This window comes from Candidatus Micrarchaeota archaeon (assembly GCA_028866575.1).
In the GTDB taxonomy this organism is placed as follows: Archaea; Micrarchaeota; Micrarchaeia; order Micrarchaeales; family Micrarchaeaceae; genus UBA12276.
In genome coordinates, this window is the sequence record JAGWHU010000001.1 from 56,446 (window position 1) to 112,009 (window position 55,564).

At 47.7% G+C, this 55,564-nt stretch carries 69 protein-coding genes and 4 tRNA genes (2 of these 73 running past the window's edge); 39 read left to right on the plus strand and 34 right to left on the minus strand.

Annotated elements, in window-relative coordinates; genetic code table 11:
• Both KGI06_00330 and KGI06_00335 read left to right on the plus strand, forming a co-directional pair.
• Positions 1-269, plus strand: the end of a protein-coding gene (locus KGI06_00330; GenBank protein MDE1870673.1) for a DUF92 domain-containing protein. It extends 433 nt beyond the left edge of the window; the window shows 269 of its 702 coding nt (coding positions 434-702); its start codon lies off the left edge, out of view; it ends in the stop codon at positions 267-269.
• Positions 270-274: 5 nt separating this feature from the next.
• Complete coding sequence (locus tag KGI06_00335) at positions 275-1,126, plus strand: lipoate--protein ligase family protein (protein ID MDE1870674.1); 852 nt, start codon at positions 275-277, stop codon at positions 1,124-1,126.
• 7 nt (positions 1,127-1,133) lie between these two features.
• On the opposite strand, the gene KGI06_00340 is transcribed toward KGI06_00335, so the two are convergent.
• From KGI06_00340 to KGI06_00380, 9 genes are all read right to left on the minus strand, one after another.
• Positions 1,134-1,448: a hypothetical protein gene (locus KGI06_00340; protein MDE1870675.1), complete on the minus strand. Its 315-nt coding sequence runs from the start codon at positions 1,446-1,448 to the stop codon at positions 1,134-1,136.
• A 48-nt stretch (positions 1,449-1,496) separates the two neighbouring features.
• Positions 1,497-2,726 (minus strand): glycosyltransferase, encoded by a 1,230-nt coding sequence (locus KGI06_00345; GenBank protein MDE1870676.1) that lies wholly within the window; start codon positions 2,724-2,726, stop codon positions 1,497-1,499.
• A gap of 71 nt (positions 2,727-2,797) precedes the next feature.
• Positions 2,798-3,172 carry a hypothetical protein gene (locus KGI06_00350; protein ID MDE1870677.1) on the minus strand — a complete coding sequence of 125 codons (375 nt, stop codon included), beginning with the start codon at positions 3,170-3,172 and terminating at the stop codon, positions 2,798-2,800.
• Between the two features lie 180 nt (positions 3,173-3,352).
• A tRNA-Gly gene (locus KGI06_00355) sits at positions 3,353-3,425 on the minus strand.
• A gap of 65 nt (positions 3,426-3,490) precedes the next feature.
• A complete protein-coding gene (locus tag KGI06_00360) occupies positions 3,491-4,279 on the minus strand; it encodes a PAC2 family protein (GenBank protein MDE1870678.1) in 789 nt (262 codons plus the stop codon).
• Position 4,280: 1 nt separating this feature from the next.
• A complete protein-coding gene (locus KGI06_00365; protein ID MDE1870679.1) occupies positions 4,281-5,081 on the minus strand; it encodes a S1 RNA-binding domain-containing protein in 801 nt (266 codons plus the stop codon).
• A 13-nt stretch (positions 5,082-5,094) separates the two neighbouring features.
• On the minus strand, positions 5,095-5,310 hold the full coding sequence (locus KGI06_00370; protein ID MDE1870680.1) for a hypothetical protein: 216 nt from the start codon (positions 5,308-5,310) through the stop codon (positions 5,095-5,097).
• 78 nt (positions 5,311-5,388) lie between these two features.
• Positions 5,389-5,877 (minus strand): hypothetical protein, encoded by a 489-nt coding sequence (locus KGI06_00375; GenBank protein MDE1870681.1) that lies wholly within the window; start codon positions 5,875-5,877, stop codon positions 5,389-5,391.
• Between the two features lie 131 nt (positions 5,878-6,008).
• Positions 6,009-6,083 (minus strand) — tRNA-Met (locus KGI06_00380).
• 90 nt (positions 6,084-6,173) lie between these two features.
• Here KGI06_00380 and KGI06_00385 point away from each other — a divergent pair.
• The 5 genes from KGI06_00385 (at position 6,174) to KGI06_00405 (ending at position 9,531) form a co-directional block, all read left to right on the plus strand.
• Positions 6,174-6,911: a nucleotidyltransferase family protein gene (locus KGI06_00385; protein ID MDE1870682.1), complete on the plus strand. Its 738-nt coding sequence runs from the start codon at positions 6,174-6,176 to the stop codon at positions 6,909-6,911.
• 92 nt (positions 6,912-7,003) lie between these two features.
• Positions 7,004-7,537, plus strand: coding sequence for a 50S ribosomal protein L15e (locus KGI06_00390; GenBank protein ID MDE1870683.1), 534 nt, complete (start codon positions 7,004-7,006; stop codon positions 7,535-7,537).
• Between the two features lie 222 nt (positions 7,538-7,759).
• Complete coding sequence (locus KGI06_00395) at positions 7,760-8,467, plus strand: hypothetical protein (protein ID MDE1870684.1); 708 nt, start codon at positions 7,760-7,762, stop codon at positions 8,465-8,467.
• Positions 8,468-8,471: 4 nt separating this feature from the next.
• A complete protein-coding gene (locus KGI06_00400) occupies positions 8,472-8,762 on the plus strand; it encodes a CTAG/PCC1 family protein (GenBank protein MDE1870685.1) in 291 nt (96 codons plus the stop codon).
• On the plus strand, positions 8,740-9,531 hold the full coding sequence (locus KGI06_00405; GenBank protein ID MDE1870686.1) for an HAD-IIB family hydrolase: 792 nt from the start codon (positions 8,740-8,742) through the stop codon (positions 9,529-9,531). The genes KGI06_00400 and KGI06_00405 overlap by 23 nt, the downstream gene beginning before the upstream one ends.
• A gap of 2 nt (positions 9,532-9,533) precedes the next feature.
• On the opposite strand, the gene KGI06_00410 is transcribed toward KGI06_00405, so the two are convergent.
• Positions 9,534-10,001, minus strand: coding sequence for an 8-oxo-dGTP diphosphatase (locus KGI06_00410; protein MDE1870687.1), 468 nt, complete (start codon positions 9,999-10,001; stop codon positions 9,534-9,536).
• Between the two features lie 61 nt (positions 10,002-10,062).
• On the opposite strand from KGI06_00410, the gene KGI06_00415 reads away from it, so the two are divergent.
• The 11 genes from KGI06_00415 to KGI06_00465 all read left to right on the plus strand — a co-directional run bounded on the left by KGI06_00415 (position 10,063) and on the right by KGI06_00465 (position 19,149).
• The gene (locus tag KGI06_00415; GenBank protein MDE1870688.1) at positions 10,063-10,620 is read left to right on the plus strand and encodes an AAA family ATPase; all 558 of its coding nucleotides are present in this window, start codon (positions 10,063-10,065) and stop codon (positions 10,618-10,620) included.
• A gap of 188 nt (positions 10,621-10,808) precedes the next feature.
• Positions 10,809-11,756, plus strand: coding sequence for a 50S ribosomal protein L3 (gene rplC, locus KGI06_00420; GenBank protein ID MDE1870689.1), 948 nt, complete (start codon positions 10,809-10,811; stop codon positions 11,754-11,756).
• A 5-nt stretch (positions 11,757-11,761) separates the two neighbouring features.
• The gene (gene rplD, locus KGI06_00425; GenBank protein MDE1870690.1) at positions 11,762-12,535 is read left to right on the plus strand and encodes a 50S ribosomal protein L4; all 774 of its coding nucleotides are present in this window, start codon (positions 11,762-11,764) and stop codon (positions 12,533-12,535) included.
• Positions 12,536-12,546: 11 nt separating this feature from the next.
• A complete protein-coding gene (locus KGI06_00430; GenBank protein MDE1870691.1) occupies positions 12,547-12,798 on the plus strand; it encodes a 50S ribosomal protein L23 in 252 nt (83 codons plus the stop codon).
• Between the two features lie 4 nt (positions 12,799-12,802).
• Entirely contained in the window at positions 12,803-13,513 is a 711-nt protein-coding gene (locus tag KGI06_00435) for a 50S ribosomal protein L2 (GenBank protein MDE1870692.1), read from the plus strand.
• Between the two features lie 4 nt (positions 13,514-13,517).
• Complete coding sequence (locus KGI06_00440) at positions 13,518-13,910, plus strand: ribosomal protein S19 family protein (protein ID MDE1870693.1); 393 nt, start codon at positions 13,518-13,520, stop codon at positions 13,908-13,910.
• Positions 13,911-14,627 carry a 50S ribosomal protein L22 gene (gene rplV / locus KGI06_00445; GenBank protein MDE1870694.1) on the plus strand — a complete coding sequence of 239 codons (717 nt, stop codon included), beginning with the start codon at positions 13,911-13,913 and terminating at the stop codon, positions 14,625-14,627.
• A 2-nt stretch (positions 14,628-14,629) separates the two neighbouring features.
• Positions 14,630-15,253 carry a 30S ribosomal protein S3 gene (locus tag KGI06_00450; protein ID MDE1870695.1) on the plus strand — a complete coding sequence of 208 codons (624 nt, stop codon included), beginning with the start codon at positions 14,630-14,632 and terminating at the stop codon, positions 15,251-15,253.
• A 62-nt stretch (positions 15,254-15,315) separates the two neighbouring features.
• Positions 15,316-18,549 carry a hypothetical protein gene (locus KGI06_00455; protein MDE1870696.1) on the plus strand — a complete coding sequence of 1,078 codons (3,234 nt, stop codon included), beginning with the start codon at positions 15,316-15,318 and terminating at the stop codon, positions 18,547-18,549.
• A 54-nt stretch (positions 18,550-18,603) separates the two neighbouring features.
• Positions 18,604-18,713, plus strand: a tRNA-Ile gene (locus KGI06_00460).
• A gap of 37 nt (positions 18,714-18,750) precedes the next feature.
• Positions 18,751-19,149: an HIT family protein gene (locus tag KGI06_00465; protein MDE1870697.1), complete on the plus strand. Its 399-nt coding sequence runs from the start codon at positions 18,751-18,753 to the stop codon at positions 19,147-19,149.
• Here the strand turns inward: KGI06_00465 and KGI06_00470 are convergent.
• From KGI06_00470 to KGI06_00485, 4 genes are all read right to left on the minus strand, one after another.
• Positions 19,146-19,451, minus strand: a complete 306-nt coding sequence (locus tag KGI06_00470) for a ribonuclease P (GenBank protein MDE1870698.1) — start codon at positions 19,449-19,451, stop codon at positions 19,146-19,148. The genes KGI06_00465 and KGI06_00470 overlap by 4 nt on opposite strands.
• A 1-nt stretch (position 19,452) precedes the next feature.
• Positions 19,453-19,977, minus strand: a complete 525-nt coding sequence (locus tag KGI06_00475; protein MDE1870699.1) for a DJ-1/PfpI family protein — start codon at positions 19,975-19,977, stop codon at positions 19,453-19,455.
• Between the two features lie 12 nt (positions 19,978-19,989).
• The gene (gene pcn, locus KGI06_00480) at positions 19,990-20,733 is read right to left on the minus strand and encodes a proliferating cell nuclear antigen (pcna) (GenBank protein MDE1870700.1); all 744 of its coding nucleotides are present in this window, start codon (positions 20,731-20,733) and stop codon (positions 19,990-19,992) included.
• Between the two features lie 107 nt (positions 20,734-20,840).
• Positions 20,841-21,431: a carboxypeptidase regulatory-like domain-containing protein gene (locus KGI06_00485; protein MDE1870701.1), complete on the minus strand. Its 591-nt coding sequence runs from the start codon at positions 21,429-21,431 to the stop codon at positions 20,841-20,843.
• Between the two features lie 235 nt (positions 21,432-21,666).
• Here KGI06_00485 and KGI06_00490 point away from each other — a divergent pair, with 235 nt between their 5' ends.
• Positions 21,667-22,323, plus strand: coding sequence for a hypothetical protein (locus KGI06_00490; GenBank protein ID MDE1870702.1), 657 nt, complete (start codon positions 21,667-21,669; stop codon positions 22,321-22,323).
• Between the two features lie 36 nt (positions 22,324-22,359).
• Here KGI06_00490 and KGI06_00495 read toward each other — a convergent pair.
• Both KGI06_00495 and KGI06_00500 read right to left on the minus strand, forming a co-directional pair.
• Positions 22,360-22,432: transfer RNA gene (locus KGI06_00495), tRNA-Pro, on the minus strand.
• 16 nt (positions 22,433-22,448) lie between these two features.
• The gene (locus KGI06_00500; protein MDE1870703.1) at positions 22,449-22,970 is read right to left on the minus strand and encodes a hypothetical protein; all 522 of its coding nucleotides are present in this window, start codon (positions 22,968-22,970) and stop codon (positions 22,449-22,451) included.
• Positions 22,971-23,042: 72 nt separating this feature from the next.
• Here KGI06_00500 and KGI06_00505 point away from each other — a divergent pair, with 72 nt between their 5' ends.
• On the plus strand, positions 23,043-23,336 hold the full coding sequence (locus KGI06_00505) for a hypothetical protein (protein MDE1870704.1): 294 nt from the start codon (positions 23,043-23,045) through the stop codon (positions 23,334-23,336).
• A 5-nt stretch (positions 23,337-23,341) separates the two neighbouring features.
• Here KGI06_00505 and KGI06_00510 read toward each other — a convergent pair whose 3' ends face one another.
• Positions 23,342-23,755 carry a hypothetical protein gene (locus tag KGI06_00510; GenBank protein ID MDE1870705.1) on the minus strand — a complete coding sequence of 138 codons (414 nt, stop codon included), beginning with the start codon at positions 23,753-23,755 and terminating at the stop codon, positions 23,342-23,344.
• 96 nt (positions 23,756-23,851) lie between these two features.
• On the opposite strand from KGI06_00510, the gene KGI06_00515 reads away from it, so the two are divergent.
• Positions 23,852-24,289, plus strand: coding sequence for a hypothetical protein (locus tag KGI06_00515; protein MDE1870706.1), 438 nt, complete (start codon positions 23,852-23,854; stop codon positions 24,287-24,289).
• Between the two features lie 64 nt (positions 24,290-24,353).
• The gene (locus KGI06_00520; GenBank protein ID MDE1870707.1) at positions 24,354-24,977 is read left to right on the plus strand and encodes a hypothetical protein; all 624 of its coding nucleotides are present in this window, start codon (positions 24,354-24,356) and stop codon (positions 24,975-24,977) included.
• Positions 24,978-24,987: 10 nt separating this feature from the next.
• On the opposite strand, the gene map is transcribed toward KGI06_00520, so the two are convergent.
• Positions 24,988-25,911 carry a type II methionyl aminopeptidase gene (gene map / locus KGI06_00525; protein ID MDE1870708.1) on the minus strand — a complete coding sequence of 308 codons (924 nt, stop codon included), beginning with the start codon at positions 25,909-25,911 and terminating at the stop codon, positions 24,988-24,990.
• A gap of 117 nt (positions 25,912-26,028) precedes the next feature.
• On the opposite strand from map, the gene KGI06_00530 reads away from it, so the two are divergent.
• The gene (locus KGI06_00530) at positions 26,029-27,009 is read left to right on the plus strand and encodes an acyltransferase (protein MDE1870709.1); all 981 of its coding nucleotides are present in this window, start codon (positions 26,029-26,031) and stop codon (positions 27,007-27,009) included.
• A 13-nt stretch (positions 27,010-27,022) separates the two neighbouring features.
• Here KGI06_00530 and KGI06_00535 read toward each other — a convergent pair whose 3' ends face one another.
• A complete protein-coding gene (locus KGI06_00535) occupies positions 27,023-29,455 on the minus strand; it encodes a ribonuclease H-like domain-containing protein (protein ID MDE1870710.1) in 2,433 nt (810 codons plus the stop codon).
• Between the two features lie 60 nt (positions 29,456-29,515).
• Entirely contained in the window at positions 29,516-29,932 is a 417-nt protein-coding gene (locus tag KGI06_00540; protein MDE1870711.1) for a hypothetical protein, read from the minus strand.
• An 82-nt stretch (positions 29,933-30,014) separates the two neighbouring features.
• Between KGI06_00540 and KGI06_00545 the strand changes: the two genes are divergently transcribed.
• The 4 genes from KGI06_00545 to KGI06_00560 all read left to right on the plus strand — a co-directional run bounded on the left by KGI06_00545 (position 30,015) and on the right by KGI06_00560 (position 34,380).
• Positions 30,015-30,362 (plus strand): hypothetical protein, encoded by a 348-nt coding sequence (locus KGI06_00545; protein ID MDE1870712.1) that lies wholly within the window; start codon positions 30,015-30,017, stop codon positions 30,360-30,362.
• A 134-nt stretch (positions 30,363-30,496) separates the two neighbouring features.
• Positions 30,497-31,222: a hypothetical protein gene (locus KGI06_00550; protein MDE1870713.1), complete on the plus strand. Its 726-nt coding sequence runs from the start codon at positions 30,497-30,499 to the stop codon at positions 31,220-31,222.
• A gap of 19 nt (positions 31,223-31,241) precedes the next feature.
• Positions 31,242-32,714, plus strand: a complete 1,473-nt coding sequence (locus KGI06_00555; protein ID MDE1870714.1) for a phenylalanine--tRNA ligase subunit alpha — start codon at positions 31,242-31,244, stop codon at positions 32,712-32,714.
• Between the two features lie 4 nt (positions 32,715-32,718).
• The gene (locus tag KGI06_00560) at positions 32,719-34,380 is read left to right on the plus strand and encodes a phenylalanine--tRNA ligase subunit beta (GenBank protein MDE1870715.1); all 1,662 of its coding nucleotides are present in this window, start codon (positions 32,719-32,721) and stop codon (positions 34,378-34,380) included.
• Here KGI06_00560 and KGI06_00565 read toward each other — a convergent pair.
• From KGI06_00565 to KGI06_00580, 4 genes are all read right to left on the minus strand, one after another.
• A complete protein-coding gene (locus KGI06_00565; protein MDE1870716.1) occupies positions 34,372-35,037 on the minus strand; it encodes an HAD hydrolase-like protein in 666 nt (221 codons plus the stop codon). The two genes, KGI06_00560 and KGI06_00565, sit on opposite strands and share 9 nt — an antisense overlap.
• A 35-nt stretch (positions 35,038-35,072) precedes the next feature.
• Positions 35,073-35,756 carry a hypothetical protein gene (locus KGI06_00570; protein ID MDE1870717.1) on the minus strand — a complete coding sequence of 228 codons (684 nt, stop codon included), beginning with the start codon at positions 35,754-35,756 and terminating at the stop codon, positions 35,073-35,075.
• Positions 35,757-35,771: 15 nt separating this feature from the next.
• Positions 35,772-37,799: a radical SAM protein gene (locus tag KGI06_00575; GenBank protein ID MDE1870718.1), complete on the minus strand. Its 2,028-nt coding sequence runs from the start codon at positions 37,797-37,799 to the stop codon at positions 35,772-35,774.
• Between the two features lie 178 nt (positions 37,800-37,977).
• The gene (locus KGI06_00580) at positions 37,978-38,316 is read right to left on the minus strand and encodes a hypothetical protein (GenBank protein ID MDE1870719.1); all 339 of its coding nucleotides are present in this window, start codon (positions 38,314-38,316) and stop codon (positions 37,978-37,980) included.
• 107 nt (positions 38,317-38,423) lie between these two features.
• Here KGI06_00580 and KGI06_00585 point away from each other — a divergent pair, with 107 nt between their 5' ends.
• Complete coding sequence (locus KGI06_00585; GenBank protein ID MDE1870720.1) at positions 38,424-38,663, plus strand: hypothetical protein; 240 nt, start codon at positions 38,424-38,426, stop codon at positions 38,661-38,663.
• Positions 38,664-38,722: 59 nt separating this feature from the next.
• Complete coding sequence (locus KGI06_00590; GenBank protein MDE1870721.1) at positions 38,723-39,406, plus strand: hypothetical protein; 684 nt, start codon at positions 38,723-38,725, stop codon at positions 39,404-39,406.
• 9 nt (positions 39,407-39,415) lie between these two features.
• Here KGI06_00590 and KGI06_00595 read toward each other — a convergent pair whose 3' ends face one another.
• On the minus strand, positions 39,416-40,669 hold the full coding sequence (locus KGI06_00595) for an MBL fold metallo-hydrolase (GenBank protein ID MDE1870722.1): 1,254 nt from the start codon (positions 40,667-40,669) through the stop codon (positions 39,416-39,418).
• 122 nt (positions 40,670-40,791) lie between these two features.
• On the opposite strand from KGI06_00595, the gene KGI06_00600 reads away from it, so the two are divergent.
• The 4 genes from KGI06_00600 to KGI06_00615 are packed head-to-tail and all read left to right on the plus strand — an operon-like array spanning position 40,792 to position 44,953.
• A complete protein-coding gene (locus tag KGI06_00600) occupies positions 40,792-41,583 on the plus strand; it encodes a hypothetical protein (protein ID MDE1870723.1) in 792 nt (263 codons plus the stop codon).
• Positions 41,584-41,614: 31 nt separating this feature from the next.
• A complete protein-coding gene (locus tag KGI06_00605; protein ID MDE1870724.1) occupies positions 41,615-42,229 on the plus strand; it encodes an acetate--CoA ligase family protein in 615 nt (204 codons plus the stop codon).
• 15 nt (positions 42,230-42,244) lie between these two features.
• Positions 42,245-43,648: a CoA-binding protein gene (locus tag KGI06_00610; GenBank protein MDE1870725.1), complete on the plus strand. Its 1,404-nt coding sequence runs from the start codon at positions 42,245-42,247 to the stop codon at positions 43,646-43,648.
• Entirely contained in the window at positions 43,649-44,953 is a 1,305-nt protein-coding gene (locus KGI06_00615; protein ID MDE1870726.1) for an aminotransferase class III-fold pyridoxal phosphate-dependent enzyme, read from the plus strand.
• 18 nt (positions 44,954-44,971) lie between these two features.
• Here the strand turns inward: KGI06_00615 and KGI06_00620 are convergent, their stop codons facing one another.
• The 4 genes from KGI06_00620 to KGI06_00635 form a co-directional block, all read right to left on the minus strand.
• The gene (locus KGI06_00620; GenBank protein ID MDE1870727.1) at positions 44,972-45,232 is read right to left on the minus strand and encodes a hypothetical protein; all 261 of its coding nucleotides are present in this window, start codon (positions 45,230-45,232) and stop codon (positions 44,972-44,974) included.
• A 102-nt stretch (positions 45,233-45,334) separates the two neighbouring features.
• On the minus strand, positions 45,335-45,910 hold the full coding sequence (locus KGI06_00625; GenBank protein ID MDE1870728.1) for a hypothetical protein: 576 nt from the start codon (positions 45,908-45,910) through the stop codon (positions 45,335-45,337).
• The gene (locus KGI06_00630; protein ID MDE1870729.1) at positions 45,910-46,791 is read right to left on the minus strand and encodes a hypothetical protein; all 882 of its coding nucleotides are present in this window, start codon (positions 46,789-46,791) and stop codon (positions 45,910-45,912) included. The genes KGI06_00625 and KGI06_00630 overlap by 1 nt, the downstream gene beginning before the upstream one ends.
• Positions 46,792-46,804: 13 nt before the next feature.
• Complete coding sequence (locus KGI06_00635; protein ID MDE1870730.1) at positions 46,805-48,286, minus strand: glycine--tRNA ligase; 1,482 nt, start codon at positions 48,284-48,286, stop codon at positions 46,805-46,807.
• 145 nt (positions 48,287-48,431) lie between these two features.
• Between KGI06_00635 and KGI06_00640 the strand changes: the two genes are divergently transcribed.
• The 3 genes from KGI06_00640 to KGI06_00650 all read left to right on the plus strand — a co-directional run bounded on the left by KGI06_00640 (position 48,432) and on the right by KGI06_00650 (position 50,955).
• Positions 48,432-49,280, plus strand: a complete 849-nt coding sequence (locus tag KGI06_00640) for an NOP58 family protein (protein MDE1870731.1) — start codon at positions 48,432-48,434, stop codon at positions 49,278-49,280.
• 95 nt (positions 49,281-49,375) lie between these two features.
• Positions 49,376-50,071: a hypothetical protein gene (locus tag KGI06_00645; protein MDE1870732.1), complete on the plus strand. Its 696-nt coding sequence runs from the start codon at positions 49,376-49,378 to the stop codon at positions 50,069-50,071.
• Between the two features lie 353 nt (positions 50,072-50,424).
• On the plus strand, positions 50,425-50,955 hold the full coding sequence (locus KGI06_00650; GenBank protein MDE1870733.1) for a hemerythrin domain-containing protein: 531 nt from the start codon (positions 50,425-50,427) through the stop codon (positions 50,953-50,955).
• Positions 50,956-50,963: 8 nt separating this feature from the next.
• Here KGI06_00650 and KGI06_00655 read toward each other — a convergent pair whose 3' ends face one another.
• The 5 genes from KGI06_00655 to KGI06_00675 all read right to left on the minus strand — a co-directional run bounded on the left by KGI06_00655 (position 50,964) and on the right by KGI06_00675 (position 53,866).
• Positions 50,964-51,380, minus strand: coding sequence for a hypothetical protein (locus KGI06_00655; GenBank protein ID MDE1870734.1), 417 nt, complete (start codon positions 51,378-51,380; stop codon positions 50,964-50,966).
• Between the two features lie 29 nt (positions 51,381-51,409).
• Positions 51,410-51,934, minus strand: coding sequence for a DUF488 domain-containing protein (locus KGI06_00660; GenBank protein ID MDE1870735.1), 525 nt, complete (start codon positions 51,932-51,934; stop codon positions 51,410-51,412).
• Positions 51,927-52,463, minus strand: a complete 537-nt coding sequence (locus tag KGI06_00665) for a hypothetical protein (GenBank protein ID MDE1870736.1) — start codon at positions 52,461-52,463, stop codon at positions 51,927-51,929. Before KGI06_00665 ends, KGI06_00660 begins: the two co-directional genes overlap by 8 nt.
• A gap of 65 nt (positions 52,464-52,528) precedes the next feature.
• Positions 52,529-53,245, minus strand: coding sequence for an FAD-dependent oxidoreductase (locus tag KGI06_00670; protein MDE1870737.1), 717 nt, complete (start codon positions 53,243-53,245; stop codon positions 52,529-52,531).
• A 225-nt stretch (positions 53,246-53,470) separates the two neighbouring features.
• Positions 53,471-53,866: a PadR family transcriptional regulator gene (locus tag KGI06_00675; protein MDE1870738.1), complete on the minus strand. Its 396-nt coding sequence runs from the start codon at positions 53,864-53,866 to the stop codon at positions 53,471-53,473.
• A 461-nt stretch (positions 53,867-54,327) separates the two neighbouring features.
• Between KGI06_00675 and KGI06_00680 the strand changes: the two genes are divergently transcribed.
• The 3 genes in view from KGI06_00680 to KGI06_00690 are tightly spaced (at most 58 nt apart) and all read left to right on the plus strand, a layout consistent with a single transcriptional unit that may run on beyond the window.
• Positions 54,328-54,939, plus strand: a complete 612-nt coding sequence (locus KGI06_00680; protein MDE1870739.1) for a hypothetical protein — start codon at positions 54,328-54,330, stop codon at positions 54,937-54,939.
• 23 nt (positions 54,940-54,962) lie between these two features.
• Positions 54,963-55,241, plus strand: a complete 279-nt coding sequence (locus KGI06_00685; GenBank protein ID MDE1870740.1) for a hypothetical protein — start codon at positions 54,963-54,965, stop codon at positions 55,239-55,241.
• 58 nt (positions 55,242-55,299) lie between these two features.
• Positions 55,300-55,564, plus strand: the 5' portion of a protein-coding gene (locus KGI06_00690; GenBank protein ID MDE1870741.1) for a cytidine deaminase. The gene runs 251 nt beyond the window's last position; only the first 265 of its 516 coding nucleotides appear in the window; the start codon lies at positions 55,300-55,302; its stop codon lies off the right edge, out of view.

Below are 55,564 nucleotides of genomic sequence, written 5' to 3' on the forward strand. Positions count from 1 at the left end.
TTGGCTCGCTCGCAGGGCTTTTTGCGGCCTTCCTGGTGTCTCTGCTTGTTTTCTTCGCAGTAAGGCAGCTTTATGTGCTGAACGGCTACCACTCTTTCGGGCTGTGGAAGGCCATTGCATTGATAACGGTATCGGGGTTCATTGGAGGGCTCGTTGATTCCGTGCTGGGCCATTACGAGGAGAAGGGCATAGGCAACAAGTTTACCTCCAACTTCGCCTGCGGGATCGTTGCAGGCTTTGTGGCAATGGCATTATTTGCGGTGCTGTGATTGGAATGCAGAAAAGCAAGGATTTGAATGGCGCAAGGGGCGTGTTTGGCAACCGCGAGGTGGTGTACTTTGGCTACGACACCCTCAGCGCGGCAAGGAACATGGCCATAGACCACGCACTGCTACTTCGTGCAGGAAGGCAGGAGAGGTTCTTCCTGCGCTTCTATGAGTTCGAGCGCCCGGCAGTCATACTTGCGGCCCATGACCACCATAGCGTAATAAACAGCAGCAATAACGGCTTTGAGGTGTCAAGGCGCATGACTGGAGGCAGGCCGGTATATGTTGACAGGAGCAATTTCGAGTACAGCATTGCAGGGCCCCTGAAGGAGGGGGAGGCGCTGTGGACCAGCCCGACTACAAGCATACACGGTAATCTGGGGCCGCTGCTTGCAGATGCAATAGAGAGCACGCTAAACAACAGGCATGAGATAACCCTTGGCAGAAGCTCCAGCCTGAGGATCTCGGGAAAGCCAATAGCAGGGCATGGGCAGTACATAAGAAGGGGGCATTCATTCCTTTACCATGGGGTTGTGGCCGTTGACAGATGGGACACCAGAAATATAAGAAATGCGTTGAATGTGACAGAAGAAGACTTGAAGACCCTGGAAACGCTTCCCAACATAAAGGACTTGCTGGGTAACGGGAAGAACAGGGAGATGCTCAAGGAGGAACTCGCCAATAACATCCTTGCAAGGATACCGGAAAAAAACCTCAGCAGGATTTCCAGCCAGGAAAGAGATGACATAATGGAATATGCGCATAGGCTTGAGCTCATGAAGTACAGCAACAGCGATTGGGTATACAGGAACGACGGCCTGCTGAGGAAGGACATGAAATTCTGCATAATAAGCCAGTAATGCCTTTTCAGCTTGGAGTGGCCGGCGAGCCGCTTTGTTGGGCTGGTTTTCTGAGCATGTGCCTCACCATTTTCGTCGTCTGGAGTGCCAGCTCGGCCTCTTCTAATCTACCCTTTTTCATGGCTTTTGAAACAATATTCGAGCCTATTCCGTTGAGGGCCTTTTCATCTGCCAAATCCGTAATTCCTGATTGGCTCAACTGCCTCAATTTCATGAATGCCCCGTTGGCGTTCCCCCTGCTTATCTCCTCGCCTATCCAGCTCCTGAAGAGCCAGTCGCTCCTACTAGTGCCGGGCCTATAAGACTTCTGTTTCTTCGTCATGCATACCCCCTGATTATATTGCAATGCAATTCTTTTTAAATTTGTAGGTCATCTTGTTAGCCAGTCGTCCTGCTTCCATACTGTTGCAAGGGCATAGATGGATGCCAGGAACATTATCAATGAGGTTATCCCCCCGAGCGCCATGGTCTTAAGCCTTGATTTTGTTATGAACTTAAGCAGCGTCAACAGAAACACAATCGTGCCTATGGTGCTGACGATCATTGCTATCCCCATATAAGTGGCGACGCCGCTGCCCATCAGTTTCGTGTTGAGGAACATTAGGTTGCCGATGCTCCCTATGCCGCTCCCTATGATGTTGGATGCACCGTATTCCATCATTATCTGTATCCTTATTATCCCTGTTACCAAGATCGTTACTGGGAGCAGGTATATGTAGAACATCTCGAAAGAGTAGAGCGCCCCGTTTTTAAAGAATGCACCATCGGCTATGTCCTTGAGGAAGTATATGTATCCCCCGCGTGCCCACCTCACCATCTGCTTGAATAGAGAGCCGAATGTCCTTGGGGCATCAGTTACAACGTTAACCCCGTAATCTATCACAGCCTTGTATCCAAGCTTTCGCATGTGGTTGGTGATGTGCATATCCTCGGCTATTATGCATTTCCTTCCGAGTACCTTGCTTTCAAGGAATTCTTCCGAAGCCATGAAGCCTTTTACCGCGGATGTCCTCAGCAGGCAGCACCTGCCGCCGACCACGAATATGTATCCGGAAGATGCCATTGCCTTGAAGATGACATCCTTGGCCCGCTGGAAAAACTCTGCAGAATAGGAAACCCAGCCATCCGGCTTTATCGATATCCTCGTGCCAACCCCGCCTATCCCGTCGTCCATCTTTGAAAGCATGCTTTTTAGGGCATTAGGGGGTATTATGGTGTCGCTGTCCACGAGCAGCACGTATTTAGTATCTACGTGCTTCATGGCTGCGGCATGGGCTGCCCTCTGCCCGGAATGTTTTTTCAGGAAGATGAAGCTGCCGCCGTTGCCGGTTGTTATCTTACGATAGGGCTCGTTGGAGGAATCTCCAACTACGATGAATTTCGAGCCTTGAAGTTTTATTGCTTCGATGCACTGCTTAAAAGTTTCAGGATCCTCCTCGTATACCGGCACTATAACAGTGGCATCGGAAACATCCGCATCTGTAGATGGGGCCCTTATTTCTTCGCTGTAGCTCAATGCCATATATGAGTTGATGGAGTAGTAAAGGAACGATGCGAGTGCTATCACGAGCGTGACCACGGCAAAATAATACCCGAGCATTAGATCCTCGTCTTGTGCTTAAAGTATTGCGGCTTAGTTAATTAAATCTTTCTGGACCGAGCATCAGGTATTCAGCGCACATTGTTTTTTGCAAGCACTTCCATATTTTTAACGCTGGTTTGCAACGATAACGTCTCGAAGCCGTAGTCCGGCTTGTGGTGCGCCTGCATTACCCTCAGCTGCTCCTTGTCCGATATGTACAGTATAGCTTCGGAAAGCGCGGCAATGTCCCCTTTTAGCAATCCGTACGGGTATTTGCTCTGCGTGGCACCCAGTACCATGCATTGCGTATTTTCCACTTTGCTTATCCCATACCTGACGGACATGTTGCGCGTTTTGAATACGCCCGAGCCTTCATCAGGCTTGTTGCTCTTTTTATGGATTACGTACTTGTCCCCAAATACATATACAGTTTCCTTTGTCTTGCTTTTGTATACCTTCTCCATGCACCCACCATTCTCACCCAATTCAGTAATATTTTCCGTGTATTGTATTTAGGCTTTTCTGTTTTGATTCGGTTTCGCGACTTCATTATGGCCAGTCATGCCATTTACTGCAGCGTTTTATTATGTCATTAGCGGAAGTGAGGCGCGTGGGAGCTGATTCTTTAGGAAAAAATCCGTTTATGCGGGCACCGGGATTTGAACCCGGGTTGCAGCCTTGGGAAGGCCGCGTCCTACCAGGCTAGACTATACCCGCAATTTAAATAGTATTATAGGAAGCAGGTTTTGCGGCACTGTGCATAGTTCCCGCATAGAACATGGTCACCTTATGTATGATGGCCTACCTTCACTCTCGCTGCCCCTTTCCATAGGATACTGCTGTACGTTTCCGACCTGCTTCTCGAGCTCGGTTATGGCCTTGGCAGTCCTTTCTATTATCTTGTCGAGCTCGGAAGTGTTGACCTTCAGATTGAGTTTCTTTGACAGCTGTATGATTACGGCCTTGGCCGCACTTGCGTCCACATTGAGAAGGCTGGTTTCCCCCATGAGGCATATAGCATCAGTCTTTGTCATCTTCGCGAATGCGATTATCATTCCTGCGGATCCCCATATCATGCCCTTTGACTTCCCAAAGACCACGTCGGTATCCTTGAATTGTCCTATCACTTTTTTATCCGTTGCGTTGCCGAATACCCTTGGATTTATCCCCATCCCGCTGCCTATGTTGTATCCCCCTATGGTGTATATGAACCTGCCGCCGAGCCGCTCCTTGAAAAACTCGACTATCTTGGAGTTTACCTCATACTGCCCTTCAGGAGTAACGGCCTGCGCATCCCCCGTAAGTATTACTATGTCGCTTTCTGACTGCTTCTTCGCCTTTATTAGGTAGAACCTGTTGTTCACCAGCCTTATTCCGCCGTTTTTAAGCATGACTACCTGGTGCGGAAAATGTGGCGAGTACAGCGTTGCGAATTTTTTTGCGCCGAACTCCCTTCTCAGGTGCTCGGCTACGAGCTTGCCCACGTTGCCTATGCCCGGAAGCCCGACTACAAGCACTGGCCTGTTCGGCTTGATTCCTTTTTTCATCTTTATTATGGTCTTGTCCAGCATGTCAGGCACTTATGGTAGATAGTATATCCTCGTTAGCCTTCTTTAGCTTTTCTTTTTCCATTTCGAATACCCCGTTCAGCAGCTTGCTTTTTATGAGCTCTTCTACCTTCTTTATCTTTTCTTCTGCTGTAGAATAGTTGTCACCCTCGGCCATGAGCCTGTATTTCGGGGCGCCTATGTATTTCACGCTCACATCCATACCTTTCACCAGCCCCATTATGCCCTTGAGCTCTGTCGCCCCCGAAAGCGTGTTGAACGTGTATATCGTAGCTATATATGACACAAGGTACTTTTTTTGCTTTTTGTTTGATTCGAGCACTTTCAGTACCGATTCCTTGAGCTTTTTTGGCAGTTTTGACTGGTTGAACTCCTTTGTGTTGTCTGTCGCGTTCTGGACCAGATTGGTATAAGTCCCGAATTCTGAAATGGCTGTTTTTATCAGTTCGTCCTTGTTTTGGACCTCCTTTGCCACCTTTATTGCTTGCATGAAAAGCGTCGACAATCTGCGCTCAAGATTATACGACCTTATCTTTTCCTTTGAATGTCCGGGTGAGACCCTTTTCAGGGATATGTCTATGGTGCCTTTTTCCCTGTCGTAAAATGTAACGGTGCATACTAGCTTCTGGCCTTCGTGTATGTGCTCCCTTATATTCTTGATCCATCCGGATGATATCTCCCTTATTGGCAGGAATACCTCTAGGTCGTTGTACTCCGGAAGCCTGCAATAAGCCCCGAACTTGCTTATCTTAGTTACGTTGGCTATTACAAGCTCCCCAACCTTAGGGATATTTTGATGATCCAGAGAATCACGGCTGCTATTGCAGCTTTATTTCTATTTTCTTCTTCGTCCTCGAACCGAATGTCCTGTCTACCTTGTATTTGCACACCTTGCACTCGAGAAGCACCTTCTGCCGCTTCCCTAGCTTTTTGGGATGTATCTTTGGCTCTACACTTCCAACATAACCCCTTATGGCCCTGTTGTGCCTCCTTGTGGCCTTGCTTAAGGTGCGCTGCGGCCCTTTAGATGGCATTCTTATGGTATGAAGAGTATGCTTGTTGCATTTGGGGCAGTATGTGTTTATTGTTTTGGTTATCTTCGTATAATCCACCTAGATTTTCTCACATATTGTATTTTCTATTAAATATTTTATATCCTGCTCGTTTTCGGTGTTTACGATCTGGTCCTTTGCGAGGGGGCCTATCTTGTTTCCTGATGGTAATATTATTTCCGGTATGTCCTTGATTGATTTGAGTTCGGATACGATGTGCTTCTCTTGTATCGTAAAATCAAGCCTTTCCGATTTTACTGTTTGCAGCAGCCTGTTATAGAATTCTGTTTCGTTACTACTTATAGGTTGCGGTAATTGTTTGTTATAGGCAACATAAATAAGTATTTTTTGTTTGCGCTTCTCGAAGAAGTCATTCAGAAGTTTAATTGAAATTTCCTTCGTGTAGGTGCTGCCGGAATCATAGTTTATGTCATTTATGAATTTTATGGAATCTTCGTAGAATGTTTTCGGCACCAATAACAACTGGTTGGTCTGTTTTTCTTTCTGGAATGCCTGCCAAAGATAATCATATGTTACGTTGTCACTCATCATAGCACCTACACACCACAATTCCACTATTCGTGGTGTTTTATATATTATATGATATTTATTAAAAGAACATTAAAATTTTATTATACCCAAAACCGGAAAGAAATATTACCGGAAGTGTAAGGTCATAATAGCGAGGAATGGATTTGAACCATTGATCTCCGGGTTATGAGCCCGGCGGGCACTCCAGACTACCCTACCTCGCTAACATATAATATAAGAAACAACCCTTATTTAGGTTTTCCTATACAACAATTAACAAATAACACAAAACATCAAAAAACCAAAGTGAGTTTATGATAAAAACAGCCATAATCATAGCAGGCGGGGAAAGCACCAGGCTAAAGCCGCTAACCGACGAAAAGCCGAAGACAATGATACCTGTCAACGGCAAACCCATACTCTATTGGATAATAAAATGGCTGAAGCACCACAAGATAAGACATATCGTCCTCGGCGTCGGGTACAAAAAGGAAAAAATATACGAATTCATGGAAGAAAACCGCAACTTCAAAATGGAAGTTGATTTCAGCGAAGACAAAATAAGCGGTGGTGGAACAGCACATGCCTTCAGATGCGCAATCGGGGATTATATACATGAGGGCAATTTCATAGGCATGAACTCAGACGAGCTCACCAACATGAACCTTTCAAGGCTCATCAAGAAGCATGAGAGGTACAAGCCACTGGTTACAATGGCGCTTTCTCCATTCTACTGCAGATTCAGTGTAGTTAAGCTGCAGAAGGGGCTGAAGATAACTGATTTTGAATATGGTGAAAAATTATGGTCCGTGCCTGTTAGTATGGGCGTTTACGCCTTGAATAGGGGGATACTCGAATCGCTTCCCGAAAAAGGGTCGATAGAGGACAGCCTTTTCACACATCTTGCAACGAATAAGGGCAAAATAATAGGGGACATGTTAAACCGCAACGAAACCTGGGTCAGCGTCAACACACAGAAAGACATAAAAGAAGCTGATGCGTTCATAAAGTCGCTTTACCTGGAAAAGGCAACAAAAACACGCAAAAAATAAGATACCATTATAAATTTGTAAGTACTAATGATGAAAATACTATTTGTTCAGGGTTGACGCAAATGAGCATGTATAAGCAGTTAAAGCAAACAATGGAATCCGAATATAAGAACAGGTCAGACGAATACAAGACGCGCATAATAAAATGGAATGCAGAGTCTTCGATAACGCGCGTGGATAAGCCGACCAACATCGCTAGAGCAAGGGAGCTAGGTTACAAGGCAAAGGAGGGTGTCATAATAGTGAGGGTGAAGCTTAAGGGCGGATCTAAAAAGAGAAAGCACGCGGCAGGTGGAAGAAAGCCATCAAAAAGCGGAAGGTATTTCACCAAATCCAAGTCGCTCCAGGCAATAGCAGAGGAGCGCGCGGCAAGGAAGTTCACTAATTTTGAGCCACTCAATTCATATTTCGTAGGGGCCGCAGGCTCAAGGAGGTTCTACGAGGTTATACTGCTCAACAAAGGCGACAGAACAATAATTTCCGACCCGCAATACAGGAACGTTGCAAGGCAAAACGGGAGGGCATACAGGGGCCTGACATCCTCAGGGAAGAGGCACAGGGGGATAATAAGGAAGCGTTTCGGATCGCACAAGTTGAGGCCTAGCCAGAACAGGTTCAAGATTTGATGCTCAAAATCCCAAATATAACTTGCAAAACTGGTAAAAAGAATAACATATATATACCTTGAATGCGTAATATTATCTATTCGTTTTGAAGCACTAAAATGCCCAGGTGTCGTCAACATGAAATCCAACAAACCCAAAAACCCTAAAAATAAAACTAAAAAAAATATTTCAAAATCTACTAGCAAAAAGTCAAGGCCTTCCAGAGAATCAAAGCGCAAGAGCTTGATAAAAACCCATGCTAGCAAGAAAGAAAAGCAACCAAACAAAAAGTCCAGTCTGGCCAAGCAGCAGCCAAAATCAAAAGACGCCAAGTTTTCAGGCAAGTCACCATTGCAAAAGAAAGTCAACAATAATGATGTTTCTGGCAGGAAGAGGGCAAACGTAAGCATACCCAAGCCTGACGAGGTAAAGGTGGCTCTTGACACGCTACTGTCCAATGAGCATGCGATAGAGTACTTGAGGAAAAACGTAAGCAAGATGGCGGTTGACGTAATAGGAATGCTTGTTACCCCTAAGACTGACGAGTATCTTGCCGAAGAGCTGGGGACCAAGATTAATGCCATAAGGCGCATTCTCAACATAATGCAGGGCTATGGAATAACCAACTACTACATATCGAAGAACACTAAGGGTTGGCTCTCCTTCGCGTGGTACATAAACACAAGCAAGCTTCCCCCATTTCTGGAGTATGTCGAGGGCATGGAAAGGGAAAAGTCCATAGTCAACGACACGTGCAACGACTACTTTGTATGTGAGGAATGCTACAAAAGCGACAGGTTCGTATTCACATTTGATTCCGCCTTCGAGAACAGCTTCAAGTGCAACAACTGCGGAAACAACCTGAACAGGATGGACAGGATCGAGGCAGAACTCCTTGTAAACAACAGCAGGAAAAACCAGATGCAACCCACAAACGTTCGCCCAGCCTGATAAAATGCCAAGAGAAGCAGTCAATCCTCTCAAACTTGATCTTGTCATACGTAAAACCGACGAAGTCAACTACTCAAAAATACTTGGGGATAACAAAAGGCACAGGAGAAGCGCGATAAGCATACGCGAGAATGGGAAAATGCTCATCATAGAAATAAAAGCCAGCGACCTCACCGCGTTAAGGGCCTCGGCCAACTCCATACTCAGGAACCTCCAGGTAATAAACGCGACAAGGCTGGGATATCCAAGAAAAGGGAAAGTGGTAAGTGCAAATGGCAACAGGAAACACCCGTAAAATCAAATTGATCGTTGCGGATCTCGATGGCACGATATCAATAAGCAAGCAGCACATAGACAAGGAAATGTCAAATCTGCTCGGCGAACTGCTCAAATACAAGGACTTTGCACTGATATCTGGCGGATCATACAACCAGTTCCGCAACCAGTTTCTTGACGGGCTGAAAATAGGGGAAGATGCAAGCAGGCTTTCCAGGCTCTACCTTTTCCCAACGTGCGCAACATCCATGTACGTAACAAGAAATGGCTCGTGGAAAAAATTATACGGGGAAAAATTACCTACTAATGTAAAGAAAGAAATATACTCTGCATTGGACAAAGCGCTTGCCGAATGCAATTTCAAAAAACCAGGAACGATTTACGGCGAGCTTGTGGAAGACAGGGAAACGCAGGTCACATTCTCTGCTTTGGGTCAGCTCGCTCCTATAGAGCTTAAGCAAGAATGGGATCCGCAAAGGCTGAAGCGCAAGCGGATACTGAAGCATCTCGCCAAGCACCTGCCGAAAGGATACGTGGCGAAAATCGGCGGCACCACATCCATAGACGTAACTAAGAAGGGCATTGACAAGGCATACGGGATACGTAAGATAATGGAGAAGCTAGGCTATGGGAGAAGCGAAATACTGTTCATAGGCGACATGCTTCAAAAAGGGGGAAACGACTACCCTGTTAAGGCAACAAGGGTAAGATGCATGGAAGTAAAGAATCCTGAAGAAACAAAAACAATAATCAGGGCAATCATATCAGAGTCTGCCGGCCAGAAATAACCTCAATTGCCGTCAATTAGATCTACTGAATGTTTCACTACTACTTTGTTTTCTTTATCGTAATAAAAATCAGCGTCGAACCTGTCGCCCTTCAGCATGTATTCAATCCAGTATATGTCATCATCCCACATGTCATTTAACGGAAGGCTCCCAACATCGAACCACTTCAATTCCCCCTCATCTGTCTGCTTCAATTCGCCACTGAAGCTTTTCGTGGAAAACAGGTGAACGGAAAAGCTCAGCTCTTCTTTGCCATCCATGTGAAAATTCAGTTTCCCGTGCTTGAACAAGCCGTCAACAACCAAACCTGTTTCTTCGAATACCTCACGCGTTGCGCAATGCTCGACTGTTTCCCCATCGTCTATCTTGCCGCCGAGGCCATTCCACTTGTCCTTGCTTACTCCTCTCGTTGCTTTTTTCAGGAGAAGCATCTTTCCATTAAAAATATGACAGAGTGTAAAATCCCCCACAGAATTACCAAAGGTAAAGATATTATATTAAAAAAAAACTAATAATTGTTACGGTGAACTGGTGCACAATTACAAAAGCATAGTGATCTCTGGACTGCCGGCATCCGGCAAATCCACTTTAGTGAGGGCGCTAGCAAAGGATTACAACATGCCTACGTATTCGGCAGGGGACACGCTCAAGGCAATGTACGCACGAATGCACCCTGAAAAGGAAATAACATTCGAGGAATTTTGGAGGAAAATGAGCCTCGAGGAAAACAGGAAATTCGACGAGGGGCTCAAGGCAATGTTCGAGGATAACTCTCTCGTGGGCGATTCAAGATACACGTCGTACCTGGACAGGACAAAATGCATGCTTGTTTTTGTAAGCGCAGACATGAAAACAAGGTCGTTACGCGCCCTTCTCAGAAGCGAGTATGAGGGCATGACTGTTGAAAGCGTGTCAAAAGTGCTAAGGATGAGGGAGGAGGACGAGCTCAAGACGGGCATAGGGCTGTTCGGTATAGACTATAGGGATCCGGGGCAGTACCACATAACGATGAATTCTGGCATGCTCTCCATAAGGCAGGAAGTTGACACAATAAAAGCCGCATTCGAGTCAAAAACCATCCATCTGTGACGCATTTTCAAAAAGGCGTTATTTACTTCTGCAAATCGCCCCAAAAGCTAAGGTATATAAAAATATATACAAGAATATATTAAGCTGAATATAAAGCCTCGGAAGAAAACCATTACGGAAAGATCGGTAAAAGGGATCTTTTTTTAGGCACTTAATAAAACGCAAGGTCTATTATGCACAGAGGTTCTTTGCAGTATTGGCAGCACAGACGCGCAAGGGGGCGCATGCCCAGAGTGCGCTCTGCACAAGACGGCATAAAAGAGCCAGTCCTGGCAAACTTCGTTGCATACAAGGTCGGGATGGCGCATCTGGCGATGGTTGACGATTCAGAATCCCCGTCAAAGAACATGGAGATAAGCGTGCCATGCACGATACTGGAGGTGCCGCGTGTAGAAATGTACGGTGCAAGATTCTACACAAAAGACGAAAACGGATACAAGAAGATAGCCCTTGAGCTCCACGACAAGGAGGTCTCGAAGAAGCTCAAGGAAAAGAAGCTCAAGAACGACGAAACGAAGCTGGGCCAGATCAAGGATGGCATAGGCACATATTCGGCAATAACGGCCCTTCTTGTGGCTTACCCGAAGGACGTGAAGGTAGGGCAGCACCATACTATGAGGTTCGAATCTGCCATAGGCGGCACAAAGGAGGAAAAGCTCAGCTTCATAAGCGCTAAGCTTGGAAGGGAGGTAAAGCCATCTGACATATTCAAGAGCGGGGAGTTCATAGACATATCCTCGGTGACTAAGGGTAAGGGCTGGCAGGGAACCATCAAGAGGTTCGGGACTGCAAGGCTCTATCACAAAGCAACGAACAAGGTGAGGCACGTAGGGACGCTCGGCCCGTTCACCCCTGGAAAGGTTCTTTTCACCGTGCCGCAAGCTGGGCAGCTGGGATTCAACTACAGGACAGAGACAAACAAGCGCATACTCAAGCTAGGCAGCGCATCGGACGCAAAGGAAGTAAACCCAAAATCCGGGTTCATAAACTACGGCAACGTCAAGAATGACTACATAATAGTTAAGGGCTCTGTGGGCGGCCCTGCAAAAAGGCTTGTAAGACTAAGGAAGTCATCCACGAGAAACAGCAAGGGCATAAAGGAGCCCAAGATAAACCAGATATCAACTAACGCTTGATTTTCATGAAAGAAGCTGAAATACTATCATTGGACGGCAAGGTGAAGGGCAAGATGCCACTGCCGGGAATATTCGAAATCATGGTAAAGCCTGAGCTGATAAGAAGGGCTGTCATAGCCGAGAACACGAAGGCACTCCAGCCCCAGGGGCACTTCCCACTTGCTGGAATGCAGACATCAGCAAGGTACTATGGAAAGATGAACTCATACAGGAGCGGAAGGCACATGGGAAACGCCATAAGGCCAAGGCAGAAGCTCGGTGCTGGCGTACAGGGGCAGGTAAGGAGGATACCGTCTGCAACAAAAGGCAAAAGGGCGCACCCCCACCTGATAGAAAAGACGATGGAAGAGGCCATAAACAAGAAAGAGTACCAAAGAGCCCTTGCCAGCGCAATATCAGCAACCTGCCGCGCCGCAAATTCAACGCCCCTAATAGTTACCGATGACATAGAATCAATAAGCAAGACCAAGGAAATGCTGAAGGTTCTGGGCAGCCTTAAGCTATCTGAAGAAATAAACAAAGGCAAAAATTCCAAACTTAGGAAGGGGCTGAGGCGCTCCTCGCGTATGAAGCGATATCCTAAGTCGATATTGCTGGTTGTCGGCAAGGAAACCCCGGCAATCAAGTCCGCAAGGAACATAGCAGGGGTCGATGCATGTACAACTTCCACCATAACGGCGAACCTTCTGGCCCCTGGGGGAAATCCAGGGAGGGTAACAGTATGGAGCGAGAATGCCGTAAACGGCATAGAAGAGTCTATAAAGAAGCAAAGACCATAATGGTGTAATCAATGAGCATATTAAGGTATCCTCTGGCAACAGAAAAGTCCGTAGGCATAGTCGACAGGGGAAACACCATAACATACGTGGTGGACCAAAGGGCTTCAAAAAAGGAGATAAAGGCCGAATTCGAAAAGAGCTTCAACGTGAAGGTTAAGAGCATAAACATAATCAACATGCCGAAAAATGCCAAGAAGGCATTCATTAAACTGGCCAAGGGGTACAATGCGACCGACGTGGCGCTTAAACTGAAACTGGTGTAAACATATGCCTAAAAAGCTCAGACAGCAGAGGAGGGGCAAGGGAAGCAACGTGTACGGCAAGCTTCCTGGGACGTTTGACATCAGCGTAAGCTATCCTGGTTCTGGAAAGGACATTACCGGCGAGGTCATAGGGATGGTGAACCACACGGGCCATTCCGCGCCATTGATGGAGATACTCTACGAGGACATGGAAACAGGGTACCTGCTTGCGCCTGAAGGCATAAAGATAGGCGACAAGGTAAGAATAGGGAAGTCCCCCGATTATTCATTGGGCAGCGTGGTTGCTATAGGCGACATACCTGAGGGTACCCCGATATACAACGTGGAATCAAATCCCGGCGACGGGGGAAAGCTGGTGAGGAGCGCCGGCGGCACGGCATACGTATCAGTGCATCTGCAAGGCAAAACCACAATAACGCTGCCGTCTAAGTCAATGCTAACCCTGAAAAACGAATGCAGGGCCCAGCTGGGCGTTCTTGCATCTGGTGGCATGACAGACCAGCCGATAGTAAAGGCCGGGAAGAACCACTACATAATGCATGCGATAAACAGGACATGGCCGGTTATAAGGGGCGTAAAGATGAATCCTGTGGATCATCCGTTCGGGGGTAAGCAGCACCACAAGGGCAAGAGCAGCATGACTTCCAGGAATGCACCGCCAGGAAGGAAAGTGGGGCATATCGCAGCCAGAAGGGTGGGAAGGAGGAAGAGATGATATCATGGTAGAGAGGATCGCATTTAGGGGAATGACGCCAACGCAGGTATCCGACATGAGCTTTGAGCAGTACCTGAAGCTGGTCAATTCAAGGGAAAGGAGGGCCATAAAGAGAAACCACCTTGAATTCAAGGAGCTCAACGAAAAAATCGAGAAGTACAAGAAGAACGGGATAAGCAAGCCGATAAGGACCCACGTCAGGGAAGCGGTGATACTTCCTTCATGGATAGGGATGAAGCTCGAAGTACATTCTGGCAAGGAATTCAAGCAGTTGGTGATAACTGCAAACATGCTGGGCCACAGGCTCGGCGAATATGCATATTCAACGAAGCGCGTGCTTCACTCGGCTCCCGGAATAAGGGCAACAAGAGGTAGCAAGTTCCTTGCGGTGAAATAATTGAGGTATTCATACAATCTCGACAGGAAGGGGATAGTCTTTGCCAGCGGGCACGATATCAACGCGAGCTTCAAGGACCTGTGCGCGGTATGCGACGCAATAAGGTACAGGCCAGTCCCATCTGCGCTAAGGATCCTTGACGGCGTGATAGACGGCGGGATGGCCATAGAATTCAGAAGGCACAACAAGTACATGGGCTCAAGGCACGAGCTCCACGGGAAGAAGGGCAGGTATCCTAAAAAATGCGCGTCGATAGTCAAGAAGGTGCTTGTTAACAGCGCGGCAAATGCCAGGGGCAAGGGCGAGGACCCAGATTACATGTATGTGGTTCACGCATCTGCAAACAAGACATACGAGGTCATGCGAATACCGTCAAAAGGCACAAGGGCGGTAAGATCCGGCGGATACGGATATACGAAGATGCGAAGGAGCAATCTCGACTTTGCCAAGTTGGAAATAGGGATAGCTGAGAAGGGCAAGCTGGAGCTTGGGGCAAGGATGAAGAGGGCGCTCGCCTCGACGAGCAAAATGGAGAAGATAGTTGAGAAGCCGGCCGTAAACGCAAAGCAGCAGAAGAAAGAAACCACAAAGGCTACGGAAAAGCCTGCAACGCAAAAGAAGCCCCCGGAAGTCCCGAAGCCGGCAAAGGAAGCGAAGGCCAATAACAATACTGTAAAAGAAAGCGATCAAAAAGGCGATGGAACTAAAAAGGTGTAAACTTGGCAATAGAGACTAAATTCATAGACGATTCGCTCATAAAGCTGAACATATCAAAGTACCTTGGCAGGGAGCTGTCAAGGGCGGGATTCTCAAGGGTAGAAATACAAAAGACCCCAATACTCACCAGGATAACCGTATACGTGCTGAATCCCGGAAGGGTCATAGGGAGGGGAGGCCGCACGATAGACATCATAACAGAGGCAATAAAGACCAGGTTCAAGGTTGAGAACCCGCAGATAAACGTGATGAAGGTCGAGAACAAGATGCTTGAGCCGCTACTTGTGGCAAAGAACATAGCTGAGAAGCTGGAAAGGGGGATGAATGCCAGAAGGATAATACAGTCCACGCTCAGGGAGATAGTTGGCAACGGGGCCCTAGGCGCTGAGATAATAGCGAGCGGCAAGCTTGCAGCCAAGGGCGCCAGGGCGAAGTCCATAAGGAAGAGCCTGGGATACATACCGAAGGCCGGGGACGTGACCGAGCTCGTGAAGGAGGCCAATGCTACCGCATACCCGAAATACGGGGCTATAGGTGTAAGGGTAAGGATAGTTCCTCCCGGGACTGTATTCCCTGACAGGGAGATAAAGCCTATAGAGATTCCAAGATCTATACTGAACAGCTAAGCACGGGCCAAGGCTAATAATGCTTCGGCACATATCATCTATGGAAACAGGGTCGAATAAACATGGTACTAGGATTGTTTGCTGCCATTATCATATCGTTCTTTTCTATGTTCATACCTGGCCTTCTTCTTGCGCTTGCGCTTTTGAGAAAGACTGAGCTTCACATATTTGAGATAGTGGTAATCGGGTTCATATTCGGCCTCATAGCTCCGGCAACAATGACATGGGCCGAGTCGTACCTCATGAGCTACGTGCATGCCTTCTCGTTCTCGCTATCGCTTTTCGAGGCTAATGTACTTGCGCTTACGGTCGTAGGCGCAATCCTGTGCTACTGGCAGGGCGTCTTCAAGGACCTTTCATCAACGCTTCACGGCCTTTCGGGAATGCTCGGCGGCTCGCGGCCTTCAGCAGCCGACGGCAGCTCAAACCCCGAGGCAGAGACGAAGAGGCGCAGCAAATCAATGTGGTGGGTGTGGGCCATACTTGTAGCGCTCATGCTCATAACTTTCTATACCAGGCTGCAGAGCATAGTGATAGCCCCGAAGTTCTTCGAGTTCGATCCGTACTTCGACATGATAGACACACATTACATACTTACGTACGGGCACCAGCTGCTACTTGACCCATCCGCATGGCCTGTAGTTGCTGCAGGGACAAACCACCGGCTTCAGCCGCTGGTTCCGTACCTTGAGGCCTTCTGGTATACTCTAGTAAACGGGCTGCAGTACCACAAATCTGCGTTCAGCACCTCATTAATGAGCTACGTAGGCAGCATATACCCTCCAATAACTGCTGCTCTTCTTGTATTCTCCATATTCGTGCTCCTTTACCATGAATACGACGAGAGGATAGGCCTTATAGGCGCCGCCCTGACCGCAACGATGCCAGTACTTTTCACCACATTCATAGCAGGGGAGCAGCTCGTCGAGCCGTGGGGTATATTCGCTCTGTTCTTCTTCTTTGCAACCTATATGCTTGCCGTTAGAAACCCGAAGGACAAGAGGCTGGCAATACTCGCAGGTATAGCGTTCGCGTCAAACTTTTTGGGCGCACACTACTATACAGTAACAACCGGAGTCCTTGCCATATACATAATATTCGCAGGCCTGATAGACATACTGAGGGGAGAGTCACTGGCAGATTTCTACAAAATGAACGCGATAGTCATAGCAATAATAATACTGTTTTATGCGCTGTATGCGCCGTACCAGGCAACGCTGCAGAGCAACCTCTCGGGCGTACTGGGCATCCCGATAATAGTCGCCGCGCCGCTGTTCGCGTTGATACTCATAGCACTGCTTGACTTCATACCCAAATTCATGGCAAGCAAAAAGCTCATAATAAAGGAGGCCAACTTCATCAGCAGGCTCGGATTCATGGTAATAGTAGGCATACTCGCGAGCATAGCCATACTGTTTACCAGGATAGGCAATCCAATAAAGAACTACATAGAGATAAGCACCAGGTTCACAACCCCGTCGAAGCCGCTCTTCATGACAGTGCAGGAATTCATACCTACTGGTCCAACATACGCATTCGGCTCGCAAGGATTCGGGGCCCTAGGCGCTGGCATGCTCGGCGTTCCTATAATAATATGGGTCGTGTGCGTGATATCGATAATGCTAATATGCATGTCTATCGCCTTCAGGAAAAGCAAAACTGGAATACTATACATAGCAATAGCGCTGCCGCTGATGGCTGCGGGGTTCTCGGAGGTCAAGTACCTCCCGCATTTCGGAACCGCATACATAATGCTCTTCGGTATAATGCTCGGCGAATTGCTGTACATTGTCTCTTCAAATTACCACAAAATGGCAAAGCACAGGGACATACTCATAGGCATATCTGCTGTGATAGGCGTAACCTCCCTGCTGATAGGGTTCTCCCTATACAGCTTCGGCATAGCGGCAACGGTGAGCCTCGGTGTCCTCATACTCGCGCTTCTGATGCTTCTGGTTTACTTCTCCAGGGCAGAGCAGGAGCAGTACAGCATCAAGTCCATATACGAAGAGCACCCGCTTGCTCTCGGGCTTGTGCTTGTTGTAGGGCTGTTCTTCCTTTTCGGCCTTGCGTTTTCGATTGCAGCCATCGCATTCATACTGATATATTTATACGGGATCAAGCAGGAAAAGGGCAGGAACAACGCGGTGCTTGTAGTCGCATGCGTGCTGCTGGCCCTGTTCTCGCTTACATCCCACATGTTCCTGTACGGTGAAGGAAGCTCCATAATAGGCTCGATAAGCGCGCAGGTAACATACGCCACGAGCCCAGCAAGCGCATGCAACATACTGTCCAATGCGGGGAACAGCCTCGGATACAACTCCTACTGCAACACCATACCCCAATACTGGCTGAACGCAATGACATGGCTCCACATAAACGTAGGGCCAAACGCGCCTCGAGTCCTTGCATGGTGGGACTACGGCGACTGGATAAACTGGTTCGGCAACAGCAATGCGGTTCTCAGGGGGGACAACTCGGTCGCAACCGAGGACTATGCCGTCGCGGCGCAGTACGTCCTTGGCCCGAAATACAACTATACTCCCCAGAGGCTGGCGCAGTACATGAATGGAAACCAGACAAGGTACGTGCTGTTCGATCAGGACCTCATACAGAAATGGGGTGCGCTCAACTTCCTCGGCTGCGTCAACATAAACTCGACATCCGAGGCTTTCGCGCTCGCTCAGGGCAGGAGCAGCTCCCCTCCAGTGCCATACGTGCTGGGTACGTCCCAGTGCGAACAGGCACATGATCCCGAATTCGTGCTGCTTCCCCTGTCTGCACTGATACAAACAAACCAGTCGCAGAGCATCAACAACTACTGCATGATATCAAACAGCACAACCACATACATAAGCGGTTACCTTGTAATAGGCAACAGCCTAGAGAACAATACCGTTTGCGTCAGCAGCGCGCCCAATGCGGGAGGGGTTCTCGGCGTTTATACCACTACGGGCAAGAAGATGAACGCAGTCGTTCAGGCATCACAGTACCTGGGGGTGCAAAACATACAGGGAAGCCTTTACGTGGAATTCCTTATGATATACGTGCCTAACGGCCCGAATGGCACCATAACAGACGCGCCTTCAGAGTTCTACAACTCGAATTACTACAAGGGCTTCATACTCGGAGACCTTCCTGGATTCAGGCAGGTATATCCGCTAAACGCAACAGGCATAAACTTCATCAATGGCACTTATCCTGTAAGGATATTCGAGCTCGTCAACTACACGGGGGGATTGCCTCCGGTTCCTGCCAAACCATCATGGATAACGAACAACGACGTAATGCCGTGACCGCAGGATCAGTCAGATAGCGTTAAATATTTTGATTTTGTTAAATCATTCAACGGGCTTGTAGCTCAGCATGGTTAGAGCGACGGTCTTATAATTTTAAACTCCAACATGGGGTTTAATCAGAGGAAAGCCGTAGGTCGAGAGTTCAAATCTCTCCAGGCCCATTTATGGTCCAGGAATAGGATGCATGGTGATGCGCTGATGGATGACGAATGCATTTTCTGCAAGCTTGCGAAGGATAACCCGAAAACCATCTTTGATGATGGGAAATGCTACGTCATACCCGACAGGTTCCCGTCAGAATTCGGCCACTTGCTGGTCGTATCAAAGGACCACCACGAGAACGTGCTTGCGGCCCCGGACGAAACAGTGGGGCACATGTTCATAGTCGCAAAGAGCTACGGCCTTAAAATGAGGGAAAGGCTCGGCGCAAGCGGATTGACCATAACCACAAACACCGGAAGGGATGCAGGGCAGATCATATTTCACCTCCACATACACGTAGTGCCAAAATACCCCAAGAAGATAGAGGGGTTCGTGAAGCACAGGGAGCTGAGCGACGACGATGCCAAGAGGCTCAAGGACAAACTTAGCAATTAGTAAATTATCTTCTTCTCTGCGCCGCAGATCGTGCACCTGTAGATTATGCGCCTTTTGCTGCTGGCAATCCTCACCGACAAGCTGGCTCCAGGAACCAGGAGCGAGCCGCATTTCCTGCATATGTGCCTTTTTACCTCAATGCTTGGCTTAACCCTGTAGTGCCTGCTTATCTGCCCTATGAGCCTTACATACCTTTCGGAGAGCTCCGGGTCATCCTTGTATGCCTCTTTTGCAAGCGCGTACAGCAGCTCCATCCTCTCGAGCGCTATACTTTTGACGATTCCCGAATTCTTCACCGCCATATCAAGTTACTCCCATACTCTCGAGTATCTTGAGCATTGATTCCTCTATGTCGCTAGATTTCCTTATCGTTATAAGGTTGCCCGATATCTCGTATTCGTTGTCAGAAGGTATGCCATGAAAGAGGTTCACGAGGCGCAGCGTCTCCCTGTCGTCCGTGGAAAATGATACGCGCTTGTTCTTTATTATGTTGGCCCTTGCCGGTATCTTCGCGGCGTTGTTCACGCTCATTATGTACTTCCTGCTATTGTTGAATCCGATCATCAGGTCGAGCAGCGGCCTGTAATCATATAATTTATAGGATTCTATTCCCGTACCGTCTATGAGCACTATGCCGTCGTACTCCGACGGCGATATCTTGGAGGCGTGTATGTCCGGCGTGTAAACCGCGCCGTGTATGCCTGTGCACCTGTTTGATGTATAGCTTGATATGCTGTACTGTATGCCCCACTTGTCGAAAAACAGCTTTATCAATGAGACTGACTCATCCCTAAAATCCTTCGGCGTTATGATTATTAGGAATCTCATTCGAGAATCACATCAGTTTTCCATGTAAGGCGCAAGATAGTAGGACACATTCGCATCCCCTATGCTGTAGTCTATCTTTATCGGCTCCTCAGTCTTTATCGACAACATCATCGATGAGTTTGACGGGCATGCGCTTATCATCCTTTCCAGATAATCCAAATTGAACGTGGCCGAGGAAGACTTTGAGGTGTCTATCTTCTTTATGACCTCTGCATTGTTCATGTGCTCCTCCTCAAGCTCTCCCGCATCGCCCTTTGCAACGACCACAAAAGAATCCTTGTCAGTCTTGAACCCCACGTGCGTAGAAAGCAGGTTCGCATCCTTGAGTATCTCCTTCAGGGGATCCGACTTGACTTCCACTACGGAATCGAACTCTATTTTCGGCTCCTTGTCGGCGTCCTTCTTGACGTCAATCATTGGCAGCCTGTATCGCCTCCTGCTGTTCTTGCCTATGAACTCCACAAGAAACTTGCCGTTGCCCTCCTTCATGACGAGCTGCTCCCCGCTCCTTGAGCTGGCGAGGATCTTGCCGAAGTTTTCCAGGTTGAGGCCTACTGTAGAGGGCTTTTCTATTTCGTATTTTGCAAAGGCCTTGTTCGGGATGAAGAAGGATATCATGCTTATTCCGGACGGGTCCATTGCCTTCAGGGATATGCCCTCCTTGGATATCGTAAATGATCCCTCGTCTATCAGGCTTACTATCGAATCAACACAATTCTTCCAGTATCGTGCGTCATCTATCTTTATCTCAAACATACAATCACACAAATAGTCATATTTATTGTGCAGTAAAAGAATAAAAAGCCATGCGCTGGCATGGCAAAGGCTTATCTTCCATTCGGTGCGCGAGCCAGCCCTTATGTCTACTGCTGCTTCTTGTCATCCTTTTTCTCGTCCTTGGGCTGCGCCTTGGCACTCTCCGGCTCCTTCTGCTTTCCAAAATTCTTTCCGTTAAGCGCGAAATAAGCCACTATCACAAGTATTATGATGAGCACTATTGCTCCGCCAACGACAAGCGCCGTTTTGTTGCCGTTCGACGAGCTGTTTTGCCCGGTTTGGTTGTTGGATTGCTGCGTTGTTGTGGGCAAGGCGGTTGAGCTCACTGTCGAGTTTGCCGTTATCGTAGATGGCACTGTGGAGTTTACCGAGTGCCTGTTTGCTGTGCAGTTGGCCGGCGAGGAGCCAGGCTTGAGCAGGTATGTATTGAACTGGTACGCCCCATTCTGATGATATGATGTAATGAACTTTATTGGCATATAATTGGGCTTTGAGACAGTGACATTCCAGCTTCCGGAGCCAAGGAGTAGTATATATCCGCCTGTCGAGTTAGTTATGTTGGTGGTGTTGCTGTTATATGGTGCCGAAACCACTGCGCCCACGATCGGATTGCAAGTGCTGCCGTCTATAACATTACCGTAGAGGGTGAACTGCGATGCGCCTACCGAATACGACAACGGTAGAAAATACGATACAAATATACTTGCTACTAAAAGCAACGAAATTGACCTAAACTTATTATTCTGCATAGTTTGTACACCTGCTTATACTTTAATTTACACGAGTCCTTTATAATCCTTTTCATTTATTTTGGAAAAATCACTCTATGCTTTTCTAATGGCAAAAATGCCGCAGTTGCAGCGATAAACAAAGGAATATATCACTTTCCAAATCAATTATAATGGGAATTGAATGAATGGCATACTAGCGGCAATAATAGTGGTAGTTGTTATAGCAATCATAGTGATAGGGTATACTGTATTCTCTGGCAGGCAGTCTGCAATATCCACCACGACGGTGCAAAACCAGCAACAGAATACTAGCACTTCAGCGTCCTCGATATACACATCAACGATAACGGGCAACAGCACCAATTCCACCATGCCTTCCAATAGCGAAAACAAGACAATTACGATGACCCAGGTAATATCGACGCTTGGAACTGGCTGGACAGCAGCGGCGCAGTACAGCTACGGCACATCCAACATCACGCTCCCTTACGGGCCCCAAAGGCATGTATTAGGTTATGGGATAGCAAACTTCAGCAAGGGCGGGACGTTCCTATCCACTGAATGGATAAGGTTCGCGAACGGCAGCAGTGCCATAAACTACATAAACTCCACGTTCAATCCTCCATATCCTATTTCCGAAAGGCAGATGGGGAGCTCCGGCAACGCCACGTATGTGCTGTATTCCGGCGATTCAATAAACAACGGGCAGGCCGCACTGACACTTGGGGCATACTACAAAAACTATGCTATACTCATAATAAACAACGGAAGTACATTCCCAAAGGCGCAGGCAGAGCAGCTGCTGAACTACCAGGTTACGGATCTCAATGTTACATAAAGGCAGTATAACTGCTATGGCTTGGCGCTAAAATCACGGGGCTGCCGAGATTTGAACTCGGATAACCAGAACCCGAATCTGGTAGTCTGCCAGGTTAGCGTACAGCCCCAAAATAAGCTTGTAAGTCAACTGTTAATAAAGACCTTGTTCGTTATCCCGAACCTTCCCCTTTTTATTATCTCCTTGTTCTCAAGGCTTTTCAGTATCCTATGGATCTTCACTTTCGAGAAACCGGACTTTATCACAAGATCCGATTGAAGTGCGCCATCAGGATACTCCCTTATTAGCTCCATTATCCTCTTTTCAGTATCGTTCAGGAATGCATTCAGGATCTTCTCCTTGTGCTGGATAGCCCTTTTCCTGTTGCTTTGCACCATGTTCCTTTGTGCCGTGAGCTCGTCTATGTTGAGGAGTTTCAAACCCGCCATTATCAGCAGTATCCCTCCTACGAGCGGTACAAGGAAAGAGAACACTATCCTGTCAATGTTGCTTCTTACGTATGCAACGGCATGGGACGAAAGCATGCCCCCTGAGAAGACGAGAACGTCAACCCCTGTAATCAAAGCCGTAACTATAAGGAGAACGCCTACGGATGCGGCAATCATCGCAAAGTTCTGTATACTTTTATATTTGGATCTATGCTCCATGACAACCAAGCTGCTATAATGATTAATAAACTTATTTTTATATATAGTTAACATTTGGCAGATATGAATTAAATGAACAGCAATATAATCCTGAAGCAAAAACAAATAAAAATACTTGTCGCGCTCAAGGACAATTCACAGAACTGGTACATATCGACGCTTGCAAAGGCCTCAAGCACCACGTATGTCCACGCGTGCAATTTCCTTGCCACGTGCGAGGCGTTGGGGATAACATCCAGCGAGAAGCACGGCAAGCTAAAGCTCATAAGGCTTACTGAAAGGGGCGCGAAGATCGTAGAACTTATAATCGGGATAAATTCGCTGGTCAACTCGCAGCAGGAGCAGCAAAAGCCCGCCGAGCAATAAACCGATCATACCAACTCTATCAGGACTCTTTTTTTTATCGCATTCAATACATGTGCATAATCCCTGTAATGGGCTATTGTGGTGAGCGCTATGGTGTACTCGCCAGCGTCGGATCCTATGCTGCTGTATATGCCGAGGCTAACCTCCTTCTGCTCGCCAGGCTGCATCTCCCCAATCCTTATCTCCCTCTGCTTTGATACGACCATCTCGTCAAATCCGACTTTCCCTGCAGATTCCGCCACCACTGAGGTTAGCAAAATATCCTTTGTGAGGTTCTTTACCTTTATGTTAAGCGTTGCGGAGCTCGCCTTCTTTGCGTATAGCCTATAAGGTATTAATTCGGTGGATACGCTGTAGGGCGGCCCCTCTGTTATGCCTTTCGCTGAATCTTTTTTTCCAAATATGTTCAAAATTCCCATAGTATCCACCAATGCTGATTATTTCTATTGTTTGAAATCTTTATATACTTTATTATTGTATATTAAGTAGGTCAACTACAGGTTGTAGGACATTATATGCCTATAAAGTATAATCTAACGAAATATGATATACTCGCGGAAAAAATTCACGAACTTTCACAGAAGAGAGATACGCCATTTAGCAAGGACGAAGAACTTCTAAGAGCAAAAGCAATACTCATAGCATCTTTCGATTCTGCGCATTCATACCAGACAAACAAAATAATAACGAGCGGCAATGTCATAGAGCTGCTTAATTCTGATTACATAAAAATGGAGCATGCAGATGCGCGCTCAACGAAGTGGAGGAACGTTAAAAATACTGACATAGAAGAGGTTGCCCACACAAACATAAACGGGACTTTTCCTTTGTGGCTGCGCTCCATATGTGCCGACAGGGAAACCTGTGAAGGGTACAGGTATGCATGGGGAATGCTGCAAAAGGAATTCGCTGCAGAATGCGATGGCATAACATTGCAGAGGCAGCAACACTAATTAATCTACTAAATTCCTGTACAACATATATAAATAAATTCTCTAGGAACTTTAAACTGATAGAATGCATAAAGGCGCACATAGGGGGCACGGCGGATTTGTGACTTGCGACATCCTGAGAAAATCAACAAGTCACATGAAGGAAAGCATATCCATTCCGCTAAAGGATGAATATGCAATAGAAAATGCCCCAAATCCGATATCAGAAACCATAAAATCCGTAAAAAGGCTGAATACACCGCACTTTACGGATTTCCTGGATGGGATCAGGATAAGCCTTAGCAGTACTGAATTCAATAAGCTGGCGGATTACGATGCGCTCCAAATCTGCATCTCGAGCCCAGAAGGCGTAAAATCGACAATATCCAACGCGTACTACTATGCAAATAAGGGTGATGTGAGAAGCTCCACAAGCTGGTTCCATACATACGTGCACAGGCCCATACTGGAGATGGTATTGGAAGATCTTGGAAGCAAAAAAAGAAAAGAGGATGATATAAGCATATTCTTGAACGAAATCAAGCCATTCCTAATCAAAGAAAAATTATTGGCTGCCGTGGGGACCGGGCCGGAAATCAGGGAGAGAACGCTGTGGAATGACATAAGGGTGCAGTTCGGGGATCATTTGGGGTTGCAGGTAATCGACAACATCGAATTCCTCAGGAAGGCAAAGATCATACCCCCGTGAATTACAGGATTCATCTTTTTGCCCTTGTTATTACTTCGAACCCGTCCTTTGTTACTATCACTTGCGCCTCTGCCTGGGCAACCATTCCACCGCTGGCCTCAACAAGGACAGGGCTGGGCTCTATTGCGCCGCTTCTTACGAGCTCTGACACCGCGGCATAAAGCCTGAACCTGGAGCCGACAAGATTGCTGAACCAGCGCACGGCAAAAGGCTCCTTGCTGTTGTTCTTCTCTATGTGCTGCAGCAACGCCCTTGCTTCCGAAGACCTTACCTGTCTTGAGCCGCTATCGGCATCATAGCTGTAAATCTCGCAAAAATCACCGTCGACTACCAAACCGTCTCCCGTAGTGAGGAATGGCTCTATTGCAATTACCATGCCCTCCTCCACTACCGTGAAGTCACCGTTGTCGTAATTCGGTATGAACAGCTCAGCATGCAGGTCATGCAAACCAATCCCATGGCCTCCGAGGTTCTTTATCGGCCTGAACCCGTCAGATTCGGCACTATCGGCTATGGCCTTTCCTATGTCGCATACGCTCACCCCATGCCTTATCATGCCTATCGCTTTGTCAAGGGATTTATCCGCAGCCTCTACCATCTTTGCGTACTTGCCTGATAAATCTACCGTTATCGCGCCGTCGCCAAGCATGCCGTTCTTCTCCCCGCCGAAGTCTATCTTGACTAGATCATCGTTTGTGAATACCGATTCATCGCTCATAGAGGGGGTATAATGGGCAGCCTGTTCGTTTACCGAAAGATTTATCGGGAATGCAAGGCCATAGCCTTTGTCCCTAAGGAATTTCTCGGCAGATTCCGCAACTTCAAGAAGTTTGGCCCCGGGCCTGACAAGATCTGCCGCATAGAGTATCGCCTCCGAGGAAATTCTTCCGACCTCCTTTATGGTATCAATCTCCTCCGCGCTAACCTTTGTCAAAGAAACACCAAGAATATATGAACTGCACGAAACTTTAGCAATCTTACTATGGCTGATTATGTTCTTATAACTGCGTTACAAATTCAATAAAACGGTTACAATACCCATGGGATGCACTTGGAGGAGGAAATAGGCATACAAGGCATGCGCGGATTCGCAGCAATAATGGTCATGTGCACCCACATAGCATCCGATCTCCCCCTGTCATTGATATCTGCACCAATACTCATAATGTACTCGGGATATTCTGGCGTAGAGCTGTTCTTCCTTATCAGCGGTTATATCCTGATGCGCAAGTTCCAATCCGAAGATTATTCGGTAAAGGGCAGGTTCAATGCCCTGAAGTACTACATACGCAGGATCTTCAGGATATGGCCACTTTATTTCATAGCGATACCGATATTCGCGCTTGCATTCTCAACAAACGTGGCATGGCAGCAGTATTTCTTCATACAGAACTTCTTCCCTCAGACGTTTAGCATGACCCCGTTATGGACCCTGGTAATCGAAGAGCTTTTCTACCTGGTTCTTCCCTTGTGGGTGATAGCGTTCCGAAAAAATTGGCTTGCGTCTTTCATCGGGATGGTCGGGTTCAGCATCGGCTATATGGCGTTCATCGCATACGGGCTGCACATAACCGTTATGTCAAGGTACCTTTTCGCGCAGTTCCCGATGTTTGCAATATCATATGCGCTTGGCACCATAATAGCTTTGGGCAAGACCGTCAAGGTCAATTCCCTGCTTATTGTTATACTTTGGTTGAACTTCAGCCTTATACTTGCTTTCAGCGAAGTTTCATGGTTCGCCCCGGTAATATTCTCATTGATATACTTCCTGGTCCTTGCAAACCTGCGAAACTCGAAATTTTTCACCAACAGGGTATCCCATTTTCTCGGGAGCCTTACGTACCCGATATACATATTGAGCGTTCCTGTGGAAATCGCCGCGGTAGCCGTTTCCGGCCAGCCTAACTTTTTCGTGTGGATACCTCTGACCGTTTTAGGGACTATCGCGCTTTCATATGTGGCGCACAGGTATTTCGAAAAGCCATTCATAGGGTTCGGCAGGGCTATGGAGCGGACTTTCGGGATTGCTTAAGGGAAATGCCCTTCTAAAGCTTCCGCTGCGTTCCAAGCCCCTTGAGCTCCTCCTCGCTGAAATTCAGCTCCTTGAGTATTCGCATAGTTGCCGGGAGCACCTGGTTGTTTATGTAGTAATCCGCATCGTAGTCCCTTGCAAACTCCTCCAGCTCCGCCCTGTCTGATATGCTGCTGCCGTGCCTTGTTATCACATAGCTTATCACAGCGCCTTCAAGGTCCTCCCTTTTCTTCTTCCCTTCCCTTACTGCCTTTCGCGCGGCCCCAAGCTCCGGGGATTTTACGTCGTATCCGTCTATGCTCTTCCTTAGTTGCGTGCTTATCGCGAGCTCTTCCAGGGGCACGTTTCCGTCCCTCAGCTCCTTAACCGCATTTTTCACTATGTCCACTGCTTTCTGCGCGTCGCCCTCGTTCAGTATCGTCTCAAGGACCTTCCTCTGGGTGTCCCTTGCGATCCTGGACCAGTCTCTCCTGACAAGCTCGAATCCGCGTATCTTTATCCTGCCCGTTTCTGATATCAGCGCGTACTTCTTCTTTGCACCTGAGACGCTCTTCTCGGTTTTCTTGCCTACGAAGACACCGCGCTTGTAAAAATCCTCCAGCTCCAGCTCCATTGATTCAGGGAGCTTGGCGTTGAAATCCTTAAGGAATTTCATGACGTCGTCCTTGGTCTTGCCCTCCATAAGCGCAACTATGCTATCCGTATCACCATAAATGGGCTTCAGCCCGAACTTTTCCGCAATGTCTATGCTCTCCTTTATATACTGCCTGCCGAATGCTGTGACGCTGGCGGCGCAAGCCCTGGAGTACCACCTGGATCTTGGATAGCCAAGGTATCCATATACGGAGTTGGACACTATCTTCAGCGCCTGGGATCTGGATCCTAGGAAAACGTTATCAGGATCCTTCTTGTACGCCTTTTTCACCTCCGCGCGCTGCTCTATCATCTGCTTCAGTATCAGCGGAACTATGCTCTTCCTTTTTTTGTCGAAACGTATGCCGTTGGGGGACTCATAATACTCTTTGCAATCATTGCAAACGGATGAGGGGTCTATGTTGTAGGCGATTATTATGGAAGGGTACAGTCCCCTGAAATCAAACATGGCGAGGTTGCTGTAAATTCCCGGCTCCGGGGTCTTAACGTATGCACCCTCAATCGGATTGGCAAGCCTTTCCCTCATCTCGATATCCGTGGGCTTGTTCGGTATTATCTCGTTGTACTTTACGGAATTGTGCATGAGCATGAATTCCACGAGCTGCCCTGTTGTGGAAACGCACACGTCCCCAAGTGCATCGTGCGTAAGCTTCGATAGCTCCACCATTATCGGCACGAAAGTCTCGTAGACCTTGTAAAGCGCCTCCGCATCCGCAAGATTGTAAGTCGCAAGGGTTTCAAGATCGTTGCCGCTTCCGTCCCAGAGCCTGAATATGTCCATCTTTTCCACGGCAAATTTCTTGTCCTTGGTTATTGCCTCGTATACGTTTTTCAGTGTCTTGCTGTTGAGCCTCAATATGTTCTCAGATGCGCCGACTATGGATATGAACTTTACTACGGTGTACATGTCTACGTGTACAATACCTGCAATCTTGACCATGTCCACCAGCCCGTGATTCTCTATTTTAGTGTTGCCCTCGAACCTGCTCAGATTGAAGTCCATCTTCAGCGCCCTTGCCCTCTCCAGAAGGTATCTTATGTCAAAGTTTGCCGAATTGTACCCGACCAGAACATCCACGCCGAGCTCCCTTACCCTGTTTACGAACGAATTTATCATCGACTTTTCGTCATCTGCAACTTCCACGAAAGGGAGCCCTATCTCCTTGAACGTTATGACGCCCTGCTTCATGCTGCTCTTGCCGCTGTTGTAAAGGTAGCTTATCATGATTACGGGATCCTTGCTTGCCCTTGGCACGCCGAGGGGGTTGTACACCTCTATGTCAAAGCACATGACATTCAGGTCTATCGGCGAGTCGTCAACCGCATCCCCTATCGATTCAAGAAACAGCATCCCATTCTCCTCCCCTACCTCCATGCTGTAGTATATGAGTGGCACAACCTTTTTGTCTACGGAATACCTTTTTGCGAAGGGTATGTCATACTCATAACAAACGCCGTACTGGGACATCGCTGAGCTGAGCTTGGGCACGTGCGAAGTGCTGCTTACGAAAACCTGGTACGCGTTAACCTGCTTTCCCAGCACGGAGCGCTCGGCCATCAGGACCTTCAGGGCCTTTATGGTCCTTCCGTTGTCTACTGTTGAAATGGACCCGACAAAATCCTCATCAAGCTCTTTCGACGGGACGAGGTAAAAATAGGGCTTGAAAGAGCGATCAAATACCTCGTAGCACTTTCCGTCCTTCCCTTTTACTGTCAACCTAAGTACGGACTCGCTTTCATTATTCAGGTAGTCTATGTTGAAAATAGCCCCTTCTAATCTCTTGGATCCCATTATCTCACTAAGTCCTAAAACTAGCAGGAGGCCACATTACGGGCGCACGTGCTGCCCGTATTACTTGCTCTCCTGTATCTTAGTTGTGCTTATTACCAAGGGCGGTATCAGTCCGAGTGAATATGCCACCAGCGTGCCCGTAGCGCTGCACCTGAAATTCAGCCCGTTTATTATTTCCTCGGCAAGCTGCACGGGCAGGACGTGGTCCTGATTCCACTTCTTGAGCACGCTGGCCACTTCATCCTTAGATTCGGTTACCTCGACTAGCCCTGTAAGCTTTATATGGCCTATATTCTTGGAATCCTTGTTATCGCCATCAAGGTAGTCGGCCTGGAACGAGTAGTCCACATTGAGCTTCGTCCCGTCGGCGGAAACCTTGTCTATGTTTATGTTCAGCCTCGGGAATCTTTGCTTGGAAAGTACTTCAGAGGAATTTATCTTGCCTTCTACATTCAGTATTGAGAATCCTGTTATCATGCAATCACTTAAATTATTTTAAAAACAAAGTTATTTAAGCCTGAACGAAATTAACTTGGTAAGGACAGCCACGGGTGGCAAAATGGAAGCCGAAATAAGGAGAAACAATGCATTATCCGACAAGCCTTCCAGCTCCTCCGCTTTCAGGGATAGGGTAAAGAGCAAAATTTCCCAGATGGAGGGAAATCCCAAAATTAAGGCTACCATATCTGCTGTGAGGGTAACATACTTCCACTCGTCCACAATAGCGCTCTATGCGATCCATACCGGCGTTACGCCCAACAACCTGTTCACAAACAACCCAAACATGCACCTGCTACAGTTCGGCGCGCTATCAATGGGCACCGTAATAGCAACAATAGCTGTTTCAAGCGCCGCAAGAAGGATGAGGGCCAGCATGCTTCCGAAAGACACCAAAAACGGCAGTTGATGCAATGCGTGATATTGCAAGCTGTCCCGCAGGCACTAGTTATTTATTAGTACATATGCAATTTTTAATAGGTGTAAACCTTGCAAAACCCAGCACTGTACGCTCTTGCTGCATTTTTGATTCTGGCAGGAATTATGGCATCAATGCCAGTTGCCAATGCCTCCTACACTGTCAAGAACCTTAACGTCACGCTTGTACTCAACACAAACACGAGCGCACAGGTTACGGAAGTCATAAGGCTTTCCATAAGCAACGAGTCCGTAAGCCAGTACTCTGTGGACAGGGCAGCCCTCAACCTGACGCTCAGCGACTGGCGCGCGATAATAGGGCCCATAGTAACTGACCACATAATAAACCCCAACTCCAGCGTTTACAATTTCAAGTTCTTTCCCGGCCCGGTAACGCGCACCGGCAGCGGAAACTATGCAAACATAACGCTGCTGTACAGCGTCTCAAATGTGACGTTCGTAAACCGCATAGCGCCCAGGGAATACGAATACAAATTCAATTCCAGGATATTCAATTTCGAGCATGGGGTCAGCGGCGAGGTCCTAAACCCGAGCACCGAGCTCACCGTAATACTGCCGCACGACGGGAAAATAGTGTCTGTTTATCCAATACCTGACCTCCCACCGTACGCATTCACCACCCAGTACAAGAACGTAACCATCATATCATGGCTGTACGGTGAGCCGCTCTCCACGTTCACCCTCGTCTATACGATAAAGGAGAGCATGCCTGCTGAAGTCGAAGGGTTTTTCACCGCACTATACAACGGCCTGGGGATATACACATACGTGATAATAGCTCTTGCCGTAGTGCTTTCTGTGCTGTACATATATCGCAGGGCAGTGATTTGAGGAATTAGTGGCGATACTTTTGCATGAAGATGAAAAAGCTGTACTGAACTTGATAAAAAGGGAGAATACCGGCGATCCAGATTACATAAGGGATAAGCTAGGGATGGACAGGGATTCCCTGCTCCGTGCGATAGAGGGCCTGATCAAGGCCAACATGATAAAGGTTGACAGGGACACTGGCAGGACTGCAAGGCTCACCAGTGAAGGCAAGAGGTACGTAAAGAAATTCCCTGAGGAGGCATTGGCCGAGCTCCTGAGGAAAAAAGGCGGCAGGGAAAGCCTGGCATCCATAAACAACAGGATAGGGATAATATGGGCGAAGAAGAATGCCTGGATAGAAATCGAAAAAGGAACCGTCATACTCACTGAAAAGGGAAGATCCGCATCGCAGGAAGGTTCGGATTACAAATACAGGGCCCTGCTCAAAGAGTTGAATACCTCAAAGAGCGAGGAGAATACCGAAGTAATATTGAAAAGAGATGCTGATCTCGCAAACGATCTTAAAAACAGGAACCTGATAGAAATAACGGACAAGGGCAGGATAAAAGAGATACATGTCATTGAAGGCGCAGACGCATCGGGATTCCCGGAAGACGAAGGGATAGGCACGCTTACAAGGGAAATGATAGTCAGCGGAAAGTGGAAAAAGGAGAAGCTGAGGAAATACGACATAAACTCAAACGCCGAAGCGCTCAACCCTGCAAGGCCGCATCCGATGCACGAGCTTCTGGACGTCATAAGGTCCGCATATTTCAATCTTGGGTTCACCGAGGTATCCGGCCCCATAATAGAATCCGCGTTTTGGAACTTCGACGCGCTGTTCGTGCCGCAGGACCACCCCGCAAGGGAGATGCAGGATACCTTCTTCCTCTCCAACCCTAAAAAGATAACAATAGAGGACGTGGAGCTAATGCACAAGCTGAAGAGGGCTCACAGGAAAAACTGGAAGGACCTGTGGAAGGAGAGCGTAGCGCAGCAGGCGCTTCTCAGGACGCACGCAACAACCGTATCCGCGCATTACATACGCAAATTCGCGAGCAGCATGGAAAGCAGCTATCCCATCAAGCTTTTCTCTGTGGGCAGGGTATTCAGGAACGAGAGCATAGACTACAAGCATCTTGCGGAATTCTACCAGATGGACGGAATAATAATAGGCGACAACCTAACTTTCTCCAACCTGATAGACACGCTCTCGAGGCTGTATTCGCAGTTGGGTCTAGAGGTTAAATTCAAGCCTGCGTATTTCCCGTTCGTGGAGCCCGGGCTGGAGATATACTACTACGACGAGAAGAAAAAGGATACCATAGAACTTGGCGGCGCAGGCATAATAAGGAAGGAAATAACGAGGGCAATGGGCACGAACAAGACCGTTCTGGCATGGGGGCCCGGCGTTGACAGGCTGATATTCAATTTCATGGATATAGACAGCCTTCTGCACCTTTACAAGAACAATGTAGGATGGCTGCGCAGCAGGCCTGAGCTTAAATTGTGATCACATGTCAATTGTTATGTTCGAGCTGGAAGACCTAAAGGATTACGGGATATCAAGGCAAAACATACAGGGAATAGTCGACAGATTCGGGATGTCGCTTGAATCGCTTGACGAAAAGTCTGCAACTATCGACATAACCCCGAACAGGCCTGACATGCTTGACCTGACGGGCTTCGCAAGGGCCGCTGCCTTCCTTTCAGGGAGCAGCGTGCCCAGGGAGAAGCATTATTCAATAAGGAACGGAACAGCAATGAATGTCAACGTAACAAGCGCGGTGAAATCAAGGCCTTTCATAGCCGCTGCTGTGGTAAAGGGCCTGAACCTGAACGGGAACAGGCTTAAGTACCTAATAAACTTCAGCGAGAAATTCTGCGAGACCTACGGCAGGAAGAGGAAGAAAATAGCGATAGGGCTTCACAACCTCGATGTCATAAAGGGCGACCTTGTCTATGATGCTTCACCCGGCGAAACTGAATTCAGGCCCCTCGGATCTGATTCAAGGCAAAAGTTCAGCGGCATAATAAAGGAGCACGAAAAGGGCTTGCAGTATTCTAGTGCATTGGGCAAGAGCAAGCTATACCCCTGCCTAAAGGATTCTTCCGGAAACGTGCTTTCACTGATACCAATAATAAACTCCGAGCTCACCAGGGTTACCTGGACGACAAAGAATCTACTTGTTGAAATAACTGGAACCTCCTTGAGCGCAGTTGAGGGTGCTATAAGCATGTTCGCATGCTCGTTCATAGACATGCACGCGGAAGTATACCCGTGCGGCATAGTGTATCAACGCAAGGCCAAGATTAGGACAACTCCAGCCCTAGAGTACAAGCACCTGAAGCTTAGGAGGACGAAGGTCGAAAAGACCCTTGGCGTCTACCTGGAGGAGAACAAGATGGTAACTCTTGCTAACAAGCTTGGGCACGTGGCCGCCAAGTACGGCAACTACACGCTCATATACTCGCCGCCATACAGGCTTGACGTTTTCAACGAGCAGGACATAGTGGAGGACATAGCCATAGCCTACGGCTACGATAACATAAAGCCGGTACCTGTGCTCGGGTTTTCCACAAGCCTCCCTGAGGAATCTAAGGAAATAGAGAACAGGCTCTGCAGGATGATGCTGGGCATAGGATTCAGCGAGGCAATGAACCTTTACCTGACCAACGAGGAGCTTAACTTCAGGAATGTCCTTTATGAGGAGGAGCCGGAATCCACCATAAAGGTTGCATATGCAAAAACGGAGTCGATAACAATGCTTAGGACGTCACTGCTGCCACACCTTATGCAGAACCTCGGCAATTCAGTTCACGAAAGCATGCCCCAGAAGCTGTTCGAGATAGGCAAGGTATTCCGCATAAGCAAGGGCAACCCCGTTGAAAATACGCACATAGGTATAGTCAGCGAGCACTCAAGGGCAAACTATTCCGAGATCAAGGCAGTAGCAACTGAAATACTGAGGTTCCTGGGTTGCAAGGATTACAGGATAACCGAGCTCCACGACAAGTCATTCATAGAGGGAAGGGCTGCATCCATAATCGTAGGAAAGGAGACAATAGGGCATTTCGGCGAAGTAAATCCGAAAGTCCTGAACAATTTCAGGCTGGAAGAGCCGGTAGTCGCAGCAGAGATACTTATTGACAAATACATCGGCAGGGGCTCACTTTAGGAATCTCCTGCAGTCATTCAGGCCCTTGGCAACGGGCTCGCCGCCGAAATCTTCCCTTGAATGGGCGCCTGTTATGACCCCTATGGCGTTTATCCCTAGTCTGCGTGCCGCGTCCACATGGGCCTTGGAATTGCTTATGAATGTCAGCTGATCCTTGTCTGCCGAAAATTCGTCCTTGGCCTTGCCTATCGCGACGCCTATTACGTCGGAAATATGCATTCCGGAATCCCCATATGCTCCCAATTTGAAGTACGAATCGTAGTCAAGGCCCGCCCTTTCGAACATGTTTCTCAGTATCCTCTCCATCTGCCCCGAAGCGGAGCCGATCACGTAGTCCCTGCCCTTCAGGTAGCTAAGCAGGTCCTTTGCGCCGTCAACCAGGATTGCCTTGTCGTGCCCGGCTACATTGTAATGCGCATACGGCAGCTCCTGGAGGAAAAGCTCGAGCTTTGCCTTTATTTCATCATCCGAAAGGCCGTTTTTGGAGAGTATGCCGTAAACAGTTTCCTGGACTGTGAATCCCTCGTATTTCTGCAATTCGACTTCAACGGTAAGGCCGTAAGAGTTCCTTATGGCCTCGACGTAATACTGCGAGACGTCCTTCCACTCCCTTATGAGCGTGTTCTCCGTATCAAAAAGCACAACCTTTCCCACCATTGGCAAACACTGCATGTTTTAGAAACGGGCAAAAATCAGACGCCGTGGAACCAGAACCCTTTTTCAGTTTTCTTCTTCCCGAATATCCTTCCGAGAAGCGTAGTCTTTGCAACTACCTTCTTGGGCTTGTAGGAAGGGTCAACTATGGGCACCAGTTCGGGATTCTGATCGAGGTATTCCTCGCGGAATTTCCTGAACTTCTCCTGCTTCTCTATCTCTCCCTGCTTTAGCTTCTCCTGCCAGCTGGCCCTCATCCCCTTCCATTCCTCCGTTGTATAGCCGTAAGGTACCCTTTCCCTTATGGATGGCGGCGTATATGCATAGGAATAAAGGTCCTTGTAGTAATCGTAATCCTCTATGCTCGTTTTTTCAATTTCCGTGTGGATTCCCTGCTTCTCGAGGAAATCCCTAAGCTCCTCTATGCTTATCTTCTCCTTCATGTTGTCTGCATCCCTCGGATTGTAAAGAACAGTTATCTTGGACTTCGTGAAGTCCACCGTGGCCTTTATCACCGGGTCCATGAGCATGAGCCTGTACTGCAGCCTCGCAGCATGGGGTATGTCTATGAGCTCCTCCTTCTTCAGTCCGGTAAATACGGCCTTCTTTATGATGTTGTAGGGAACCCTGAACTTCTTCCCGTCCTCCATAATGTACCCGCTGTACTTGGAGTTGGTATCCTCCTCCTGCTTTATGTTGTAATCAAGATTTCTGTGGTCCATCGCAACCAACCGCCTTCAGCACCCGCAGTTACCTCCGCATCCGCAGGATCCTTCATGTGCCTCACCTGCATGTGCCCCGGAGCCGCATCCGCACTCCGAATCCGCCTTGCCGCAAGCGCATGACTCATCCTTGCCGGAAGGCTCAGCCGCCTTGGTTTCGCTGAAATTCACCTTTGTTTCAGTTGACGGTGCTCCCTTCGGTGCGCTTGTCATTACCACCTGCATTTCAGGCGCGTCGAACTTCTCGTTTGCGAAGTTCCTGACATGCTTGCCTCCGTTAACCGGCAGCTCGAAGTAATCCACGAGCTCACCGTACGTCTTCTTGTAGAGCTCGCCTTTCTCCAGCTCCTTTACGTTCCTGACGTACTTGTCCTTAGCGTATGTCCATGCGTTGTGCGTTTTCTCCCATTCCTTCGATGGTATGCTGTACTGCTTCTGCACCTTGTCCCTGTAAACCTCCGGAAACACGTTGAACGTGCAGAACGGAAGCACCTCCCCGTCCGGCATCGCGTAGTGTATGTCGCACTTCTCTACCCTGTGTATGTCATACGTGTATTCGTCCTGGAAGTGCATCATTCCCAGGAAAAGCGTCTTCATCTGGAACGTGCCCATCGATTCGAAGTTGTGCTTCAGGAGCACCGACATGAGCAGCTTCATGAAATTGACGCTCTTCGGCTGCTTCTTCTTGTCTATGAACCTGTTGATCCCGAACAGCGTCTTGACTGCTATGAGCCTCCTCTCGAGCTTGCTCTTGCCCTCCATTTCGTTTACAGCCTTCTGCAGGTGTTCAAGCATTCCCGCAGCATCAACGAATTCCGTTATCGGTATTATCTTGCCGTCAGGGTCTATGAAGAGGTAGCATCCCGCACCGCAGGCGAAATGTATGGACAAATCGTACTTGAACTCGCCCGTCAGCGCCTCTATGAACTTGTTTATCCCGCCTACATACGGCACAGAGAACCAGTGCTCCTTCCTTATCACGCCGTTCGTCTGCTCCTCTATCAGCTTTATCGCCCCGGGGATCGATATCCTCTGCTTCTCCCTGAGCCTCGTCGGCATCCTCCCTACAAGTGATACCGGCTGGAAGTTGACTGCCCTTATTATGTCTATGTTGTTTATCGCGAAGTTGATCATTGCACCCAATTCGTGGTCGTTTATCGTCCTTATTACCGTGGGCACAAGGACTATGGTGCTGCCTGCCTTCCTTATTGCATCAAGAGTCATGGGCACCTCCCAATGGTTCTTCGGATTTGCGCGCTTGCTTACGCCGTCAAAGCTCATGTAAAGCGTGCTTACCCCAGCATGCCTGAGCTGGTAAGCCATATCGGGGTTGAGCCCTATGTTTATGCCTGTGGTGTTGAGCTGTATCTGGTCGAAGCCGACCTCCTTTGCCGTCCTGACTACATCTATTATCTGCGGATGCATCGTAGGCTCCCCTCCCGTTATCTGTATGGCATTGGCTGGTATCGGCTTCTGGTTCCTCAGGTTTATGAATATCTTCTTTATCTCGTCAAGCGTAGGCTCGTATATCGGCTCGCCCTCCTTTGCATAGAAGAAGCAATACCAGCAGCTAAGGTGGCACCTGTTAGTTATCACCACGTTGGCAAGACCTGTGTGCGACTTGTGCCTCTCGCACATGCCGCAATCAAACGGGCAGTTAGCGCCCTTCGTCTCGGTTATGTAGTTTGGATTCTCGAAGCCCCTTCCGTAGTAGTTGTATCTCCTCATCTTCATGTACATGTCGTAGTCTTCCCAGTATTTCTCCACAGTCCACTGGTGCTCCGGGCAGAACTTCCTTATCATCACGTTGTCGCCGTCCTTGTATATTATGCCGTTTATTATCAGCTTGCACTCAGGGCAAACAGTCATCGTCTTCTCTATTATGGGCATCTTCTCTATTTCTTCAAGGGTCCTGTGATAAGGCGCAAGCACCGGATCCGATGTCTGAGATTCCGAAACGCTTATCTCCGGCCTTACGCTATTAATATTAACGCTTATGCTCTCTACGACCGTCCCGTCCCTGTGTTGTGGGCTATTCGGCATATATATTCACCAATAACGGAATTGACCTTTGGAAAGTATTTAAATACTATCTGCTTATTTTTTTACTTTTTTTCAAAAATTGCAGCGCATAGACGACATAAAATACCCGGCAAAAAAGCAAATACAACCAATATATAAAATAAATTATATAAATCAAGCCGAACGTTTTCCTTACTTCCTATGCCCTTGCCCTGATGCGCCCCAATGCCGCATCAACAAGCCTGCTATCAGAGGCCACGCTGTCAATTATTTTTGCCGTTTCAGTCGCCCCTGCTCCTCCTGTTATTGCCTTTACTATCCTATGCTGCAGGTTATCCGCCATTATCTCCTTAACCAGGCCTTTCGTTTCCGCAGAATACCTTCCAGTGAGGTATTTGCTAACAGATGCCTGCGCCACGCCGAGGATTTTGGCTATCTCCGTCTCGCTCATCCCATGCTCGCTGCTCAGGCTCCTGGAAACGGCTATCCTTAGCGCAGGTATGGTGAGCTTTATCGCCTTCTCGCAGTTCTGGTACATTCAAGCACTTGGAATGGCTTACATAGCATTAGCATATAATCTATGCTGATAAAGGATTATTAACCTTATCATAGTAAAATCTATCATATCATACAAATGGTGTTAAATTGAGAGGAAAAGACACGTTAGTTAGATGCGAGTCATGCGGAAGGACTGTGCCCCACAACAAGGCCATAGCATATGAAAGGGGGATAAGCTTCAGCACCGAGACAAGGACTGCACAGGACGTAAGGTTCTTCGAAAGAAGGAAGACGTACTACTGCATAAGCTGCGCCAAGCACAGGGGCATATTCGAAAAGCTCAAGAGGAAGGCCATAGAGAAGTCCAAGAGGGACTTCAAGGTTTAAGGTTTAAGCTTCAAGCTTCGTCCCTTGTGCATTATCGCAAGGGAAAAGAGGGATGCGCAATGCCGGACGATCCAAAACCCGCGGGCAATAATGCCAGCATTCGCCTTTCGGGAAAAGGCGGCAGGGACGCAGCAATGGGGAAAAAATGCGTGTTTCACCCATGGCGCTCCGCGTATGCCGTCTGCGCATATTGCCATAGGCCCTTCTGCTTTGAGGACATCGTTGAATACAACTCCGGCCATTATTGCCTTGATGATATAGACAGGGTGCTTCCAACGCAGGCATCTGCGCGTCCCTCAAAATACGGAATATACATGCTCTCCGGGATAATGCTGGTGCTCGCGTTCCTCGTGTTCCTTTATGCGAGTTACGGGCAGCTCCTCCAAATGCTCCAATATATCGGAAGCGCCAGCCTCATCGCGTCAATCGGTACATACATATACCTGCTATCAGAGGCCGTACTGATGGCGCTGGGGCTTGTATCCGGCATCTTGCTGCTAATGCAGTCAAGGAGCGGCGTATACATCGGCGCAGCGGTTTCTTTATCGGCACTCGTAGTGTTCAGCTACATGCTAATCGGGGCGCTTGACGCGTATTTCATAATAATAGACATCGCCGCATCGGTGTCCCTCGCCACGCTCATTTATTTGGTCATTTCAGGTCGGCGCGGGGAGAAGGCCTCGCCGCGCAAGGAAACTGTAGAAGACCGCCTATTGAAATGGCCGGAATCCGGAAGGTTCTGATAGGCAAGCCTAATCTATCCTTATCACGTCCCCAATCTTCGGGGCGTATGCGTCGTAGCCCTCAAGCTTCAGGCTTTCAGATAGGGCCGCCGCATTAGCGCTGTCCCCGTGCACGCATATTATCTTTTTGGCCCCGCTGCCTTTTGCATATTCATGCAGCTCTTTCATTCCTGCGTGGGCCGACATGTCGTAATAGTGCGCGGGCGCACTTATCCTCATTTGCCTGTTGTTTAACATCACCATGCCGCTTTCAAGAAGCATGCGCCCGTTGCTTCCCTCTACCTGGTATCCTGTTATGAATATCCTTGAATTCTTGCGCAGCCTTGTTATGTAATCAAGAACCGGCCCGCCGCTCAGCATGCCCGCTGTTGTCATTATTATCGAAGGGGAGTTAAGTGCATCGCCTCTATCGAACCTGTCCCTTATAGTCATGGATTCGCCTACGGCCTTCTCCAGAAGGCCGTGGTTGCTTATGTAGTCGCTGTTCTTCAGCACTATTGCGGTTGCGGCCCTTGCCATCCCGTCAACGTACGTGTATTGCGTGAGGTTGCTCTTGCACAATAACGAGAGTATCTCCTGGCTCCTGCCTACCGCAAAGACCGGAAGAAGTACGGTGCCATTGTTGTCAAGCGTCTCCTTTATCTTATCAACAAGGTCCTTGGCCAGGGATTCCTTGTCGGGATGCTCCCTTGTCGCATATGTGGACTCTGTTATGAGCACGTCGCATTCTACTTTCTCCGCGCCCTTGTGCAGGTACTGCGGCAGCATCTTGAAATCCCCAGTATAAAGAACGCGCTTGTTGTCTTTTGAATTTTTCCTCTCGATGAGCGCCATCGCGCTGCCGCATATGTGCCCCGCGTCGAAAAACTCTATACCGAGGCCGCCTATGCTTGCCCTGGAATGATATCCCAGGCTCATGTACCTGTGCATGAAGCTCGATATCTGCCTCTTGTGGAACCTCTGCTTCATGTGCTGCTTCTTTGCTATGTTCAGCGAATCGTTCAGCAAAAGCTCTGAAAGCTCCAGCGTCGGCTCGGTTCCGAACGCTGGGACCATCATCTCGTTGTACAATGCCGGTGCGTATCCGCTGTGATCCAAATGCGCATGGCTCAGCACCAGCGCATCGATCTCGGGCATCGCAATGGGATAATCTATCTTGTGGTTCAGTTTTATCCCGTAATCCAGCATGAGCCTTGTGCCGTCCGTTAACAGTATTGAAGACCTTCCGACCTCGCCGGCGCCCCCAAGAAACCTAAGCTGCATTATCGATAGCACCTACATAGTCTAATTGGGCAAAAATGTTATAATACTGTGCGCGGGAAACGCTATGCGACCGACAAGCTAATAAATACATTTACTTATTATACTAGATAATTGGTGCGTTCATGCAGGACAATATAAATTTCATAGACCTAGTCGCATTGATGCGTATAACTCCCGATTCGACCGTTGAAAGGTTCGGCGGGCTCATAAATTCATCATTCTTCGACGCCTCAAACATACTGGGATCATTGAAGCAGAAGGGGCTCGTTGATTTCGTTACATCATTTCCAAGCCAAAGCTCAATATCAGTCACTGAAAGCGGAAAGCAGCTCATCACCGAGGCCCAGGAAAAGGCCACGGTGCCGTTTGACACATTGGACATGGAAATCCTGGAGCAGATATCAAGTGGGAAGCGCACGCTGCAGGATCTTACCGCTGTCGTGAACGTGACTTCCAAGGACCTTGCGCTTCATCTCCACAAGCTCTCCGTCCAGCAGTTCCTGGCATACGAGCTGAGGAACGGGAACATGATCGTCACCTTGACCGAGAAGGGCTTCCTTAGGGTGCGACAGGGCATGCCGAAAGCGGAGCAGCAAGCGCAGGATGCCGCAAGCACGCAAGCCAAGGGCGACAACGAGCAGGATGCCGTTCAGCAGGACGGCGCAACAAAAGGCCCAGATGAAACCGGTCCTGACGTTGCAGGGCCAGAAACCCACGGTGCAGAAAGCAGCCAGATGGATCCGGCCCAGGCGTTCCTGAAGCAGGCAACCCTGCAGATCGAGCACGACACGGAGGTGAAAAGCATAGAGAACAGGATCCTCAAGGAAAAGAGGATGGACAGGCTGATAGTGCTTGCTATAATAGTGGTAATAGCCGTGCTGGTCGCGTACCTTTACATTCTTGGGATAATCTGACCCTGATATTCATGCTCAAGCAAGTGAATCGATGGAACTAATGGATTACGAGAAAGCTCGTGCCTTGCTTTCTAGATACGGCATAAAATCCGCGCAAGCCAAGTACGTGAATTCAGCCGAAGACGCGATCGCATTTTCAGGCGGGGAGCCGATAGTGCTCAAGGCGATATCCCAGAAGGCATTGCACAAGACTAAGAACAAGCTTGTGGCCCTGGACCTCTGTTCAAAAGCGGAGATAACAAATGGCTACAATGTATTGGTGGGCAGGGCAAGCGGGTTCAAGCCATACAGGATTCTCGCCCAGAAAATGGTGGGCAATGGAATCGAGATGATAATAGGGGGCAAAATGGACGAGCAGTTCGGAAAGATGTTGCTTGTGGGCCTTGGCGGCATATACGTGGAAGTTTTCAAGGATTTCTCATTGAGGCTGTGCCCTATAACAAAGAGGGACGCGCAATCGATGCTTGAGCAGCTGAAGTCCATGCCTGTCCTGGCGCCGAACCCGCAGAAGGCCGGAATGCTTGTCGAGCTGCTGATGAAAGTGTCGAGGATGTTCGAAAGCAGCGAAATAAAGGAGCTCGACCTCAACCCAATAATACTGCATGACGATACTTATGATGTCGTAGACATACGCATAATCAGATGAATGCAAATTGATGCCATGAAAAAGGGAAACAGGAAAATAAAATACGCCAATCTCGAAAGCATAATGCACCCAAAATCAGTCGCAATAATAGGGGCATCCGAGAATCCTAGCAAGGTAGGGCACATAATACTTCAAAACTACATAGATTCAGGCTATTCCGGAAGGATATACCCGATAAACATAAACGCTACCGGAAAAATAATGGGCATGAAGGCCTACAAGAGCGTGTTGGAAGTTGGTTCTGGGATAGACCTTGCTGTGATAGCAGTTCCTGCGCAGGCCGTCCCTAAGGTACTGGAGGAATGCGGCAGGGCGCACGTAAAAGGCGCCGTTGTCGTAAGCGGCGGGTTCGCGGAAGTAGGGGAAACGAAGCTCCAAGACGAGCTCGTGCGCATAGCCAACAAATATTCGTTGCCTGTAATCGGGCCCAACTGCCTGGGTGTCATGGATCCTAGGTCAAGGATAGATACCCTATTCCTTCCTACGTTCAAGCTGGACAGGCCCAAGATAGGCGGTGTCAGCTTCGCGGCGCAGAGCGGCGCAGTAGGGAGCTCGGTGCTCGATCTCATAAGCAACGAGGGGTTCGGGCTCGCCAGATTCTTTTCCTACGGGAATGCTGCGGTGGTTGATGAGACTGACATACTAAACTACCTTATGTACGACAAGGAAACAAAGGTTGCTGTGCTGTATCTCGAAGGTGTAAAGCGAGGCAGGGAATTCGTCGAAACCGCAAAGAAAATAACCGCGAAAAAGCCAGTGGTTGTCATAAAGGGAGGGGTAACGGATGAAGGCGCGCAGGCCGCGCATTCCCATACTGCTGCGCTTGCAGGCAGCCACGAAGCATACGAGGCGATATTCAGGCAGTTCGGATTTACTATAGCAACGGACATAAAGGACCTGTTGAATTTCGCAAAGATATTCGACACGCAGCCGCTAGTAACCGGAAACAGGGTGGCGATAATAACGAACGGCGGGGGCATAGGCGTGCTTGCCACAGACGCGCTCTACCAGAACGGCCTGGTTTCGGCAAGCCTCTCAAGCGAATCCAAGAAACTCCTGAGAAAATCAATGCCCCCGATAGTCAACGTGAGACTGCCATTGGACATGGCCGGAGATGCCGATGACAAGAGATTCAACGACGCGCTCGAAGCTGTCGGGAGCGACAGGAACGTGGATGCGGTGATGGTTCTTGCGCTCTTCCAGACCCCCGGGGCAGATTCGAGGGTTGCCGCAACCCTGATAAACTACGGCTCCAAGATGAAGAAGCCCATGATCGTTGTGAGCATAGGTGGCAAGTACACCATGGCGCACAAGGAGATGATGGAAAACGCCGGGGTTCCTGTTTACGGGTCTCCCGGAGACGCAGCGAAGTCATTGGCAGCGCTCATAAACTACGCGAAATACAAGAAGGGTGTTTGATTGTCTTCGCAGAAAAGGATAGATGACATTATAAAAAGGGACAAGAAAATATTCCTTACGACTACCAGGTCCCCTTACAATTTCGTTGCGGATCGCGGGGACGGCGACTATGCATACGACATAACGGGGAAGAGGTTCATAGATTTCACCAGCTTCATATCAACATACAACCTCGGGGTCAACGGCAACGCCGAAATAAGGCGTGCCATAAAAATGCAGGTTGACAAGCTGACGCACTCAGCCTTTACCGATTATTATTCCGAGCTCCCTGTGCTGTTCGGCGAGTCCCTGATAAAGATGTTCCCCAAAGGATTCGGAAGGATGTTCCTTTCAAATTCAGGCACCGAGGCTAACGAAGCAGCGGTGAAGTTCGCGAAGATCTTCAGCAAAAGGCAATACGTCATTTCATTCTACAACAGCTTCCACGGCAGATCTGCCGGATCGCTGGGGCTGACAGCATCCAAGTCTGTCCAAAGGGCCCACTTCGGGCCGTTCAACGGGGTAATACATGCGCCATACCCGTATCCGTACAGGTGCCCGTTCAACCACGGAATGTATAGCTGCGGCGAGGACAGCATAGAATACATAAGGAACTACATATTGAAGAAGGAGGTTAAGCCAGAGGAAGTCGCTGCGATAGTGTTCGAGCCCATACAGGGGGAGGGCGGCTACATAGTGCCCCCAAAGGAATTTTTCAAGGGCCTGAAGGAGCTTTCAACTGAGAACGGCATACTGCTCATAGACGACGAGGTCCAGTCAGGTTACATGCGCACAGGAAAGTTCCTCGCTTTGGACAATTTCGGAATAACTGCCGACATATACACAATGGCGAAGGCACTTGGCGGTGGTCTTCCCCTTGGCGCCACAGTTACAAGGGGCAGCCTTGGAGACATACCTCAAGGAGCGCATGCAAGCACCTTTGGCGGAAACCATGCATCTGTAGCTGCAGCATACGCCTCGCTGAAATACGTAACTAGGAACAAGAGGAAGCTTGAGATTGAGGTAAGGCGGAAGAGCGGGATTGCATTCAAGCGTCTCAGGGAGATGCAGGAAAAGTACGACATGATAGGCGATGTTAGGGGGCTCGGCCTGATGATAGGGATCGAGCTGGTCAGGGACAGGAAAACGAAGGAGCATGCGATAAGGGAAAGGGAAAAAATAATCAAATCCGCATTCAATAAAGGCTTACTTCTCCTCACATGCGGAGATTCAACGATAAGGATAATCCCTCCGATTACAATAAGCGAAACTTCGCTAATGGATGGACTTGATATACTGGAAAAATCGATAAAAGATGTCTCTTAGGCGCTTATTTACGCGCAGTCAAATTCTTGGGTTGGTCTGATCCTCGTTGGAGCTTTCCATCTGGCGTATGAGCTTTCCTAATCTCTCCCATGCAATCTGCTTTGCGTCCTTGCTTTCAACTTCGGAACTACTTGTTTGGGGCTTTCCGTACAACCTATGCATCTCGTCAAGTTTCGTTTCTAGGCTTCCGGAGCTTGGCGCAGGATTCTTCGCCGATTGCCTTTCGCGCATCCTCTGTCCGTCTATGTGCCCTATCAGATCCATTTCCCGGGTTCTCATATTCCTGAATCTTCTCATAAACTGACCTATAATTTATGACTAATCCTAGCATAATATAAAAATCTTCCGTTTATTGGTTTATTGGAAAGACTGAACCTATCGTCATCTTTTCTTCGGCTTGAAGGAAAGTATTTCACTTCCGGCGCTTTCAAGCTGTATTCGCGCAACATCCTGCTTTCTCCTGAAGCCATTCAGAACGGCCTCTGCAAACCTTACGCTTCTCGTGCTGTCATATATGGTGCGCATGCTCCTGAAGTATTCGTCTGCCTCGTCCACCCTCCCTTCGCCAAGGGATTCGAACACCTCTCTCTTCAATTCGCCCATAACGTCCATAAGGCCCATGAGGTACGACTCCTGATCAACCCCTGTCTCTGCGCAGGTTGGTATTTCATGGTTGAGTTTTATCCCAAGAAGTATCCTTGCCTCTGCATACTCCTGGTATGCCTGCTTCGCATTGTGTGCAAACGCAGGCGCAAACTTCTTCAGCTCCTTTACCATGCTTAAAGTGGTACTGACTATCTTTGAGGCTGATTTCGCATCGTTGTTGTGGAGCATCGTTATCGCCTGGGCCGAATTCCTTATTATGTCCCTCACGAGCGCCATCACCCTGTCGAAGTCCTTCTGCTTTTGCGTAAGGTGCTTTGTTATGGATTTTATATCTGAATCTAGCTTTGACATCAGATCACCTGAAGGTTTCTCCCTCCCCAGAATATATATTGCTGCAGGTATCCTAAATATCTATTGTCCCAATTTTTTTCAACGAACCTGTGCAGATCCTTTATCTTCTTGCTTCTGCCCTTGAAATAAACCCTTTCCAGGGTCCTTTTGACCCATACGTCTATGGGGAATGCCTCCATTTTCCCGTAGCCCATTAGCGCTATGCAGTCAGCAACCTTGTCGCCAACTCCGCTTATCCCCATAAGCTCCTCCTTCACCTCATCGTAGCCCTTGCTACTTAGACTGTACAAATCGATGTTGTTGGTGCAGTATTCCGCTGCTTCCTTCAGGTATTTGGCCCTGAATCCTGTTCCGCACATCCTGAAGTCCCTCTCCGTGAATGAAAGGAGGTCCTCGCTCCTCGGGAAGCCCCTAGCAACTACGTTTCCGTTTTCAACTATGTCCGTTCCGAATTCCGCAATGAGCTTCCTTACTATGAGCCTTATCCTTTTGACGTTGTTGTACTGTGACATTATGAAGCACAACGTAGTCTCCCAAGGGTCATTCAGCGTCACCCTCATACCGCGATACCTGTGTACCGAGCGCGATACGAACTCGTCAGTCGCTATCCTCGAGTAAATCTCGTTTATGTCGTCCTTCAGCCTGAACCTCTTCTCGAAATCCTTCCTGGAAAAAGGGGCATTGGGCTTGTCAAACCTAACATTGCAAGACCTTCCATTTCCGTTGAAGGTGAAACTCACGAGCTTTCCATCGCTTGCATAGCCCATGGTGCCTTTTGCAAAATCATAATCCGCGTGGAAAGTAAGCGGCTGCGCGCTCTCCACAGTATGCCTTATATCAAGATCCCTTACTTTTAGCAATCCGGTGGCATGTATGCCCAATCAAAGCACCGCATCAATCTGAATAAACGCAGCTAGTCCCTGAAATCAGGAATTCCGCAAGCTCTTTCATGCTTTTCCTCTCCTGCTCTCTGCTGTCCCTGCTCCTTACGGTCACGGTATCATAGTTCTTGGAATCCTTGTCAGTGCTCTCGAAATCAACTGTTATGCAGAACGGCGTGCCTATCTCGTCCATCCTTGCATACCTCCTGCCTATCGAGCCGGAATCGTCGACAAAAACCCTCGTCCTGCTCTTGAGCATGCCGTAAACCTCGTCTGCCTTGGCCTGCAGCTTTTCATCCTTCTGCAGCGGAAACAGCGCTGCGCTGAAGGGCGCAAGCCATGGCTTCAATTTCAGGACCTTCCTCTCACCTTCCTCATCATAGAATACATCGATGAGCATCCACACGTTCCTGTCAACCCCGAAGCTCAGCTCCAGGACATTCGGCATTACCCTCTTGCCGTCTATCGAAACAGACAGGTCCTGGTTCGAGCCCTTTGTATGCGAGCTAAGGTCATAATCGCTCCTGTAATGCAATCCTCCAACCTCCTTGAATCCCCCCCAGCTTTCAACATCCACCTCTATGTCCATATGCAGCTTGTTGTAGAACGCCTTCTCGTCGCCGCCCTTCTCGAGGAAACGTATCCTCTCCTCTGGGACTCCTACAACTTCCCTGTAAAACGTGTGTATCAGCGCCATGTGGTATGCGTAGAATTCAGGGACCTCGTAATTCTTGACCAGCTCGGATGCAGAAATGACCTCCTGCTTTTTGGTCTTGTAAGGAACCACAGACATCCTTACGTCTTTGAACTTCCCGAAATCCACCGGGAAATTCTCCGGGTCGAAAAATATCTGCAGCTCTGCCTGGGTCAGCTCCCTCATCCTGTACAGGCCCTGCCTCGGCGATATCTCGTTCCTGTATGCTTTCCCGATTACAGCAAGCCCCATCGGGAGGCTCTTGCGCAGCACGTTAAACTCCCTGAAGAAGTTCAGGTAGGCTGATTGCGCTGTCTCTGGGCGAAGGTAGCCCTTGTCGGCCTTTTCAGGACCCAAATACAGGTCTATCATCATGTTGAACGCCTTCGCAGGAAGGAACGTGCCCTGGCATTTCGGGCATTTTACGCCATTGCTTTTTATCAGCGAGTCTATCTCATCCGTTCCTGCACCTTCCGATACGCTTACCTTTGCATCCGAGAGCATGACATCGGCCCTGTAATACGTGTGGCATTTGGAGCAGCCGACAAGTATGTCGTTGAACCTTGCCGCGTGCCCCGAGGCTATCAAGGGCTTTTCGGGGAGCATCGTGGATCCCTCTATCAGGTAGTAATCCCTGTTCCCCTCAACAAAATATGACAGCCATTGCTGCTCGAACCTTCTTTTCAGCAGCGTGCCGAGATGGCCATAATCGTATAGGCCCGCAGCCCCTCCGTATATCTCCGCGCTGGGCCAGAAGAATCCCTTGCTTTTAGCAAAAGCAGTCAAGTTGTCCATTTTCATGATAAAACCGCAGAATGCAATCTAATGGTTTGGCCGACAAAGAATTAATATTCCATTTACCAGCCAGTTATATAGTATTATTTATCATATAATTATTAAAGGTGTTATTCTGGCAAAGGCTCCATTCGAAGAACTGCGGGAACGAATGATAAAGAAGGCAAAGGAGGGCATAAGGAGCTCGTACACCAACGAGGAGCATGCACTCATACAGGCGATAAACGCATATCTGGAAACGAGCAAGTCGTACAACCTCTCATTCGAAAGGCTGAGCGAATGGTATGGGATATACTTTCCCGAGATAAAGATAGCCAACCCCAAGACGCTTGCAGATCTTGCAATGGTGCTCAACAGCAAGGAGGGCATAGACAAGGAGAAGATAAATTCCGTGATAAACGACCCGCAAAAGAGCGAATCGATATACAAAAAGGCCTCGTCAACGATAGGCAGGGACATGAACGAGGACGAGCATGCGGCGCTGCTCGGGTTTGCCGGTATGAGCAACCAGATGTATGATGCCATGCTTCGGCTTGAATCCTACATAAAAACCGCATCGACTAAAATCATGCCCAATACAACATACCTCACCGATGAAAAGATAGCTGCGGAGCTGCTCAGCAAGGCAGGCTCCATGGAGCGGCTTGCAACGATGCCCGCGAGCACCATACAGCTCCTCGGTGCAGAGAAGGCGCTGTTCAAGCACATAAAATTCGGAAGCAAGCCGCCGAAGTACGGAGTGCTCTTCAAGCTAGCCGAAATAAGCAACGGTCCGAGGGACAAGCGCGGAAGGATAGCAAGGGCATACGCAACGAAGATAAGCATAGGGCTCAAGGCGGATTTCTACACCAAGAACTTCATAGCAGAGAAGCTTAAGTCGGATCTCGAGAAGACCATAAAGAAAATAAAGGAAACCCCAAACAAGGGCCCGAGCACCAAGCAAAAAAGGGAATTTAACACTAGGAAGCCGAGCGCAAGGCCGAAGTGGAGGAAGAAGTGAACTGCGCCTGCTTCGGGCGATGGCCTTCAGGTTCTGCTCCTGCTCGCTTAAGCACAACGCCCATATAATTTAAACATTCAGTGAATAATAGTATCATGGCAAAAAGAAGGAAGTCACTACCACACAAGTGGATTCTAGTGGTCATAGTTATCGCAGCCCTGCTAATCGCTGCGGTTGCCATACTGGACAGTTACAGTATGCCCTACATTAAGCCCTCAAGCTTCAATTCAAGCAACGTATCCAATTCCATGAAGCTTTCGCTTACGATACCTCACCAGACAGTGGCATACGGAAGCAACGTCTCAATAGAAGTCAGCCTCTTCAACACTGCTTCGCAGGCATACAACATATCAATACACGGCTACTATACGCAACCTAACACGATAACACTGGGTTCAACGTCTCCATGCGGGGACTGGGAGATGCCACTCGGAATAGCCCTGTTCAAAGGCCACTATAATCTGAGCGAAATAAGCATCGGCACAGGTGAGCTGCAGCTTTCAGAGCCTGGTGTATATTTCGGTTGTCCTGCAGAACTGATCGCCACATCATACTACTTCTGGCCTCACAGCGATAACGCAACGGTCTACATACTCACAAGCGGAACGAACACATCCAAGTACGCAACTCTGCCCATACAGACCACTTTCGTAGTAGGCGGATACTGGAGCAATTCTACCCTTTTCGGGGATCAATATGCCTTTAACAAATTCCCTGTAGGCAACTATACCGTAGTCGCTGGTAATGGCTACTGGAAGCGATACGTAGTAGGATACTTCAGGGTCGAATAGCTACGGCCTAGCCTATGCGCCAGCGCACGCCCAGGCGCCCACGCCCCTTACAATTTAAATGATATAAATGAATTTATATAATTTATATCTCTATAAATTCATTTAAATGAATGTATAAGTGGTATAAGTACTTATATGCAAAAACAGGGCGAAAACCGACGATATAAAAATCCTTCTTGTAGGAGATGTGCCTGACGCACATCTTTTGCTTCGGGCGATGCCCTTCAAGTACGACCACAGTGCTCAACAGTCCAATGGGAATTTGCAGCATACATCGCATCCCGCAACGCTTAAATTGCTTAAAAGACAACACATACCGTATGGAACAGTACGATAAAGAGTTCTTGGAATACATGAAGACCAAGTACAAACTTACGTTGGATGAAGCAACAAAAGGCACAGAACCGCAGATAATAAAGTTTGCCATCGCATGGGATGTATGGAAGCAGGCAAAGAGCGCTATCTCCCAGAGGGAGCAAGACATATACGGATTCATGTCGAGAGATCATTCAAGACTTGACTACATTTTCCAGGAGTTCAGGAAATCGAAAAAAGCGGCAGAAGCAGAGCAACTCTTTTTGGAATTTAGGGCAGGCATTGAGCGCCATATAAAATGGGAGGAGGATATCCTATTCCCGCTTGCCAAAAAGAAAATGGGAGACGACTCGCCGATGATAGACGAACTGATAGTGCAGCACAACAGGATAAAAGCCGATCTAAAGGGATTGGCTGATAGCTTAAAAGCCAGAGATACAACCCTTGAGAACGACTTGGAGCAGTTGCTGGCAGCACACGATAAGATAGAGGAAGAAGACATGTATCCGTGGATAGATAATTATATCGATGATAAAGCAAAGAAGGAGGCACTATCAAGGATGGTATAATCCTCACGCTATGTCGTATTCCCGCTTTTCCTGCCGATTATCGTGCGCCATATGTTAACTGCGTGCAACAAAACAGCCACTATCATCACTATCAGCCCTCCCAGAATCACTACTGCCTCCTTCTGGCCTGTGAGCGCAACAACCTCGAATGCAATTATCCCTGCATTTAGGAGGACGTATTCTGCGATTATGACCTTATAATTTGCTCCGCTATGGCGTGAGACCCCAGGCACAAAAATGTATGAGACGCCAAAAATCAGCTGCGTGACGAAACCATACAATAGCAGTATAAATATTGGATCTCTACTTACAGTAATTGCGCCTGACAGGTTAAAAGCAAGAAGTATTGTACCAATTACGAAATACAAGAAACCCGTAGCTATGTAAAGCCTTACCATCTTGCTCGTTGCAGCAACATTATCCATAAACGCACCGATTATCTCTTGCAGACCAGTTATTTATACACTATATTCAGCCTGTTCACCCTTGCGCTTTTTGTCAGCTCATGAGGTTTTGAATTGGTCGGACTGAAGATGTGCCTGACATCCACACCCCTGACCAGAAGCGCATCTGCTATCAGCGATCTATGGCATCTCCAAGGTACTGCTTCTGCACACATTATGGCCGTCTGTCTTTTCTTTGCCAGGCTTATAAGCTCAATGAGGCTCTCCCTGAACTCGCTGGTCTGCATATAGTCTGCGAAGCCTCTGAACGACGCATTGTACCAGTACGTATTGGCTGAATCCTTCAACGGATGTCTGAGGCCTCCAAGTCCTTTCATATGCATGTAGCGTATGCGATGCCTTTTCAGACCGGCAGCTAACCTTTTCTCATTGAACTGAGGGTTGGCCCTGGACTTTGGTATTGTGCGTATATCTACCAGTTCTTTTATCTTATACGCATCCAGTAGTCCCATAAATTCACCGAGTTTGCGTATAGAATGCCCTACGGTAAATACAAGCAGCTTATTTTTAGCCATGTGTTGCCACCCTGTTTATCTCCCGTAACTCTCTAATCCTGACAAGCGCTTTTCCTCTTATCGGGAAGTGCATAACATACGCCTTTGAGTTGTAAATATCCTCCTGCCAGCCGAATCTGAAATCATCATTTCCTGTGAATTTTGAATAGGTTACCTTTCCTATAAAACAGACCACACTGGGCTTATTCAAGGAAACCAGCCGTAAAATTCTTCTTCTGCCGTTATTTTCTTCACCGCGCTTCAGCTGAGACACATCACGTGAAGGTCTGGTTATTATATTGGTAAAATTGAGATTATACACCTTCAGGAATTTTTCCCTGTATAACCGCCTTAGGTCTTTGTCATTTCTCAGATCCTCGATATCCTCATCTATTATCCTAGAACGATTCAGAAGGTACCAGAACATCTTGTTATTTGAAAAGGGAATGCCACGCCTGTATGATCCATGATGCGGATTTATTCCCACGAACATTATCTTCGCATTTTTAGATGTGACATAGCGTATAATGAAATCACCAGCAAACACCATTATTCCACGGCAAACGCAATCTCATACGACTCAGCATATGCCTCATGCAACCTACTACCTAATCATCAATATCCTGCAAATTCCTCTATCCTCACATCGTCTTCGCTGATTCCTGCCTTTGCCAGCATTTCCCTCATTTCGGATACCATCGCAGGCGGACCTGCTATATAATAGACAACTCCTTTGCCATCCTCATCTGAATATTTACGTATCATGTCCATGTTTATGTGGCCGTTCTCGTAACCTTCAACCTGTTCACGCGTCAATGAAGCTACCAGCTTGAATTTCCTGTTCTTCAGCTCAAATTCTTTCAGTTCAGCGATGAATGCCGCATCTTTCGCAGTTTTATTTGAATAAAACAGTATGATTCTGTTGTCTAGCTTGTTTTCAGTGGCATAAGCTATCATACTTCTCATAGGCGTAATGCCTATCCCTCCTGCTATCATGATGGCTAACCGTGAAGCGTCTTTGGGAAGCGTAAAATCTCCCATGGGGCCCTCCAGAGTCACAATGGTTCCCATGCTCATCTCTTTTAGGCTATTCTTGAAAGCTGTGTTCCTCATCCTGGTGGTGACGCATATGTACTCCTTCTCGTTTGGTGAACTGCCTATAGTGAATGTTCTTCTATTGCCTTCGTCATCGGTGTGCGGTGGGTTATTCAGCGTTATGTCTACAAACTGCCCTGCCCTGAATGTAAATTCCTTGGGCCTGCTGAACTTGAAGCCAATAGTATCACGCGCCACATCTTCCTTTTCCAGCAATCTTACTTCATATTTCGCCATATCACCGCCTATTAAATACGACTGGGCCCGAAAGCGGCGGGGGATAGCCGCATAATCCACCGCCTCGGGCGTGTGGGGGTGCCTACATCTTATGGTATTTCTTGTTGTGCTCCTTCAATTCGGATTCGCCATGCATCCTCATGTTACCGCACGGCACGCAAAGGTAGTCTGCGTGGTCCCCATGTTTCTCGGCCTTTATATCTATGCTTGCCATATTCTCACCTATTAAGCAGAAATCTCCTTAAGCCCTACCCGCTTCAAACCTACAGCTGCGGATCTATCTGGATCAAATATTGTATTACTGCAACGTTCGCAAGGCCTCAGCTTCGGCTGTACTGCTATATTGAAAAGGTAATCTAAGTTATACAAAACCTGACCGACAAACCTCTTACCTTCAGGAGTAAGATAATAGATTTGCCTATCTCTTGCTTCCTTTCCTTCAGACGAAATGTAGCGATTTTTCTTCAACTGCTTCAGGAACGGATACATCTGTCCAGGGCTCGGTTTACTGCCAAGTTTCTCTCCAAGCTGCTTTATCAGCTCGTAGCCATGTCTTTTTCGTTCGTTTAGCAACAGGAGAACAAACAGTCTTGACGTGCTCTTTATTTGTATCTCAGCCATAGTCCCACACTAATATATCTTCATTAGATATATTTAAATTAGTAATATCATAACTGAGTAATAAAGTAAAATCTGCGCTTGTGGGCCATCTAGAGATCGACTGGCCAAGCGTCATGCATCTAGACGCACGCCAATGCATGCCCACACCCTACAATTTATAATATAAATGAATTTAAACAATAAACCTTCTTGTAACTTCATTTAAATGAACGTATATCTGGTATATGTTCTTATACAGGGCAAAATATGCGAAAATCGACGGTATAAAAATCCTCCTTGTCGGAGATGTGCCTCACGCGCATCTTGTGCTTCGGGCGAAATGGGAAGCTTGTCGTCGAAGAACTTGGATTTTGTCGTCAGATGTTCGGTTTATGTCCTTTTTCCTGGAATCGCTCTTCCTCAAATTTACCATTTTTATGAAACATTATTATATTTCAGCGGGAATATAATAATGAGATAAAATGACTACAAAAATCTTAGATAAAGAAAAAAGTTTTAAGAAAAGGTTAGGAGTATTCAAAATACCCTATACTAATACATTTAAACCTGTGTTGGAAGGTTATCATTTTAAATTTACTTTGTTATTACCAATAAGCGAAGAGAAGAAAATACTTAGAAGACCGTTCGCTGTAGAAAAGTCTATCTTTACTCCTGCGGATCTTGATACTCTTGAAATGCATTTTGAAAAACATTTAGGAGGGTATACAAGTTTTAGATACAAAGTAAAATATTCAGAAGATGAACTAAAGAATATCCCAAAGGCGTTCCTACCTTTCTTGCCAGAAACACCTATTGGAATTCCGCATATACTAGCATCACCTACAATAAGAGGAGCATGGATTAATAAAGAGAAGAAAACAATAGTAAATAGACATGTAAGATATGACGTTTATACATTACGACACAATAACGTAATGGAATATTTCAAGAAATTAAGACGAATACTCGAGGAACAATCAAGAGAAAAGATAATAGTAATAGAACAGGCCGAAGTTACAATTGTACCAGGAATTTCTCCTGAATTAAAACCATTGTTGAGAAAAATAAAAAACTTGGAGAAAAAACAAAGATAAAAATATTTTAATATAGTGATATTATGAAGACAAAATCAAAATTCGAAGAAAAAGAATCAGGAATAAAAGACGAAAATACATATATGTTAATATTTCCTTCTCGAAAAGCAAGGATAGAAGGAAAAGAGGCAATGTCAGAAGCTGGAGGCATTAGACAAGGGGCATACATAGATGGAGAGCACGTTTCTATTGTTTGGGGATTTCAAGTAAGAGAATTAAATAGGCTCAAGATACCCTACCGTTTTTATACCGAATTATCTAGAAAAACCAATCATAACAATCACAGAATACTTAGGAAATAATATAGTTGAGCATACCAAAGACAGGATATAAGTATAGACCGATACGAAGGGAGATGGAATGATAAAATCTTACAAGAATCTAGATAAAATAGACAGAAGCCTTATAGACAGTGCAGACAAGATAGTAAAAAATGGGTACGACCCTTATAGTAAATTTTATGTTGGTGCTGCCCTACTCGCCGAATCTGGGGCTGTCTATACTGGTGCGAATATAAACACGTGTGCATATGCATCTATCTGTGCAGAAAGGATAGCGATTGGAAATGCAGTGACAAACGGTGAATATTTGTTTAAAAAAATAGCAGTCATTGCAAAATCCGACT

Coding starts and splice junctions, on each gene's coding strand:
- KGI06_00370 (MDE1870680.1), bottom strand. CDS start 5,310: ATGCCATCTAAAGGGCCGCAGCGCACCTTAAGCAAGGCCACAAGGAGG.
- KGI06_00650 (MDE1870733.1), top strand. CDS start 50,425: ATGAAGACCAAGTACAAACTTACGTTGGATGAAGCAACAAAAGGCACA.
- KGI06_00590 (MDE1870721.1), top strand. CDS start 38,723: ATGCCGGACGATCCAAAACCCGCGGGCAATAATGCCAGCATTCGCCTT.
- KGI06_00580 (MDE1870719.1), bottom strand. CDS start 38,316: ATGTACCAGAACTGCGAGAAGGCGATAAAGCTCACCATACCTGCGCTA.
- KGI06_00600 (MDE1870723.1), top strand. CDS start 40,792: ATGCAGGACAATATAAATTTCATAGACCTAGTCGCATTGATGCGTATA.
- KGI06_00640 (MDE1870731.1), top strand. CDS start 48,432: ATGATAAAGAAGGCAAAGGAGGGCATAAGGAGCTCGTACACCAACGAG.
- KGI06_00335 (MDE1870674.1), top strand. CDS start 275: ATGCAGAAAAGCAAGGATTTGAATGGCGCAAGGGGCGTGTTTGGCAAC.
- KGI06_00550 (MDE1870713.1), top strand. CDS start 30,497: ATGGCATCAATGCCAGTTGCCAATGCCTCCTACACTGTCAAGAACCTT.
- KGI06_00595 (MDE1870722.1), bottom strand. CDS start 40,669: ATGCAGCTTAGGTTTCTTGGGGGCGCCGGCGAGGTCGGAAGGTCTTCA.
- KGI06_00340 (MDE1870675.1), bottom strand. CDS start 1,448: ATGACGAAGAAACAGAAGTCTTATAGGCCCGGCACTAGTAGGAGCGAC.
- KGI06_00505 (MDE1870704.1), top strand. CDS start 23,043: ATGAACAGCAATATAATCCTGAAGCAAAAACAAATAAAAATACTTGTC.
- KGI06_00400 (MDE1870685.1), top strand. CDS start 8,472: ATGCCAAGAGAAGCAGTCAATCCTCTCAAACTTGATCTTGTCATACGT.
- KGI06_00620 (MDE1870727.1), bottom strand. CDS start 45,232: ATGAGAACCCGGGAAATGGATCTGATAGGGCACATAGACGGACAGAGG.
- KGI06_00605 (MDE1870724.1), top strand. CDS start 41,615: ATGGAACTAATGGATTACGAGAAAGCTCGTGCCTTGCTTTCTAGATAC.
- KGI06_00635 (MDE1870730.1), bottom strand. CDS start 48,286: ATGAAAATGGACAACTTGACTGCTTTTGCTAAAAGCAAGGGATTCTTC.
- KGI06_00490 (MDE1870702.1), top strand. CDS start 21,667: ATGAATGGCATACTAGCGGCAATAATAGTGGTAGTTGTTATAGCAATC.
- KGI06_00455 (MDE1870696.1), top strand. CDS start 15,316: ATGGTACTAGGATTGTTTGCTGCCATTATCATATCGTTCTTTTCTATG.
- KGI06_00560 (MDE1870715.1), top strand. CDS start 32,719: ATGTCAATTGTTATGTTCGAGCTGGAAGACCTAAAGGATTACGGGATA.
- KGI06_00655 (MDE1870734.1), bottom strand. CDS start 51,380: ATGGATAATGTTGCTGCAACGAGCAAGATGGTAAGGCTTTACATAGCT.
- KGI06_00440 (MDE1870693.1), top strand. CDS start 13,518: ATGGTAGAGAGGATCGCATTTAGGGGAATGACGCCAACGCAGGTATCC.
- KGI06_00570 (MDE1870717.1), bottom strand. CDS start 35,756: ATGGACCACAGAAATCTTGATTACAACATAAAGCAGGAGGAGGATACC.
- KGI06_00345 (MDE1870676.1), bottom strand. CDS start 2,726: ATGCTCGGGTATTATTTTGCCGTGGTCACGCTCGTGATAGCACTCGCA.
- KGI06_00625 (MDE1870728.1), bottom strand. CDS start 45,910: ATGTCAAAGCTAGATTCAGATATAAAATCCATAACAAAGCACCTTACG.
- KGI06_00435 (MDE1870692.1), top strand. CDS start 12,803: ATGCCTAAAAAGCTCAGACAGCAGAGGAGGGGCAAGGGAAGCAACGTG.
- KGI06_00565 (MDE1870716.1), bottom strand. CDS start 35,037: ATGGTGGGAAAGGTTGTGCTTTTTGATACGGAGAACACGCTCATAAGG.
- KGI06_00665 (MDE1870736.1), bottom strand. CDS start 52,463: ATGGTGTTTGCTGGTGATTTCATTATACGCTATGTCACATCTAAAAAT.
- KGI06_00645 (MDE1870732.1), top strand. CDS start 49,376: ATGGCAAAAAGAAGGAAGTCACTACCACACAAGTGGATTCTAGTGGTC.
- KGI06_00680 (MDE1870739.1), top strand. CDS start 54,328: ATGACTACAAAAATCTTAGATAAAGAAAAAAGTTTTAAGAAAAGGTTA.
- KGI06_00520 (MDE1870707.1), top strand. CDS start 24,354: ATGCATAAAGGCGCACATAGGGGGCACGGCGGATTTGTGACTTGCGAC.
- KGI06_00670 (MDE1870737.1), bottom strand. CDS start 53,245: ATGGCGAAATATGAAGTAAGATTGCTGGAAAAGGAAGATGTGGCGCGT.
- KGI06_00360 (MDE1870678.1), bottom strand. CDS start 4,279: ATGCTGGACAAGACCATAATAAAGATGAAAAAAGGAATCAAGCCGAAC.
- KGI06_00575 (MDE1870718.1), bottom strand. CDS start 37,799: ATGCCGAATAGCCCACAACACAGGGACGGGACGGTCGTAGAGAGCATA.
- KGI06_00540 (MDE1870711.1), bottom strand. CDS start 29,932: ATGATAACAGGATTCTCAATACTGAATGTAGAAGGCAAGATAAATTCC.
- rplD (MDE1870690.1), top strand. CDS start 11,762: ATGAAAGAAGCTGAAATACTATCATTGGACGGCAAGGTGAAGGGCAAG.
- KGI06_00385 (MDE1870682.1), top strand. CDS start 6,174: ATGATAAAAACAGCCATAATCATAGCAGGCGGGGAAAGCACCAGGCTA.
- KGI06_00465 (MDE1870697.1), top strand. CDS start 18,751: ATGGATGACGAATGCATTTTCTGCAAGCTTGCGAAGGATAACCCGAAA.
- KGI06_00475 (MDE1870699.1), bottom strand. CDS start 19,977: ATGAGATTCCTAATAATCATAACGCCGAAGGATTTTAGGGATGAGTCA.
- KGI06_00660 (MDE1870735.1), bottom strand. CDS start 51,934: ATGGCTAAAAATAAGCTGCTTGTATTTACCGTAGGGCATTCTATACGC.
- KGI06_00470 (MDE1870698.1), bottom strand. CDS start 19,451: ATGGCGGTGAAGAATTCGGGAATCGTCAAAAGTATAGCGCTCGAGAGG.
- KGI06_00500 (MDE1870703.1), bottom strand. CDS start 22,970: ATGGAGCATAGATCCAAATATAAAAGTATACAGAACTTTGCGATGATT.
- KGI06_00350 (MDE1870677.1), bottom strand. CDS start 3,172: ATGGAGAAGGTATACAAAAGCAAGACAAAGGAAACTGTATATGTATTT.
- KGI06_00685 (MDE1870740.1), top strand. CDS start 54,963: ATGAAGACAAAATCAAAATTCGAAGAAAAAGAATCAGGAATAAAAGAC.
- KGI06_00675 (MDE1870738.1), bottom strand. CDS start 53,866: ATGGCTGAGATACAAATAAAGAGCACGTCAAGACTGTTTGTTCTCCTG.
- KGI06_00375 (MDE1870681.1), bottom strand. CDS start 5,877: ATGAGTGACAACGTAACATATGATTATCTTTGGCAGGCATTCCAGAAA.
- KGI06_00390 (MDE1870683.1), top strand. CDS start 7,004: ATGGAATCCGAATATAAGAACAGGTCAGACGAATACAAGACGCGCATA.
- KGI06_00535 (MDE1870710.1), bottom strand. CDS start 29,455: ATGGGATCCAAGAGATTAGAAGGGGCTATTTTCAACATAGACTACCTG.
- KGI06_00510 (MDE1870705.1), bottom strand. CDS start 23,755: ATGGGAATTTTGAACATATTTGGAAAAAAAGATTCAGCGAAAGGCATA.
- KGI06_00545 (MDE1870712.1), top strand. CDS start 30,015: ATGGAAGCCGAAATAAGGAGAAACAATGCATTATCCGACAAGCCTTCC.
- KGI06_00515 (MDE1870706.1), top strand. CDS start 23,852: ATGCCTATAAAGTATAATCTAACGAAATATGATATACTCGCGGAAAAA.
- KGI06_00405 (MDE1870686.1), top strand. CDS start 8,740: ATGGCAACAGGAAACACCCGTAAAATCAAATTGATCGTTGCGGATCTC.
- pcn (MDE1870700.1), bottom strand. CDS start 20,733: ATGTTTGAGATAAAGATAGATGACGCACGATACTGGAAGAATTGTGTT.
- KGI06_00430 (MDE1870691.1), top strand. CDS start 12,547: ATGAGCATATTAAGGTATCCTCTGGCAACAGAAAAGTCCGTAGGCATA.
- KGI06_00610 (MDE1870725.1), top strand. CDS start 42,245: ATGAAAAAGGGAAACAGGAAAATAAAATACGCCAATCTCGAAAGCATA.